At 67.9% G+C, this 57671-nt stretch carries 48 protein-coding genes (2 of these 48 cut by a window edge); 25 read left to right on the top strand and 23 right to left on the bottom strand.

Going from position 1 to position 57671, the window contains the following annotated elements; genetic code table 11:
• Positions 1–991, top strand: the 3' portion of a protein-coding gene (locus tag PI246_RS09935) for a uroporphyrinogen-III C-methyltransferase (protein WP_320551098.1). The gene continues 182 nt to the left of window position 1, outside the view; 991 of the gene's 1173 nt are visible here — the last part of the coding sequence; its start codon lies beyond the left edge, outside the window; it ends in the stop codon at positions 989–991.
• Positions 988–2241, top strand: coding sequence for a heme biosynthesis protein HemY (locus PI246_RS09930; protein ID WP_320551097.1), 1254 nt, complete (start codon positions 988–990; stop codon positions 2239–2241). Before PI246_RS09935 ends, PI246_RS09930 begins: the two co-directional genes overlap by 4 nt.
• 49 nt (positions 2242–2290) lie before the next feature.
• Here PI246_RS09930 and PI246_RS09925 read toward each other — a convergent pair whose 3' ends face one another.
• The 5 genes from PI246_RS09925 to polA all read right to left on the bottom strand — a co-directional run bounded on the left by PI246_RS09925 (position 2291) and on the right by polA (position 10721).
• Positions 2291–3373 (bottom strand): hypothetical protein, encoded by a 1083-nt coding sequence (locus tag PI246_RS09925; protein ID WP_320551096.1) that lies wholly within the window; start codon positions 3371–3373, stop codon positions 2291–2293.
• A complete protein-coding gene (locus PI246_RS09920) occupies positions 3373–5088 on the bottom strand; it encodes an Hsp70 family protein (protein ID WP_320551095.1) in 1716 nt (571 codons plus the stop codon). The genes PI246_RS09925 and PI246_RS09920 overlap by 1 nt, the downstream gene beginning before the upstream one ends.
• 105 nt (positions 5089–5193) lie before the next feature.
• Entirely contained in the window at positions 5194–7392 is a 2199-nt protein-coding gene (gene uvrD, locus PI246_RS09915; RefSeq protein ID WP_320551094.1) for a DNA helicase II, read from the bottom strand.
• Positions 7393–7478: 86 nt separating this feature from the next.
• Positions 7479–7697, bottom strand: a complete 219-nt coding sequence (locus PI246_RS09910) for a hypothetical protein (protein WP_320551093.1) — start codon at positions 7695–7697, stop codon at positions 7479–7481.
• Positions 7698–8000: 303 nt separating this feature from the next.
• Positions 8001–10721 (bottom strand): DNA polymerase I, encoded by a 2721-nt coding sequence (gene polA / locus PI246_RS09905; RefSeq protein ID WP_320551092.1) that lies wholly within the window; start codon positions 10719–10721, stop codon positions 8001–8003.
• Positions 10722–10816: 95 nt separating this feature from the next.
• On the opposite strand from polA, the gene PI246_RS09900 reads away from it, so the two are divergent.
• Complete coding sequence (locus tag PI246_RS09900; RefSeq protein WP_320551091.1) at positions 10817–11329, top strand: DUF2782 domain-containing protein; 513 nt, start codon at positions 10817–10819, stop codon at positions 11327–11329.
• Between the two features lie 222 nt (positions 11330–11551).
• On the opposite strand, the gene PI246_RS09895 is transcribed toward PI246_RS09900, so the two are convergent.
• The gene (locus PI246_RS09895) at positions 11552–12250 is read right to left on the bottom strand and encodes a glutathione S-transferase (protein WP_320551090.1); all 699 of its coding nucleotides are present in this window, start codon (positions 12248–12250) and stop codon (positions 11552–11554) included.
• Between the two features lie 45 nt (positions 12251–12295).
• Complete coding sequence (locus tag PI246_RS09890) at positions 12296–13186, bottom strand: LysR family transcriptional regulator (RefSeq protein ID WP_320551089.1); 891 nt, start codon at positions 13184–13186, stop codon at positions 12296–12298.
• A gap of 93 nt (positions 13187–13279) precedes the next feature.
• Here PI246_RS09890 and PI246_RS09885 point away from each other — a divergent pair, with 93 nt between their 5' ends.
• On the top strand, positions 13280–14296 hold the full coding sequence (locus PI246_RS09885; RefSeq protein WP_320551088.1) for a bile acid:sodium symporter family protein: 1017 nt from the start codon (positions 13280–13282) through the stop codon (positions 14294–14296).
• A gap of 40 nt (positions 14297–14336) precedes the next feature.
• Here PI246_RS09885 and purH read toward each other — a convergent pair whose 3' ends face one another.
• The 3 genes from purH to PI246_RS09870 form a co-directional block, all read right to left on the bottom strand.
• Positions 14337–15926, bottom strand: a complete 1590-nt coding sequence (gene purH, locus PI246_RS09880) for a bifunctional phosphoribosylaminoimidazolecarboxamide formyltransferase/IMP cyclohydrolase (RefSeq protein WP_320551087.1) — start codon at positions 15924–15926, stop codon at positions 14337–14339.
• A gap of 51 nt (positions 15927–15977) precedes the next feature.
• Positions 15978–16211 carry a helix-turn-helix domain-containing protein gene (locus PI246_RS09875; RefSeq protein WP_320551086.1) on the bottom strand — a complete coding sequence of 78 codons (234 nt, stop codon included), beginning with the start codon at positions 16209–16211 and terminating at the stop codon, positions 15978–15980.
• A gap of 223 nt (positions 16212–16434) precedes the next feature.
• A complete protein-coding gene (locus PI246_RS09870; protein WP_320551085.1) occupies positions 16435–17256 on the bottom strand; it encodes a zinc-ribbon and DUF3426 domain-containing protein in 822 nt (273 codons plus the stop codon).
• 65 nt (positions 17257–17321) lie between these two features.
• Here PI246_RS09870 and prmA point away from each other — a divergent pair, with 65 nt between their 5' ends.
• Positions 17322–18224: a 50S ribosomal protein L11 methyltransferase gene (gene prmA, locus PI246_RS09865; RefSeq protein WP_320551084.1), complete on the top strand. Its 903-nt coding sequence runs from the start codon at positions 17322–17324 to the stop codon at positions 18222–18224.
• Between the two features lie 45 nt (positions 18225–18269).
• Here the strand turns inward: prmA and accC are convergent, their stop codons facing one another.
• From accC to cutA, 7 genes are all read right to left on the bottom strand, one after another.
• Positions 18270–19637, bottom strand: a complete 1368-nt coding sequence (gene accC / locus PI246_RS09860) for an acetyl-CoA carboxylase biotin carboxylase subunit (protein WP_320551083.1) — start codon at positions 19635–19637, stop codon at positions 18270–18272.
• Between the two features lie 10 nt (positions 19638–19647).
• A complete protein-coding gene (accB, locus tag PI246_RS09855; protein ID WP_320551082.1) occupies positions 19648–20112 on the bottom strand; it encodes an acetyl-CoA carboxylase biotin carboxyl carrier protein in 465 nt (154 codons plus the stop codon).
• Positions 20113–20167: 55 nt separating this feature from the next.
• Positions 20168–20617 (bottom strand): type II 3-dehydroquinate dehydratase, encoded by a 450-nt coding sequence (gene aroQ / locus PI246_RS09850; RefSeq protein ID WP_320551081.1) that lies wholly within the window; start codon positions 20615–20617, stop codon positions 20168–20170.
• A 148-nt stretch (positions 20618–20765) separates the two neighbouring features.
• Positions 20766–21314: a DUF1415 domain-containing protein gene (locus PI246_RS09845; protein ID WP_320551080.1), complete on the bottom strand. Its 549-nt coding sequence runs from the start codon at positions 21312–21314 to the stop codon at positions 20766–20768.
• An 8-nt stretch (positions 21315–21322) separates the two neighbouring features.
• Entirely contained in the window at positions 21323–21823 is a 501-nt protein-coding gene (locus tag PI246_RS09840) for a TlpA family protein disulfide reductase (RefSeq protein ID WP_320551230.1), read from the bottom strand.
• A gap of 26 nt (positions 21824–21849) precedes the next feature.
• Positions 21850–24072, bottom strand: coding sequence for a protein-disulfide reductase DsbD (locus PI246_RS09835; protein ID WP_320551079.1), 2223 nt, complete (start codon positions 24070–24072; stop codon positions 21850–21852).
• 48 nt (positions 24073–24120) lie between these two features.
• Positions 24121–24477, bottom strand: coding sequence for a divalent-cation tolerance protein CutA (gene cutA / locus PI246_RS09830; RefSeq protein WP_320551078.1), 357 nt, complete (start codon positions 24475–24477; stop codon positions 24121–24123).
• 309 nt (positions 24478–24786) lie between these two features.
• On the opposite strand from cutA, the gene PI246_RS09825 reads away from it, so the two are divergent.
• Together PI246_RS09825 and groL are read left to right on the top strand one after the other, a co-directional pair.
• Positions 24787–25080 (top strand): co-chaperone GroES, encoded by a 294-nt coding sequence (locus PI246_RS09825; RefSeq protein ID WP_320551077.1) that lies wholly within the window; start codon positions 24787–24789, stop codon positions 25078–25080.
• Positions 25081–25175: 95 nt separating this feature from the next.
• Positions 25176–26819: a chaperonin GroEL gene (groL, locus tag PI246_RS09820; RefSeq protein WP_320551076.1), complete on the top strand. Its 1644-nt coding sequence runs from the start codon at positions 25176–25178 to the stop codon at positions 26817–26819.
• 59 nt (positions 26820–26878) lie between these two features.
• On the opposite strand, the gene PI246_RS09815 is transcribed toward groL, so the two are convergent.
• Positions 26879–27880 carry a hypothetical protein gene (locus PI246_RS09815; RefSeq protein ID WP_320551075.1) on the bottom strand — a complete coding sequence of 334 codons (1002 nt, stop codon included), beginning with the start codon at positions 27878–27880 and terminating at the stop codon, positions 26879–26881.
• 170 nt (positions 27881–28050) lie between these two features.
• Positions 28051–29946 (bottom strand): LTA synthase family protein, encoded by a 1896-nt coding sequence (locus PI246_RS09810; protein WP_320551074.1) that lies wholly within the window; start codon positions 29944–29946, stop codon positions 28051–28053.
• A 262-nt stretch (positions 29947–30208) separates the two neighbouring features.
• Between PI246_RS09810 and glnE the strand changes: the two genes are divergently transcribed.
• From glnE to PI246_RS09790, 4 genes are all read left to right on the top strand, one after another.
• Complete coding sequence (gene glnE / locus PI246_RS09805; RefSeq protein WP_407069798.1) at positions 30209–33106, top strand: bifunctional [glutamate--ammonia ligase]-adenylyl-L-tyrosine phosphorylase/[glutamate--ammonia-ligase] adenylyltransferase; 2898 nt, start codon at positions 30209–30211, stop codon at positions 33104–33106.
• A gap of 48 nt (positions 33107–33154) precedes the next feature.
• On the top strand, positions 33155–34084 hold the full coding sequence (locus PI246_RS09800; protein WP_320551072.1) for a nucleoside hydrolase: 930 nt from the start codon (positions 33155–33157) through the stop codon (positions 34082–34084).
• A gap of 126 nt (positions 34085–34210) precedes the next feature.
• A complete protein-coding gene (locus PI246_RS09795; protein WP_320551071.1) occupies positions 34211–34456 on the top strand; it encodes a type B 50S ribosomal protein L31 in 246 nt (81 codons plus the stop codon).
• 266 nt (positions 34457–34722) lie between these two features.
• The gene (locus tag PI246_RS09790; protein ID WP_320551070.1) at positions 34723–36018 is read left to right on the top strand and encodes a citrate synthase; all 1296 of its coding nucleotides are present in this window, start codon (positions 34723–34725) and stop codon (positions 36016–36018) included.
• Positions 36019–36204: 186 nt separating this feature from the next.
• Here PI246_RS09790 and PI246_RS09785 read toward each other — a convergent pair whose 3' ends face one another.
• Both PI246_RS09785 and PI246_RS09780 read right to left on the bottom strand, forming a co-directional pair.
• On the bottom strand, positions 36205–36858 hold the full coding sequence (locus PI246_RS09785; RefSeq protein WP_320551069.1) for a hypothetical protein: 654 nt from the start codon (positions 36856–36858) through the stop codon (positions 36205–36207).
• Positions 36859–36918: 60 nt separating this feature from the next.
• On the bottom strand, positions 36919–39495 hold the full coding sequence (locus tag PI246_RS09780; protein WP_320551068.1) for a penicillin-binding protein 1A: 2577 nt from the start codon (positions 39493–39495) through the stop codon (positions 36919–36921).
• Between the two features lie 240 nt (positions 39496–39735).
• On the opposite strand from PI246_RS09780, the gene PI246_RS09775 reads away from it, so the two are divergent.
• From PI246_RS09775 to PI246_RS09725, 11 genes are all read left to right on the top strand, one after another.
• On the top strand, positions 39736–40794 hold the full coding sequence (locus PI246_RS09775) for a pilus assembly protein PilM (RefSeq protein ID WP_320551067.1): 1059 nt from the start codon (positions 39736–39738) through the stop codon (positions 40792–40794).
• Positions 40794–41486, top strand: coding sequence for a PilN domain-containing protein (locus PI246_RS09770; protein WP_320551066.1), 693 nt, complete (start codon positions 40794–40796; stop codon positions 41484–41486). The genes PI246_RS09775 and PI246_RS09770 overlap by 1 nt, the downstream gene beginning before the upstream one ends.
• Positions 41483–42136, top strand: coding sequence for a type IV pilus inner membrane component PilO (locus tag PI246_RS09765; RefSeq protein WP_320551065.1), 654 nt, complete (start codon positions 41483–41485; stop codon positions 42134–42136). Before PI246_RS09770 ends, PI246_RS09765 begins: the two co-directional genes overlap by 4 nt.
• Complete coding sequence (locus tag PI246_RS09760) at positions 42136–42663, top strand: pilus assembly protein PilP (protein WP_320551064.1); 528 nt, start codon at positions 42136–42138, stop codon at positions 42661–42663. The genes PI246_RS09765 and PI246_RS09760 overlap by 1 nt, the downstream gene beginning before the upstream one ends.
• 20 nt (positions 42664–42683) lie before the next feature.
• A complete protein-coding gene (gene pilQ / locus PI246_RS09755) occupies positions 42684–44903 on the top strand; it encodes a type IV pilus secretin PilQ (RefSeq protein WP_320551063.1) in 2220 nt (739 codons plus the stop codon).
• Positions 44904–45042: 139 nt separating this feature from the next.
• Positions 45043–46035 (top strand): AAA family ATPase, encoded by a 993-nt coding sequence (locus tag PI246_RS09750; RefSeq protein WP_320551062.1) that lies wholly within the window; start codon positions 45043–45045, stop codon positions 46033–46035.
• Complete coding sequence (locus tag PI246_RS09745; protein WP_320551061.1) at positions 46032–46946, top strand: DUF58 domain-containing protein; 915 nt, start codon at positions 46032–46034, stop codon at positions 46944–46946. The genes PI246_RS09750 and PI246_RS09745 overlap by 4 nt, the downstream gene beginning before the upstream one ends.
• Complete coding sequence (locus tag PI246_RS09740) at positions 46946–47425, top strand: DUF4381 domain-containing protein (RefSeq protein ID WP_320551060.1); 480 nt, start codon at positions 46946–46948, stop codon at positions 47423–47425. The genes PI246_RS09745 and PI246_RS09740 overlap by 1 nt, the downstream gene beginning before the upstream one ends.
• On the top strand, positions 47418–48398 hold the full coding sequence (locus PI246_RS09735; protein WP_320551229.1) for a VWA domain-containing protein: 981 nt from the start codon (positions 47418–47420) through the stop codon (positions 48396–48398). Before PI246_RS09740 ends, PI246_RS09735 begins: the two co-directional genes overlap by 8 nt.
• Positions 48395–50320, top strand: coding sequence for a tetratricopeptide repeat protein (locus PI246_RS09730; RefSeq protein WP_320551059.1), 1926 nt, complete (start codon positions 48395–48397; stop codon positions 50318–50320). Before PI246_RS09735 ends, PI246_RS09730 begins: the two co-directional genes overlap by 4 nt.
• A complete protein-coding gene (locus PI246_RS09725) occupies positions 50317–51999 on the top strand; it encodes a BatD family protein (protein ID WP_320551058.1) in 1683 nt (560 codons plus the stop codon). The genes PI246_RS09730 and PI246_RS09725 overlap by 4 nt, the downstream gene beginning before the upstream one ends.
• Here the strand turns inward: PI246_RS09725 and PI246_RS09720 are convergent.
• The gene (locus PI246_RS09720; RefSeq protein ID WP_320551057.1) at positions 51987–52514 is read right to left on the bottom strand and encodes an O-acetyl-ADP-ribose deacetylase; all 528 of its coding nucleotides are present in this window, start codon (positions 52512–52514) and stop codon (positions 51987–51989) included. The two genes, PI246_RS09725 and PI246_RS09720, sit on opposite strands and share 13 nt — an antisense overlap.
• 68 nt (positions 52515–52582) lie before the next feature.
• Between PI246_RS09720 and PI246_RS09715 the strand changes: the two genes are divergently transcribed.
• The 3 genes from PI246_RS09715 (at position 52583) to PI246_RS09705 (ending at position 57396) form a co-directional block, all read left to right on the top strand.
• Positions 52583–53044 carry a MarR family winged helix-turn-helix transcriptional regulator gene (locus tag PI246_RS09715; protein WP_320551056.1) on the top strand — a complete coding sequence of 154 codons (462 nt, stop codon included), beginning with the start codon at positions 52583–52585 and terminating at the stop codon, positions 53042–53044.
• 119 nt (positions 53045–53163) lie between these two features.
• The gene (locus tag PI246_RS09710) at positions 53164–54297 is read left to right on the top strand and encodes an efflux RND transporter periplasmic adaptor subunit (RefSeq protein WP_320551055.1); all 1134 of its coding nucleotides are present in this window, start codon (positions 53164–53166) and stop codon (positions 54295–54297) included.
• A gap of 9 nt (positions 54298–54306) precedes the next feature.
• Positions 54307–57396, top strand: coding sequence for an efflux RND transporter permease subunit (locus tag PI246_RS09705; protein WP_320551054.1), 3090 nt, complete (start codon positions 54307–54309; stop codon positions 57394–57396).
• 22 nt (positions 57397–57418) lie between these two features.
• Here the strand turns inward: PI246_RS09705 and PI246_RS09700 are convergent, their stop codons facing one another.
• Positions 57419–57671, bottom strand: partial view of a M20/M25/M40 family metallo-hydrolase gene (locus PI246_RS09700; RefSeq protein WP_320551053.1) — the 3' end only. It continues 1190 nt past the right edge of the window; only the last 253 of its 1443 coding nucleotides appear in the window; its start codon lies beyond the right edge, outside the window; the stop codon is at positions 57419–57421.

Raw genomic sequence — 57671 nt, 5'->3', positions numbered from 1 at the left:
CGTCTGGCAGATGCGCGGCGACCTGGGCGCGGCCAACGGGCTGCGCAAGCAGGTCGGCCAGCTGAGCGCCCAGGTGAACGGGCTGAGCGAAGAAAGCGCCACGTTGCGACGGCGCGTGGCCGATGCGGACGGCGTGAACCGGTCGGCGCAGGAGGCGATGTTGGGCGTGTCCGAGCGCACGAAGCATCTCGAAGATGCCGTGGCCAATCTTTCCGAGCGCAGCCTGAGTGGGCACGACGCGATGCTGCTCGACGAAGCCGAGTCGCTGTTGCGCATGGCGAAAGAACGTTTCGCGCTGTTCGGCGACGCGACGGGGGCGCTGGCCGCCTACGATCTGGCCGACACCACGCTGGCCGCGGTCAACGACGGCGAGTTCGCGCCGGTGCGTCGTAGCCTCGCCGCCGAACGCGAGGCCCTGGCCGCCGTCGAGCCCGCATCCCGTGCCAACGACCTCGCCACGCTGGCCGACCTTCGCGCACGCCTTCCCACCCTGCCGCTGCGTAACGCGGACGATCGGCCCGACACCGGCGATCGCACGTTCTGGCAGCGCGCGGGCGACGCCCTGGGCAGCATCGTGACGGTGAGCCACGACGACGGCACGCCACTGGGACTGGCCGACGACCGCATCGCCCGCGAACTCGCCGCGCTCGACGTCGCGCATGCCGAGGCCGCCGTGCTCGCCTACGACGACGCGGGGCGCAAGGCGGCGCTGGAACGCGTGGACCGGAGCATCGACGCGCGTTTCGATCCGTCATCGCCCGCGGTGCGCGATGCGCGGGCGCGTATCGCGGCCTTGCTCGCCAGCAAGGCGTCCGCACCGAAACCGTCGTTGGGCGCGGCGCTCACCGAGCTGCGCAACCTGCGTTCGGTGCACGCGTTGAACGACAAGGCGCCCGCTTCACCCGCGCCCGCGCCCGCGGCGGCCAGCGTGTCGGCGGAGGCCCCGGCGCCGGCGCCGGCGTCCAGCACCGCGCAGGAGACCACGCCATGACGCCGTGGCGCTGGATCGTCGGCCTCATGCTCGTCGCCGTGCTGGCCGCGTTCGGCTGGCACTGGGTCGCGCAGGATCCTGGCTACGTGCTCGTCCACTGGCGTGGCACCAACGTGCAGATGACCCTGGTCACCCTGGTCGTGATGCTGGTCGTCGCGTGGGCGCTCGTCACGGCGCTCGTCGCGCTGATCCGGTGGCCGTTCGGTGCGTTCACCCGCCGTCAGCGTCGGCAAAGCCGCCGTCGTTTCGCCGAGGGCCTGGTCTCCCTGGTGGAGGGCCGGCACGCCGAGGCGGAGCGCGATCTGAACCGTGCGGCGCGTTATCCATCGCTGCGCGGCCCGGCGCTGCTGGCCGCCGCCGAAGCGGCCGAGCGGCACGGTGAGCGTACGCGCGCGCTGGAGACGCTGGACGCCGCCGCCCAGGAAACCCCGCGCGCCGCACGCGTGCTGCGCGCGCGCCTGTTGCGTCGGGGTGATAAGCCTGCCGACGCCGTCACGCTGCTCGCTCCCGAGGCGGGCAGCGCGGCGCTCACCCCGGCGGGATGGGTCGAATTCGCCGAGGCGTCGCTGGACGTGGGTGACGCGCGCGGCGCGATGCGCGCGCTCGAGCCCTTGCAGAAAAGCGGCGAACTTGGCGCGCGTGCCTATGCGGAACTCGAATCCCGCGTGATCGCCGCCTACATCGCCTCGGCGCCGGACGGTGCCTCGCTGGCCAGCCTGTGGTCGCAACTACCGAAGGGCCAGCGGCGTCTGCCGGCCGCCGTGGACGCCTACGCGCGCCACGCGGCGCGGCACGGCCAGACCATGGCCGCGATGGACGAAATCGAAACGGCATTGCGCCGCGAGTGGTCGCCCACCCTGGTGACCGCCTACGGCGCGATGGGTGCCGAGGACATCGAGCAGCGTCTTCGGCGTGCGGAGGCATGGGTCGATACGCACCCCAACGATGCGGCCCTGCTCACCGCGCTCGGTCGCATGTGCGTGCGAGTGAGGTTGTGGGGCAAGGCGCGACCGTATCTCGAACGTGCGCTCGCCATCGCGCCGAGTGCGGACGCCTGGGAAGCGCTCGGCGACGTGTATCTGGGCGAGCAACAACCGGAGCTCGCGCAGCGGTGTTACCGCAACGCGCTGGCGCTCTCGCGCGGCGGCGTGGCAGAGGCGTTGCCGGAGCATCGCGGCCGCCGGATCGATACCCGCGTGACCGCGGTCGAGGAACGCGACCAGCACGGCGTGCCACGGCTTTCGCCCTGACGCGGCGGGCCTTGCACGCGACGGGCGTCGTCGCGCGCAAGGCGCGCGCCTACGGGGTGGGCGCAGGCCAGTAGCGGTTGCGGACACACCACCCGCCGCGCTGCTTTAGCGCGCGTATCTCGTCGCCCGTCAGGCCGTCGTAGGCCTGGGGGCGAGAGAGCTGGTGGTAGAGGTCCATGCACGTGCGCGGCGTGTCGTCGACGGCGTTGCCGTCGACGTACTGAACCACGAGCCTTACGATCTGAAACGCCAGCCAGGCGATAAACCAGAAGCCGTAGCCACGCAGCCGGAACCACTGCCGTGTTTTCTTGACGCGCGGCCGATAGGCGTCGGCGGACGGGGCGCTTTGACGTATCGACCGTTTGCTGGCGTCGGGCAGCGCCTCGAAGGCCTTGCGCCATGACCTGGCCACGTCGTCGTCCAGGTAGAGCCTGATCCATTGCCGGTAGGATGCAAGCAGCGCTTCGATCTCCGGCCAGTGACGCACGACACGGGGCGTGAGCGATGGGGCCTCCGCGATCAGCGCGAGCCAGCGCTTGCGCCGCGAGGTGGCCAGTTGTTGCCAGACCTCCCGCTGTTTGAAGACCTGTTCGATCCACGGGCCGCCGGCCAGCGGCGTGGTCTGGCCGATGTGCTCCCAGTGGAACCGTTCCGCCGCGGCCTCGAACAATGCCGCCCGGTGCGGCAGCGCTTGCGTCGCCAGCAGGTCGATCAGCCGCTCTTCGAATTCCCCGGGCGCGTCGACATAGCGCGTGCGCAGGCAGACCAGCGTGCGATCGAGCGATGCCACGGCGTCGGCCTGGCTTGCGCGACGGACCTCCGTCACGAAGCGGTCCCCCAGTTGCACAGCATCGCGCCGCGCGTCGGCTTCCTGGGCCATCAGCGATGTCGCGGGTGGCGCGTCGTCGGGGCCGGAATCGTCAGCGGCGGCGGGCGGTTCAGGCTCGTCCTCAGCCTGCTCGCACCATGCGCGGGCCGCCTCGTACGCGGCGCGAAGCCGGGCAAACGCGTCCGGATCGGCGCCGGGATCGATGGCCCGCAACGCTTGCGCATAGGCGCGCCGCACCGCGGCCAGGTCGGCGTACGGCGGCAGCCCCAGTTCCCGCAGATGCCAGGGACCCGTGGTGGCCATCAGGTCGCCGGGTCGGGCGCGAAACGCCCGTCTGACTCGATCGCCTTCAGCGCCTCGCGGAACGCATCGGCATCGCGCGCGATGAGGCGCGGATCCTGCGAGGCCAGCACCTGCTCGAAACGCAGGATCATCGCGCCGACGTGATCGCGCATGTCGCCCAGCAACTGTTCGTAGAGGCGTTCGGCACGGGCGAGCAGCGTGCGATTGTCCAGCGTGTCGCGCGGGTGGATCTTGAGCTGCGACAGCGCGGCGAGACGGTCGGCGATCTCGGCCGGTGACAGATGCGAGTCGCCGCTTTCGATCACCAGTCGCTGCACCTGGCCGCTCGCGACCACCGTCGCTTCGACCTCGAGCAAACCGTTCACGTCATAGGTGAAGCGTAGGTCGACCCCGTCGGCGTGGCCGGCGCCTGGCTGCATGGGAACATTCAGCTCACCCAAGAGGATGTTGTCGCGCACCATGCGCGACTCGCCCTGGTAGACGCCCAGGCGCAACGTCTTTTGCTGGGGCGAGAGCGGCACGAATCGTTGCACCCGGCTCACCGGCACCACGGTGTTGCGCTGGATGATCGGTGCATAGAAGCCTTCGGCATGTCCGCCGCTTTCGAGCCGCTGCGCCACGTCGGTGCCGAGCGTGTAAGGACACACGTCGGTCATCACCCGCTCGTTCAGTGCCGCGTCCTTCATCTTCAGGCCCGCCTGCACGGCGGCGCCCAGCGCCACCACTTCGTCGGGATTCAGGCCCACGGCCGGGAAGCGGCCGAACATGCGTGTGGCGAGGGCGCGGACCATCGGCATGCGAGTCGCGCCACCGGCGAGCACGACGTTGTCCAGGTCGGCCGCCCGGATGCGGGCGTCGCGCAGGGCGCGCTCGATCGGGCGCCACAGGCGGTCGAGCAAGGGTTGCGAGAGTTTCTCGAACGCGGCCGCGTCCAGCGTGACGGCGACGGACGCGCCGTTCCAGGAGGCCTCGAGGGTCGCCTCGCCGCGGGCGCCGAGGTCACGCTTGGCGACCTCCGCGCGCGCGGACAGGCGCTGCATGAACAGGGCATCCCGGCGCGCATCCTCGGGCAACCCCTCGGCGAACAGGCGGTCGACGAGCAGGTGGGTGAAGTCCTCGCCACCCAGCATGTTGTCGCCGGCGCTGGCGCGCACTTCCATCACGCCCTCGAACATCTCCAGGATGGACACGTCGAACGTGCCGCCGCCCAGGTCGAATACCAGAAACTGCGTTTCCGCCGTCGCATCGTGCAGACCGTAGGCCAGTGCGGCGGCCGTGGGTTCGTTGAGCAAACGCTCGACCGTCAATCCGGCCAGTTCGCCCGCGATGCGCGTGGCCTTGCGCTGGGCATCCGAAAAATAGGCCGGGACGGTCACGACCGCTTCGGTGACGGCCTCGCCGAGGAAGGCCTCCGCGTCGGCCTTGAGCGAGCGCAGCACCAGCGCGGAGAGTTCTTCGGGCCGGTAGTCCCGGTCACCGAGCCTCACCGTGCGCGCACTGCCCATGTAGCGCTTGAACAACGCGGCGGTACGCTGCGGATGGGTCTGGAGGCGCTCGCGCGCGGCCTCGCCGACGAGTACGCTGCCGTCGTCGTCGATACCCACGCAGGAGGGCGTCAACGCGTGGCCCAGTGCGTTGGGCACCAGGCGCGGCGCGCCGTCTTTCCAGACGGCGACGAGGCTGTGGGTGGTTCCCAGATCGATCCCGATGATCATGTCTTACCCTGGCGGCGGTGTGCGCCGCGCGCAACGGACCATCGCTGGCGAAGGATCACGAGGCTTCCTTCGGGAAGATCGTGATCCGGCCGACGTTGGAGCCCCTTACAACGCGGTCAGGTTCGCGTAAGCGTAAACCAACCACTTGCTGCCTTCACCCTCGAAGTTCACCTGGACCCGCATGTGCGCGCCCGCCCCCTCGGCGCTGACCACGGTGCCCTCGCCGAACTTCGGATGGCTCACGCGCTGGCCCAGGCGCACCGGCAGGGGCTCTTCGATCGACGTACCGGCGAAGCGGTCGGCGTAGGCCGGGCGGGAGACCTGGACGCGCGGACGCAGCTCGTCGATGAGCTCGGGCGGGATCTCGCCGAGGAAGCGCGACGGCCGGGCCAGCATCTCCGTGCCGTGCATGCGCCGCGACTCGGCATGGGAGACGTAGAGCTTCCGGCGCGCACGGGTGATGCCCACGTAGGCCAGGCGGCGTTCCTCTTCGAGACGGTTCTCTTCTTCGGTGGAGCGCTGGCTGGGGAAAAGCCCCTCTTCCATACCCACCAGGAACACGATCGGAAATTCCAGGCCCTTGGCCGAATGCAGTGTCATGAGCTGGACGCAGTCGTCCCAGGCCTCGCCCTGGCCTTCGCCGGCCTCCAGCGCCGCATGGGAGAGGAAGGCCGACAGCTCGTTGAGCCCGGCATCGAGGTCTTCGGGCGTCATCTCGAAGCGGCTGGCGACGTTGACCAACTCGTCGAGGTTTTCCACCCGCGCTTCGCCGTTGCCGCGTTTATCGTTTTCGTAGAAATCGCGCAGGCCCGTATGCACGATGGCATGTTCGATCTGTTCGGCCAGCCCGAGCGCCGCGGGTTCGTCACCGCCGCCATCGTGGCCGCCGAACGTGCGCTGCAGCGTGTCGATGAGACCGATGAAGGCCCTGACGGCGTTCTTCGCGCGACCGGCGAGCGAGCCGGTGGACACCTCGTTGAGCGCGGCCTCCCACATCGAGCTGCTTTCGGTGCGCGCGCGGCGCCGGAGTTCGTCGAGCGTGCGGTCGCCGATGCCGCGGGGCGGCGTGTTGACCGCGCGCTCGAAGGCGGCGTCGTCGTGGCGGTTGGCCGCCAGGCGCAGGTAAGCCAGGGCATCCTTGATTTCGGCGCGCTCGAAGAAGCGCAGGCCGCCGTAGACACGATAGGGCAGGTTGCGCTGGATGAGTTGTTCTTCGAAATTGCGCGACTGCGCGTTCGAACGATAGAGGATGGCGCAGTCGCGCGCGTTGCCGTGTTCGGCGATGTGCTCGCGGATGCGCTCGATGACGAAGCGGGCTTCGTCCTGCTCGTTATAGGCCGCGTACAGCGCGATGCGATCGCCCTCGTCGCCGTCGGTCCACAGCTGCTTGCCGAGGCGACCGCCGTTGCGGGCGATCACCGCGTTGGCGGCGTTGAGGATGGTCGAGGTGGAACGATAGTTCTGCTCCAGGCGGATGGTCTTCGCGCCGGGGAAGTCGTTGAGGAACTGCTGCACGTTCTCCACGCGCGCGCCGCGCCAGCCGTAGATGGCCTGGTCGTCGTCACCCACCACGAACGCCTGGCCGGTGGTGCCGGCCAGCACGCGGATCCACGCGTATTGCAGCGTGTTGGTGTCCTGGAATTCGTCGATCAGCAGGTAGCGCCAGCGATCCTGGTAATGGCGCAGCACCTGCGGGTCCTTCAGCCACAACTCGTGGGCGCGCAGCAGCAGCTCGGCGAAGTCGACGAGCCCGGCTCGCTGGCATTGCTGCTCATAGGCCTTGTAGATCTCCACGAAGGTGCGCGTCACCGGATGGTCGCGGTGTTCGATGCCGTCCGGACGCTTGCCTTCGTCTTTCCACTGGTTGATCTGCCAGGCGGCCTGACGGGGCGGAAAGCGTGCTTCGTCCAGGCCCAGGCCGGCGACCACGCGCTTGATGAGGCGCTGCTGGTCGTCCGAGTCGAGAATCTGGAACCCTTCGACCAGCCCCGCCTCGCGCCAGTGCCGCCGCAGCAGGCGGTGGGCGATGCCGTGGAAGGTACCCACGGTGAGGCCTTGCGTGCCGCCGGGGATCAGCCCATCCAGTCGGGCGCGCATCTCGCCCGCCGCCTTGTTGGTGAAGGTGACGGCGAGGATCGCCCAGGGCGGCACCCGCTCTACCTGGGTGAGCCAGCCGATGCGGTGGGTGAGGACGCGGGTCTTGCCGGAACCGGCGCCCGCCAGGATCAGGTAGTGGCCCGGCGACGCGCTGACGGCTTCGCGCTGGGCCTCGTTGAGATCATCGAGAAGGTGGGAAACATCCATCCGCCCATTTTGCGGGAAGACCGCGATGGCCGCCATGCGGCGCGTGAAGCCGGGTCCCCGGCCTCACGCGCCGCGGGCGCGACTCCTCAGCGACGCCGGGCGATGCCCGCGACCGCGACGACGCCACCGATCACGATGCCCGCGATGCCGACCCACTGCGGCACGGCCTTGTCGTGCGTGGCCGTGATCTTGGCCGAGCCCACCTGTGCCAGGGTGTCCGTCTTGCTGTAGCTGCCGTTGCCCGCGACGACCCAGATACCCAGGCCGATGAGGATGACGCCGACGACGATGAGTCCTGCGCGCATGGGATGGTGCCTCCTGTTGAGTGAAGCGCAGGATGCCCCGGCCGATGTGAAGGCAAAAAAAAGCCCCGGAAGCCAGGGGTGCTTCCGGGGCCCGGGGAGCGTCCGGCCCAGGGGAAAGCCGGGGTGCTCCAGGGTTACTCCAGGGAGGTGGAGTACACCGATGCGGACGCCGTTGCGTACGTCCGAAGCTATAGACGCCGCCCGTGGGCCAAAGTTGCATCGATGACGACAGAAAAAGTCAGTTATCGTTCATTTTCAATGTAATCAATAACCTACGGGGCGACGCGCGGGGCGACGACCGCGTCAATGCGCTTCGTCCCAGTTGGCGCCCACCCCGATGCTCACCTGCAACGGCACGCTGAGCGCCGCCGCCCCCACCATCCGTGTCTCCACGTTCGCCCGCACCTCGTCGACGGCGTCCTCGCGGACCTCGAAGACCAGTTCGTCGTGCACCTGCATGAGCAGGCGGACGTCGTCGCGCGGCTCGATCCACGCGGCCACCGCGATCATGGCGCGCTTGATGATGTCCGCGGCGGTGCCCTGCATCGGCGCGTTGATGGCCGCGCGTTCGGCGCCGGCGCGGTGGGCCTGGTTACGCGAGTTGAGGTTTTCGAGGTAGAGCCGGCGACCGAAGAGGGTTTCGACGTAGCCGTCGCGATGGGCGCGGTCGCGGGTGTCGTCCATGAACTGGCGCACGCCCGGGTAGCGCGAGAAGTAGCGGCCCATGTAGTCGGACGCTTCGCCGCGATCGACGCCGAGCTGGCGGGCCAGGCCGAACGAACTCATGCCGTACATCAGGCCGAAGTTGATGGCCTTGGCCGCGCGGCGCTGGTTGGTGGTGACGTCTTCCGGGGCGACGTCGAACACTTCGGCCGCCGTGGCGCGATGCACGTCGCCGCCTTCGGCGAAGGCGCGCACCAGGCCCTCGTCGCGGGAGAGGTGGGCCATGATGCGCAACTCGATCTGCGAATAGTCGGCCGCCATGATCCGCCAGCCGGGGGGCGCCACGAAGGCCTGGCGGATGCGGCGGCCTTCCTCCGTACGCACCGGGATGTTCTGCAGATTCGGGTCGGACGAGCTGATGCGTCCAGTGGCGACGGCACCCTGGTGATAGCTCGTATGCACGCGGCCCGTGCGCGGGTTGACGATGCCGGCGAGTTTGTCGGTGTAGGTCGAGCGCAGCTTGGCCAGGCCGCGGTAATCCAGGATCAGGCGCGGCAGTTCGTGCGCGTCGGCGATGGCTTCGAGCGCTTCTTCGTTGGTGGACGGCTGGCCCTTGGGCGTTTTCACCTTGGCGGGCAGCCCGAGTTCGTCGAACAGCACGGCCTGCAACTGCTTGGGCGAATCGAGGTTGAAGTCGTGACCGGCCGCGGCATACGCCTGCTGCTGCAGCTCGAGCATGCGACGGCCCAGGTGCTGGCTTTGCCGGCGCAGTTCGTTGGCGTCGATGAGCACGCCGGTGCGCTCCATGTTCGCCAGCACGGGAACCAGCGGCATTTCGATGTCGTCGTACACCGAGCGCAGCGTCGGCTCGGCTTCGAGTCGCGGCCAGAGTGCCTGGTGCAGGCGCAGGGTGATGTCGGCATCCTCGGCGGCATAACGGCAGGCCGTGTCGCAGTCGACCTGCGAGAACGAAATCTGTTTCGCGCCCTTTCCGGCGACTTCCTCGTATTTGATGGTGGTGTAGCCGAGGTATTTCTGCGCCAGCGAATCCATGTCGTGGCGCGTCGCGGTAGCGTTGAGACAGTAGGACTCCAGCATGGTGTCGTGGCGCAGGCCCCGCACCGCGATGCCGTAGCGCGACAGGATGTTGATGTCGTACTTGCCGTGCTGGCCCACCTTCGGCCGCGACGGGTCTTCAAGCACCGGCGTGAGCGCGGCCAGCACATGATCGGACGACAGCTGCGCCGGCGCACCCGGGTAATCGTGCGCGAGCGGTATGTAAGCGGCCTTGCCCGGTTCCACCGCCAGCGACAGGCCGACGATCTCGGCCATCATCGGATCGAGGCCGGTGGTTTCGGTGTCGAACGCGATGAGGGGCGCGGTCTGGATTTTTTCCAGCCACGCCGCCAGGCGCTCTTCGGTGACGACCAGTTCGTAGTCCACGGGCAGGTCGGCGGCGGGGGAAGGCGACGTCTCGGTATGCGTGGCCACCGGGGCGGCGACGGGTGCGGTCGGGGCCGCGATGTCGAGATCCCTCAACGCCGCCTTGAAGTCGTAGCGCGCGTAGAGCTCGCGCAGTGCATCCACATCGGGCTCGCGCATCGTCAGGTCGGCGGGACCGCGGTCCAGCGGCACATCGGTGCGGATGGTGACCAGTTCGCGCGACAACGGCAGTCGGGGCAGGGCGGCGCGCAGGTTGTCGCCGATCTTGCCACCGATGCGATCGGCGGCAGCCATGAGCGCGTCGAGATCGGCGTATTCCGCGAGCCACTTGGCCGCGGTCTTCGGGCCACATTTTTCCACGCCGGGCACGTTGTCGATGGTGTCGCCCGTCAGCGTGAGGAAGTCGACGATCTGCTCGGGTCGCACGCCGAACTTTTCGATGACCCCCTCGATGTCGAGCGTGGTGTTGGTCATCGTGTTGATGAGTACCACGCGAGAACCCACCAGCTGGGCGAAATCCTTGTCGCCGGTGGAGATCACCGTATCGATGCCGGCGTCGCGTGCCTGGAGGGCAAGCGTGCCGATCACGTCGTCGGCTTCCACGCCGGGGACGCACAGGATGGGAAAGCCCAGGGCCGCGACGATCTTCATCATCGGCTCGACCTGCGCGCGCAGGTCGTCCGGCATCGACGGGCGGTTGGCCTTGTACGCGGGATAGAGGTCGTCGCGGAAGGTGCGGCCGGGCGCGTCGCAGACGAAGGCGACGTAGTCCGAGCCGGCCTTCATGGTGGTGCGCAGCATGTTGACGATGCCGAACAGCGCGCCGGTAGGCTCGCCGTGCGCGTTGGTCAGGGGAGGCAGCGCGTGGAAGGCGCGATACAGGTACGAGGACCCGTCGATGAGGGTGAGCGTAGGCATGCGGCGATTCTCTCATGGCGGGGTGTCGCCCGCCCGTTCACGTGGCCGCGGGGTGGCGGCTTGGTATGCTCTGGGCCCCGTACGGAGACTTCCCCATGACCCGCTCGCATGCCCTCGTCGCCGCGCTCGCCCTCGCCCTGGCGTTGCCCGCCGCGGCGCAGACGCCCAAGGAACCCCAGTTCAAGGCGTTGCCCCCGCCGGCATTGAACGACCCGGGCGTGAAACCGGGCGAGCCGGATCGTTCCGGACAGAAGCCGATCGAGCGGCCGGTGCCTTACGACCAGGCCCAGGAGAACCAGTCGTCGCCGGCCACCTCCGACGCCGAGGGACGCACCGTATCGGCGGCGAACCTGCCCTCGCTCGATGGCCGCGGCGATGCCCCGCCGGATGTCGCCGTGCATCAGGAAGGGGACAACCGCGTTGAGGAATATCGCACTGGCGGGCGCGTGTTCATGGTACGCATCGTGCCGAAGAACGGCGTGCCGCAGACCTACATGGTCGGCGACGACGGTCAGCTGCACCGCGACTCGAAGGACGGCCCGGTGAGCCCGGTGCAGTACAAGGTGTACGAGTGGGGTAACGCGCCGAAGCCGGCCGGTTCGAACTGACGCGGGCGATCCCGGGCGATGGTCGCCGCATCGCCGATGCGGTCGGTCACCGTCCCCCTGCGCTGAGCCTTTGATCCGCGGTGCGCGCGGGCCGTCGCCGCGAACTCTCAGGCGGGGGCGGCGCGATGAAGGCCGCGCGCATGCCGCGAGTAGCCCGCGTCGCCGGCACGAGGCCGGGTGGCGCCTATTGATTCCTGCGTCTGCGTGGGCGCGGCCAGGGCATCAGCCGTCCAGCTCCGCGTAGTGGCGAAAGATGCCCATCTGGTTGAACGCCACCCGGCGCTCGGACGCGAGGTACGCGGCGATGTTGGGCCGTTCCGCCACACGTTTGGCCAAGCCGTCGAGCCGCGGCCACGCGTGCATCGCCATCGCTTTGGGAAACGCGTACCGCAATCCTTCCATCACCTGGAACAGCGACAGGTCGACGTACGAGTGCCGGCCGAGCGGATGGATGCCGCCACCGCGTTCGATGGCTTTTTCGAAGTAGCCGAGAAACTTCGGGATCCGCGACTCGCGGAAATCTTTCGCACGTCGCTTCGCCTCGTCGCGTTGATCCTCGTAATACAAGCCGCTCGCCACCGGATGGTGCGTGTCGTGCGCTTCGGCGACGAGGTCGGCGATGGTCAGTTGCAACTGATGGGCGTAGAGCCGTTCCGGCTCGCCATCGGGCACGAGGCCGTGGCGAGGCCCGAGATAGTGCAGGATATTCGCCACCTGCGCGATGACGAGCTTGCCGCTCTTCAGGAACGGCGGCGCGAAGGGCAAGGCACCGTCTTCCTCACCGCGCAGGAAAGGCATCATGACGTCATCGCCCTCGCTGCGGGCTACATCGACATAGGCCGCCCCCGCGTCTTCCAGGCATAGCCGGACGAACTCGCCACGTCCTTGCAACCCGGTCCAGTAATAAAGTCGATAGGTCATCGGCGTACCTCCCGTCCGAAAGCACCGAGCATGCCCGGCCGCCGTTCAAGCGAGCGTGAGCGCGGTCTCCCGGAAGGCCTCCCACACCGTCTGAGCGGGCGGCGACAGCGAACGCGCCCGTCGCCGCAGCAGCGTGACCTCGCGACGCGTCTCCGGCTCCAGGCGCAGTACGGTGAGCCCGGGGCGCAACGCGTCGAGCGACAACGCGGGCGTCACCGTCACGCCCAGGCCCGCCTCCACCATGCGGAACGCCGTATACGCATGGCCTACCTCGAAGGCGACATGCATCGGCAGCTCGCGCCGGGCAAACGCGGCATCGATCAGGCGACGGCTGCCGGAGGTATGGTCGAGCAGCACGAGCGGCTCCTGCGCTAGTGCGTCCCAGCCCACGGCCTTTCGCCGGGCGAAGCGATGGTCGTCGCGGCAGACCAGCCGGAACGGGTCGCGCAGGATCGGCTCGGCGTCGAACGCCTCGGCGCTGGCCGGCTCCACGGTCAGGCCGAAATCGACCTCACCGCCACGCACGGCATCGAGCACCTGGGCCTGGTTCTGGTCGCGGAGCAGGATCTGGATCGACGGATGGCGGGTGGCACACAGCGCGATGCATGCCGGCACGAGGCCCGCCGATACCGTGGGGACGGCGGCGATGCGTACCCGGCCGCGCAGCGGATCGGCCTGGGCGCGGGCGTGCGCCAGTACGCCATCCAACTCGTCGAGGACACGCGACACTGCCTGCTCCAGGTACCGCCCCGCCTCGGTCGACACCACTTCGCGGGTGCTGCGATCGAAGAGGCGCACGTCGAGTTCGGCCTCCAGGTCGGCGATCAGCCGACTGATCGCGGGCTGGGTGAGGTGCAGGGCGTCGGCCGCCCGGCGGAAATGCCGGTGCTCGGCCACGGCGAGGAAAGCGCGAAGCTGGCGCAGCGAGACATTCATGTCGAAAATGTATCACTGAATCAGATAAAACGATTTGCCTTATGAGTGCCGTGGCGCTGCAATGGGGCGGCCGCTCGCCATCGACCTCACGCCATGCGCCGCTTCCTGCCCGACGGATTCACCCTCTCGCTCATCGCCACCGTGATCCTGGCGAGCCTGCTGCCGTGCCAAGGCGTGGCAGCGCGCATCTTCGACGTGCTCACCGACGTGGCCATCGCCCTGCTGTTCTTTCTGCACGGCGCGAAGCTCTCCCGTGAGGCGGTGGTCTCCGGCATGACGAACTGGCGCCTGCACCTCACCGTGCTGGCGAGCACGTTCGTGCTGTTTCCCCTGCTCGGCTTGCTGCTTCGGCCGCTGCTGGGGTCGCTGGTCTCGCCGGACCTCTACCTCGGCATCCTCTTCCTGTGCACGCTGCCATCGACAGTGCAATCGTCGATCGCCTTCACCTCCATCGCGCGAGGCAACGTCCCCGCGGCCATCGTCTCGGCATCGGCCTCTAGCCTGCTCGGCATCTTCATCACGCCGCTGCTGGTGGGCCTGATCATCGCCGGTTCGGGACGCGGTGGCCTGTCGCTGCACGCGGTCGGCGCGATCGTGGTCCAGTTGTTCATTCCGTTCGTGGCGGGGCAGGTGGCGCAGCGCTGGATCGGACATTGGGTGCGCCGCCGCGCGGCGCTGCTGAGCTTCGTGGATCGCGGTTCGATCTTGCTCGTGGTGTACACGGCGTTCAGTGCCGCGGTGCTTCAGGGGCTCTGGCACCAGTTGCCATGGCCCGTGCTGGCCGGCCTGCTGGTGGTCAATGCCGTGCTGCTGGCGCTGGCGTTGCTCGCGACCCGCTACGGCGCGCGCGCCCTGGGTTTCACGAAAGACGATGAAATCACCATCGTGTTCTGCGGCTCGAAGAAGAGCCTTGCGTCCGGCGTGCCGATGGCGAAGGTCTTGTTCGCCGGGCATCCGCTGGGCCTGATCGTGTTGCCGATCATGTTGTTTCACCAGATCCAGCTGATGACGTGCGCGGTGCTCGCGCGCCGCTACGCGCTGCGACCGACACCGCTGGGGGCGGGCCTTGCCCGCGAACCCGCGGCGCCGACCGATGGCCTGAAACCCTGAACCTTGGCGTGGGCGGCGCGCGTCGCCCACGCGTCGACCGTCAATGCCGGAAGTGGCGAACGCCGGTGAACACCATCGCCATGCCGTGCTCGTCGGCGGCCTCGATCACTTCGCCGTCGCGCATCGAACCGCCCGGTTGGATCACGGCCACGATGCCCGCCGCCGCGGCGGCATCGATGCCGTCACGGAACGGGAAGAACGCATCGGAGGCCATGACGCTGCCCGGCACGACGAGGCCGGCTTCTTCGGCCTTCAGGCCGGCGATCCGGGCACTGATCACGCGGCTCATCTGACCTGCGCCGATGCCGATCGTGCGGTGATCCTTCGCGTAGACGATGGCATTGGACTTCACCATCTTCGCCACGCGCCAGGCGAACAGCAGGTCGTCGAGTTCGGTCGACGTCGGCTGGCGTTTGCTCACGACCTTCAGTTCGTCGCGCGTGACCTGGCGATGATCGGCGGTCTGCACGAGAAGGCCGGAACCGACGCGCTTGACGTCATGCGTGTTGCGCCCGGTACCAAGTGGAATCTCCAGCACGCGCACGTTGGCCTTCTTCGCCGCCTCGGCCACCGCGTCGGCGTCGACGGCCGGGGCGATCAGGACTTCGACGAACTGACGTTTCAGGATCACCCGGGTGGTTTCTGCATCGAGCGGGCGGTTGAAGGCGATGATGCCGCCGAATGCGGACGTCGGGTCGGTGGCGTAGGCCATCTCGTAGGCCGACAAGGCATCGGCGGCCACCGCGACGCCGCACGGGTTGGCGTGCTTGACGATCACGCAGGCAGGGGCGTCGAACTGACGCACGCATTCCCACGCGGCGTCGGCATCGGCGATGTTGTTGAAGGATAGTTCCTTGCCTTGCAACTGGCGGAAGGTCGCCAGCGTACCGTCCGCCGGATAAAGGTCGCGATAGAACGCACCGGACTGGTGCGGATTCTCGCCGTAGCGCAGATCCATCACCTTGACGAAGCGACCGTTCGACTGCGCGGGGAATTCGGCATGGCCCGCCACGGCCGTTTGCGCGTCATCGAGCGTGAGCCCGGAAAGGTAGTCGCTGATCGCGGCGTCGTAGTTCGACACGCGATTGAACGCCGCCACCGACAGGCCAAATCGCGTGGCGCGCGACAGGCCGCCGTGCGTCTCGATCTCGGCCAACGCGGCATCGTATTGCGCGGGATCGGTCAGCACGCCGACGTCGTTCCAGTTCTTCGCCGCCGCGCGCAGCATCGCCGGGCCGCCGATGTCGATGTTCTCGATGGCGTTTTCCAGCGTGCATGCCGGATCGGCCACCGTTCGCTCGAACGGATAAAGGTTCAGCACGAGCAGGTCGATCGGCACGATGCCGTGTTCGGCCATCACCGTGTCGTCGGTGCCGCGACGGCCGAGCAACCCGCCGTGCACGCGCGGATGCAGCGTCTTGACGCGGCCGTCCATGATTTCGGGGAAGCCCGTGAGGTCGCCGACATCACGCACCGGGATGCCCGCGTCGCGCAATGCCTTGGCGGAACCACCGGTGGAAAGAATCTCGACGCCGGCTGCGACGAGGCGACGGGCGAGCTCCGTCAGGCCCTGCTTGTCGGAGACGCTGACGAGTGCGCGGCGGACGGGGACGAGATCGGGCGTAGGCATGGGCGCTTCCGGGGGCGAAAGCGCGTCATTATAGCCGCCCGGACGGCCGAATCAGGAGAGGCCGTGGGCAGCCAGCTTCTTGCGGAGCGTGGCGCGATTGATGCCGAGCGCGGCAGCGGCGCGACTCTGGTTGCCTTCGTGGAAGGCGAGTACTTCGCGAAGGAGGGGGCCTTCGACCTCGCGAATCACGAGCGCATGCAGGCCTTCACCGCCTTCGGTGTCACCAATGTCGGCAAGGTAGCGACGGACGGTGCGGCTGACGCATTCGCTGAGGGCGCTCTGCATGGATGTCTCGTTGGCGGCCTCGACGGCAATCAGTCTCACAGCGTTCAAGGCATTCCCCTCTCGCAGTCCGGAGCAGGGCTCCGGCCAGTTCTTGTTCTAATCGGTGGTCATACGTGCGATACGGCAACGCCGTCGAGCGGCCGCCGAAAGTCGCGAAGGGGACCGAGTGTACTCGCCTCGGATGGCGAAAGGCAGGCTTGCAAAAAGAAATTTTTTCGAACGGTCACTCGAAGCTGAAGGCGAAGGAAACCGCCTGCTGGCCCGGGTCTTGCACCTCGAACACCATCGCCGTGGTCGCCCCCGCCGCCAGGCCCCGCGCCCGCGCCGCGGCGTCACCGACGTAGTCGTCGGGCTGGAACCGGCGCATCGCCAGGCGGTGTCCCATCGCATCCGAAAGCACGATGGTGACCACCGGATACGGTTGCCCGAACGCCGCGTCGTTGCGCACGCTGGCGGTGATAAGCAGCGCGTCGCGCACGGTCGGGTGTTGCTCCACGTCGCGCGCCAGCAGACGAAGGCGCGCAGGCGCCGCCACGAGCGGAAGGCGGCAACCGATCAGGTCGCAGGCGCGGACCAGCAGCGGCCCGGCCGTGGGATGGGCAATGAGCGTGTCGCGCTCGGCCCAGGCCAGTTGGGCCAGCAGGCCGAGCAACAGCACCGTGCAGACCGACACCCATAGGACGCTGCGCCACGAGCGCCGCCGCCGGCGGGCGAAGGCGGGGGTGAACGTCAACCGGCTGAAATCCTCCCCCGCGGACGGATGCTCCGCGGGGGACGCCATGTCGGCGGTCGGCGCGGCGGCCGCGTCGCTTTCGGTGGCGGGTGGGCGCGGACGGAAGACGGCGACGCCGACGACCGGCGGCTCCTGGTCGAGTGCGTGTTCGTCGAGCCGGATGAACGGCTCGGGCGGAAGCTGGTCCGCCAGCGTGCCCAGCGCGTTGAACACCGTGTCGCAATGCGCGCAGCGCACGCAGCCGCAGGCTGGCACGAGCAGGCGCGCGTCGAGCTTGTAGACGGTGAGGCACTCGGGACACTGCGTATACATCGTTCGATCATAGCGTGCGTGGCCGGTAGAATCGTGGTCCTCTTCCCCGTTTGCGTGGCGCCACGATGCCCTGGCTCGAACTTTCCCTGACCATCCGCGCCGCCGAGCAGCCGCGCGTCGAAGCCGCGCTGGACGACCTCGGCGCCCTGTCGATCACCCTGCGCGACGCCGACGCCGAAACGCCGGACGAAGAGGCCATCTTCGAGCCGGGCGTGGGCGAGATCCCGCTGTGGAACCAGATCGTGCTCCAGGCCCTGTTCGAGGCCGATGCCGATCGGCGTGGCCTCACCGCCGCCCTCGCCGACGATCTTCCGTTCATCGAGCCGGCGCAGATCGCCTGGCGCGAGGTCGAAGACCAGGACTGGGAGCGGGCCTGGATGGACCAGTTCAAGCCGATGCCGTTTGGCCGCCGCCTGTGGGTCTATCCGTGGAACATCGATCCGCCCGACGACGGCGGCATCGTGGTGGTGCGGCTGGATCCAGGCCTTGCCTTCGGCACGGGCACGCATCCGACCACGGCGATGTGCCTGGAGTGGCTCGACGGCCAGCAGCTCGCCGGCAAGCATGTGCTCGACTACGGTTGCGGTTCGGGCATTCTCGCCATCGCCGCGCTGAAGCTCGGCGCAGCGCGCGCGGTGGGCATCGACAACGACCCCCAGGCCCTGCTCGCGTCGCGCGACAACGCCGAACGCAATGGCGTCGACAGCCATCTGGACGTCTATCTGCCGGGAGAGGCGCCCGAGACGCCTGCCGACGTGCTCGTGGCGAACATCCTCGCCGGGCCGCTCGGCGAACTGGCCCCGACCTTCGCCGCCGCCGTGAAGCCGGGTGCGCCGTTCGCGCTGTCGGGCATCCTGCACGGGCAGCACGATGAGCTGCTGGCGCGCTACGCGGCGTGGTTCGATGGCCTGGAGGTGCGCACGATGGAAGACTGGGTACGCATCAGCGGCTATCGCAAGCTGGGCTGAATCCTTTCGGTAGAAAAAAACATCCCGCCTTTCGGCGGGATGGTTTCATTCGGCGGCCTGGGCCTTCTCTTTCTGCTCGGCCATGCGTTTTTCCAGGTAGTGGATGTTTTGTCCGCCCTGCTGGAAGCCGACATCGGCCATGATCCGCTGCTGCAACGGAATGTTGCACTTGACGCCTTCGATCACGGTTTCGTTGAGCGCCATGCGCATGCGCGCGATGGCGGTCGCGCGGTCGGGGCCGTGCACGATGAGCTTGCCGATCATCGAGTCGTAGTTCGGCGGGATGCGATAGCCGTCGTAGAGGTGGGTGTCCACGCGCACGCCCGGGCCGCCCGGTGCCTCGAATCGCTTCACCGTGCCGGGGCTCGGCATGAAGGTGTCCGGATCTTCGGCGTTGATGCGGCACTCGATGGCATGGCCGTTCAGCACGATGTCTTCCTGGCGGATCGACAGCGGGTGGCCGCTGGCGATCATCAGCTGCTCGCGCACCAGGTCGATGCCGGTCACCAGCTCGGTCACCGGATGCTCCACCTGGATACGGGTGTTCATCTCGATGAAGTAGAAGCGGCCGTTCTCGAACAGGAATTCGAACGTGCCCGCGCCGCGATAGCCGATGCGGATGCAGGCGTCGACGCACACCTTGCCGATCTGCGCGCGCAGCTCCGGCGTGATGCCCGGCGCCGGGGCTTCTTCCACCACTTTCTGGTGGCGTCGCTGCATCGAGCAGTCGCGCTCGCCGAGGTGGATGGCGTTGCCCTGGCCGTCGGCCAGCACCTGGATCTCCACATGGCGCGGATTTTCCAGGAACTTCTCCATATAGACCTGATCGTTGCTGAAAGCGGCCTTGGCTTCCTGCTTGGTCATCACGATGGAGTTGGCCAGATGGGCTTCGGTGCGGACCACGCGCATGCCGCGGCCACCGCCGCCGCCCGCGGCCTTGATGATCACCGGGTAGCCGATCTCACGGGCGATGCGCAGGTTTTCGTCCACGTCGTCGCCGAGCGGGCCGCCCGAGCCGGGTACGCACGGTACGCCCGCGGCTTTCATGGCGCGAATGGCCTCGACCTTGTCGCCCATCAGGCGAATCACGTCAGCCGTGGGGCCGATAAAGACGAAGCCCGATTTCTCCACCTGTTCGGCGAAGTTCGCGTTCTCGGAGAGAAAACCGTAGCCCGGATGGATGGCGCCCGCGTCGGTGATTTCCGCCGCGGCGATGATCGCGGGAATGTTGAGGTAGCTCTCGGCCGACGGCGGCGGACCGATGCAGACCGATTCGTCGGCGAGGCCGACGTGCTTGAGGTTGCGATCGACGGTGGAATGCACCGCGACCGTCTTGATGCCCAGCGCGTGGCACGCGCGGAGCACTCGCAGCGCGATTTCGCCGCGATTGGCGATGACGACCTTCTCGAGCATGGCGAGGGCCTCAGGCGATGACGAACATCGGTTCGTCGAATTCCACCGGCTGGCCGTTCTCGACCAGGATGGCGACAACCGTACCGGAGACGTCGGCCTCGATCTGGTTGAACATCTTCATCGCTTCGATGATGCCCAGCGTCTCACCGGCCTTGACCTGCTTGCCCACCGTGGCGAACGCCGGCGCACCGGGCGTGGAGGCGGCGTAGAAGGTGCCCACCATGGGGGCCTTCACCACGTGACCCGGCGGCAGCCCGGCGTCGGCCGCGGGTGCGGCGGCCGGCGCGGCAGCCGCCGGGGCAGCCACGGGGGCGGGCGCCATCGGGGCGGCCATCATCTGGGGAGCGGCCACGGCCACGCCGCCCTTGGGCACGCGCGACAGGCGGACCACCTCTTCGCCTTCCTTGATTTCCAGCTCCGCGAGGTTCGATTCCTCGAGCAGGTCGATGAGCTTCTTGATCTTGCGCAGGTCCATGGGACAAACCTTTACTGGTGGTGGGACGGGCGCGCGGGGCGCCTCCAAAGGAAACTCAGTTGGCGGGCACAGCCAGGCGCAGCAGGGCGGCTTCCAGCGCCAGCCGGTAGCTGTCGCCGCCGAAGCCACAGATCACGCCGCTGGCGAGGTCCGCCATGTAGGAGTGATGGCGGAACGGCTCGCGGGCGTGCGGGTTGGAGAGGTGGATCTCGATGAACGGAATCGCCACGCCCGCCAGGGCATCGCGGATCGCCACCGACGTATGCGTGAACGCGGCGGGATTGATCAGGATCCAGGCCGTGCCTTCGTCGCGGGCCTGATGGATGCGCCCGATCAGCTCATGCTCGGCGTTGGACTGGAACCAGCCCAGGTCGTGCCCGGCCGACTGCGCACGCGCCGCCAGGGATGCGTTGATGTCGGCCAGGGTCTCATGCCCATAGACCGACGGCTCACGCACGCCGAGGAGGTTGAGGTTGGGTCCGTGCAGGACGAGGATCCTGGCCACTGTTCACCTGTGCCGTGGGTCCGGGGCTCCGGAACGCCGCGAAGTGTGCGCCTGTGGCGACGCGTTGTCCAGTTCGGTGACGTTCGGCGCAGTTCGCTGGAGATCGCGGCTTTCCACACGCGGGCGTATGGAAAGCGTGGCATGCCGCTCAGGGGAACAGTTTGCGCCAGCCGTCGAGGCCGAGCCTGTCGAGCGTCGCGATGTTCGCCTCGAAGATCGTCGAGGCTTCGGGGAACGCCGTCACGGCCTTGTCGATGCTGGCCTCGCGCAGCAGGTGCAGGGTAGGGAAGGGCGCGCGGTTGGTGTAATTGGTGATGTCATCCGGGGCGGTTCCCTCGAACTGGAAGCGCGGGTGGAAGCTCGCCACCTGGATCTCGCCGTCGAGTTCGAGGTCGGCCACCGTGTCGTCGGCCACTTCGAGGAATTCGTTGAAATCCTCGAAATCGTCCAGCACCCGTGGGTGGATCAGCAGCGTGGTGTCGACGGTCTCCGGATCGATGTCGCGCAGGTATTCGAGTTCGCGCACCAGGTCGGCATGCAGTTGCAGGGGCTGCTCGGCGTCGCTGACGACGTAGCGTACCTGCCCCTTGCGCTGCACGGCCTTGGCGAAAGGGCACAGGTTGAGGCCGATCACGGCGCGTTCGAGCCAGAGGCGGGTCGCGTCGATCGCCTCGTCGTGGGTGGGCAGGGTGTCCATCGTTCGTCTCAGGGCGCGAGCCAGTCGTCCAGCTCGGCGGCGGTGAAGGTGCCGCTCTTGCGGCGCAGGATGCGTCCATCTTCGCCGATCAGCACGCTGTAGGGCAGCACCCGCAACGTATTTCCCAGCGACAGCGATCCGCCGGGGGCGTCGGCGTCCACCAGGAGCACCGGGTAGCCGACGGGGGCCTCCCGCAGATAGGCGCGGACAGCGTCGCGGGTGTCTTCGGCCACGCCGATCACCACCGCCCCACCCGCGCGATGGCGTCCGTCGGCCTGGTTGAGCAGGGGCATCTCGCGACGGCAGGGTGCGCACCAGCTCGCCCAGAAGTTCAGCAGTACGCGCCGGCCGTGCCAGTCCGACAGGCGGTGGGTCTTGCCGTCGATATCGATGAACGTCGCGTCGGGCGACCGGTCGCCTACCTCGGCGATGTCCTCCTGGCTGCCGCCGCGAAGCTGCCGGTGTTCGAGCCACAGGCCGGTGGCGGCCGCGGCGACCGCCAGGAGCACGATCAAGAACGTGGGGCCGCGGGTGGTCAACGCGCGGCGTCGCCGAGCGCCTGGGCGACGCGATCGTAGGTGAGCACGGTGGAGAGCTTGCGACCGTCGCCACCGCCTTTGGGATACACCACGTAGAGCGGCACGCCCACCGAGTGGTATTGCTCGAGAAACGCGCCGATGGTGGCGTTGACGTCGGTCCAGTCGCCCTTCATGTAGACGGTGCCGGTGCGCTTGAGCAGGTCACGGAATGCCTGCGTGTCGAGCACGGCGCGCTCGTTGGCCTTGCAGGTGATGCACCAGTCGGCGGTCATGTCGACGAGTACCGGCGTACCGGCCGCGCGCAGTTCGGCCAGCTTCGCCGGCGAGTACGGCACCGAACCATCGGCGGCCGTGGCGTTGGACGAACCCGACGACGCCGGTAGCCCATGCACCATGTACAGCGCGAACGCCGCGCCCAGCCCGAGGATCGCGCTGAAGATCCACGACAGGCCGCCCCGGCGGCGGCCGTACCACCACAAGGCCATCGCAAGCAGCACGCCGCCCGCCAGCACGAGGGCGGAAGCGTCGGCGCCGCGCTGCTTGGTCAGCACCCACAGCAGCCAGACGGCGGTGAGGTACATCGGGAAGGCGAGCGCCTGCTTGAGGGTTTCCATCCAGCGACCGGGGCGGGGCAACAGCCGGGCGACCGTCGGCACGAAGCCGATCAGCAGGAAAGGCAGGGCCAGGCCGAGGCCCAGCGCGAGGAAAACGAGGAAGGCCACCCCGAGCGGTGCCGCGAAGGCGAAGGCGATGGCCGACCCCATGAACGGCGCGGTGCACGGGCTGGCCACGACCACGGCGAGCACGCCGGTGAAGAAGTCGCCCGAGGGTCCCGAGCGCGACGCCAGGCCGCTGCCGACATTGCCCAGCGAGCCGCCGATCTCGAACACGCCCGACATCGACAGGCCGACCGCCAGCATCACGTAGACGAGCAGTCCCACCGCCAGCGGCTGCTGGAACTGCGCGCCCCACTGCACGCCATGACCCGCGGCACGGATGCCGACCACCACCAGGCCGAGCGCAGCGAAGGCTACCATCACGCCAGCCGTGTACCACAGCGCGTGGCGCCGGGCGGCATGGGGGCTCTCGCCGCTTTCCAGCACCGTGATCGCCTTGAGCGAGAGCACCGGCAGCACGCAGGGCATCAGGTTGAGCACGAGGCCGCCGAGCAGAGCCAGGCCCAGTGCCGCGAACAGGCCGACGTGGGCCTCGTCCACCGCACCGGCATGCGCCGGGGGCGGTGTCGGCGCCACGTCCGCCGGTTCGTTCGTGGCCGGGGCGGGCGCCGGCGTGCCGACCTGCACGGCACCGCTGGCGAGGTCGGCGCTCAGGTGGCGCGTCATCACCGGATAGCAGATGCCGTTTTCCTGGCAGCCCTGGTAGGCGACGTCGAGTTCGACCTTCGCCGACGGATCGGTCACGCCTTTCAGGGGTACCGGCACCTCGACCTGGTCGAAATAGACGATGGTGTCGCCGACGTGTTCGTCGTGGTGGGCCACGCCGCTCGGCCAATCGGGCTCGCCCGCGGTGACGCCGGTCGGCGAGGTCACGGTGACCTGCGTCTTGTCGCGGTAGAGGTAGTAGTCCTTCGGCATCGTCCAGCGCAGCACGAGGGTCTTGCCGTCCTTCGCCAGGGCCTCGAAGCGAAACGCCTGGTCGGCCGGCAGCGCGGCCGCGTCGGTGCCGGGGGCGCTGGCCGGTGCGCCGAGCAGCGCGGCACCGTTCGCGGCGGGGGCCGCCGCGGTCGGGATCGTGGAGGCGCCGCCGACGGTGAGCGTCAGGTGCTCGGTATGGGGTGGGTAGCAGATCTTCGGCTCGACCTCGTGGCAGCCCTGGTACTGCACGTCGAGCGCCAGCGTCGTGTTCGCGGCGTTGGCCAGCGTGTAGGGGACGGTGGCCTCCACGTCGCCGTGGTAGATCTCGACATCGCCCAGATAGTCGTCGTGTTTCTTGATGCCGTCGGGCAGCGCGGGCTGGCCGAGGGTGACGGCCGAGGGATCGGCGGCCTTGATCTTGATCCGGCCGCGATAGAGGTAGTAGTCCGGCGCGATGCGCCAATGCAGCTTCGCCGTGCCCGGCTGGCTCGGGTCGGCCGTGAGATGGAAGGCCTCGGTGACCGGCAGCAGGCCGTCGTCGTCCTGCGCGAACGCAGGCAGGGCGAGGAGGAACAGGGTGGCCGCGGCGGCCAGGTTCCGCGCGAGGCGGGCGAACGACGGCATGGTGGCTCCATGGATCGGGGCGGCGCGGGGCCGCGAGGGCATCGGTGATTATGACCGGCTCAGGGGCGCCTGGCTTACGTCGACGTTGGCAGCGACCCACGCGAGGTACGGGCCATGCCCGGCCACGACGGGTACGGCGACGATCTCAGGCACCTCGTACGGATGCCGCTCCCTCACGAAGGCCTCGAGCGCGGGGTAGGCCTCGGCGGTGGTCTTCACCATGAGCAACGACTCATCGTCCGTGACGATCTCGCCCTGCCAGCGGTAGGTCGACCGTATTCCCGGCAACCGGTTGACGCACGCGGCGAGGCGGGATGCCACGATCGCCCGGGCGAGCGCGTCGGCAGGCTCGCCGGCGGGGCAGGCGACAAGAACGATAAGGGGAGTGGGGATGGCGTCGGGCATGGATGGGCGATGGCTGACGGGAGTGGGTGGCGCAAACCCTTCACCACTGAAGGAGAAAGACGCTACGGGTGCGCCCACGCCAGCTTACCGCCACCGGTTCCCTCAAGCGCAAGCCGCGCCTCCACGTCCCGTCCCCCGCTTTTTTCACCCCGCCCCCTTGAACCCGATCCATCCATCGCCATCTCTGCGCCAGCGCCAGACCCCTTCCGATCCCGGTCGGGGTTTGGCAAAATTCTGGCACTCACCCTGGCCGAGTGCTAACAGGGTGAACCTTTTTCCTTAACCAACAACCACCTGCTTGGAGTAGTCATGAGCAAGCTGAAGCCGTTGCACGATCGCGTCATCGTCAAGCGCCTCGAGGAAGAGCGTGTCTCCGCTGGCGGCATCGTCATTCCCGACAGCGCCACCGAAAAGCCCACCCGCGGCAAGGTCATCGCCGCCGGTACCGGCCTGACCCTGGCCAGCGGCACCGTCCGCGCCATGGGCGTGAAGGAAGGCGACGTGGTCCTGTTCGGCAAGTACGCCGGCCAGGAAATCAAGGTCGATGGCGAAGAGCTGGTCTTCCTGAAGGAAGACGACATCGTGGCGGTGCTCGAAGGCTGAGGGCGTGACGCGTCGCCGTTGACCGGCTGACGCGCCGCCCCCGCGCTTCCGCTCCTACTTACGTTTCACTCTTTACTTTTACGAAGGATCTAGAAATGGCAGCCAAAGAAGTCCGCTTCGGCGAAGACGTCCGCGCCCGCATGCTCAAGGGTGTGAACACCCTCGCCAACGCCGTCAAGGTCACGCTCGGTCCGAAGGGCCGCAACGTCGTGCTCGAGAAGAGCTTCGGCACCCCGACCGTCACCAAGGACGGCGTCTCGGTCGCGAAGGAAATCGAACTCGCCGACAAGTACGAGAACATCGGCGCCCAGATCGTGAAGGAAGCCGCCTCCAAGACCTCCGACGTGGCCGGTGACGGCACCACGACGGCCACGGTTCTTGCCCAGGCGTTCATCCAGGAAGGCCTCAAGGCCGTCGCCGCCGGCATCAACCCGATGGACCTCAAGCGCGGCATCGACCAGGCCGTCACGGCCGCCGTCGGCGAGCTGAAGAGCCTGTCCAAGCCCACCGCCGACGACAAGGCGATTGCCCAGGTCGGCACCATCTCGGCCAACTCCGACGCCAACATCGGCGATATCATCGCCAACGCGATGAAGAAGGTCGGCAAGGAAGGCGTGATCACGGTCGAGGAAGGCTCGGGCCTGGAGAACGAGCTCGACGTCGTCGAGGGCATGCAGTTCGATCGCGGCTACCTGTCGCCGTACTTCATCAACAACCAGCAGTCGCAGCAGGTTGAACTGGACGACCCGTTCATCCTCATCCACGACAAGAAAATCTCCAACGTGCGCGAGCTGCTTCCGGCGCTCGAAGCCGTCGCCAAGGCCGGCAAGCCGCTGCTGATCGTCGCCGAGGAAGTCGAGGGCGAAGCCCTGGCCACCCTCGTGGTCAACACCATCCGTGGCATCGTGAAGGTCGCCGCCGTCAAGGCGCCGGGCTTCGGTGACCGCCGCAAGGCCATCCTCGAAGACATCGCCATCCTCACCAACGGCGTGGTCATCTCCGAGGAAGTGGGCCTGCAGCTCGACAAGGCCACCATCAACGACCTCGGCCGCGCCAAGCGCGTCGTGATCACCAAGGAAAACACCACGATCATCGACGGTGCCGGCGAAGCGGAGAAGATCCAGTCGCGCATCGGCCAGATCAAGGCGCAGATCGAAGAGACCTCGTCGGACTACGACCGCGAGAAGCTCCAGGAGCGCGTGGCGAAGCTGGCCGGCGGCGTGGCCGTCATCAAGGTCGGCGCCGCGACCGAAGTCGAGATGAAGGAAAAGAAGGCCCGCGTCGAAGACGCCCTGCACGCCACCCGTGCGGCCGTCGAAGAGGGCGTGGTCCCGGGCGGCGGCGTCGCCCTGATCCGTGCGCTCAAGGCGCTCGAAGGCGTCAAGGGTGCCAACCCCGACCAGGACCTCGGCATCGCGATCACCCGTCGCACGCTGGAAGCCCCGCTGCGCGCCATCGTCACCAACGCCGGCGAAGAAGCCTCGGTCATCGTCAACAAGGTCAAGGAAGGCACCGGTAACTTCGGTTACAACGCCGCCAACGGCGAGTTCGGCGACATGATCCAGTTCGGCATCCTCGACCCGACCAAGGTGACGCGTTCGGCCCTGCAGTTCGCCGCCTCGGTGGCCGGCTCGATCATCACGACCGAAGCCGCCGTCACCGAAGTGCCGAAGAAGGACGAAGGCCACGCCCATGGCGCCCCGGGCGGCATGGGTGGCATGGGCGGCATGGACTTCTAAGTCCCTCCGCATCCGTGCACACGAAGAGCCCCGCGAAAGCGGGGCTCTTTTTTTGGGGTTCAGTACGAAAGGGTTGCCGACGTGGCCGTGGTGCTCAGCCCGTAGCCGCATTGCGGATCGATGCCCGAGGTGTTGCTGCCCTGCCACGGCGGATTCGACACGCGGGTGTTGTTGCGGTCGTACACCTGGATGTTGCTGAAGGTGATAGGGCCGCCGGGATACTGGCCGCAGGTCGCGACGTTGTAGACCTCCAGCACCCCGCCGAAGACCCACGTCAGGTCGGCGTAGGGGTTGGTGGTGAGCGACGAGGTGCGGCCCGTGGTCGTGTTGCGCGAATCGATCTTCCACGTCGAGCACGCTTGCCCTGCCGCGCAAGTGGAGTAGGTGTCGCCTACCACCACGTCGCCCGTGCGTGCGGGGATCGGATCGCTATGGAACGTGGTGCCGTCGACGCAGCAGTTCCAGCTCGCCAGGGTCCAGGCCTGGTCGTTGTACCCATTCCAACCGAGCACGGGCTGCAGGATCGACTGCACGGTCGGCAGCTGTTCGAGTCCGGGGAAGAAGTAGATCACCTGGTTACTCTTGGTAGACGGTGCGCTGGGCACGGTCCAGGTCGCGACGATGCGGCCGATCGGCTTGCTGCTTGTGTAATTGGCGGCCTGCACCCATCCGCTCTGCGCCGGCGGTGGCGTGTGGGTGAAGGTGTGCGTTCCGTTCGCTTCGATGCGTTCGCCCGACAGGGTGAAGTTCGGCTTGGTGCAGGTGGCCGCCCGCTCCATGACGCCGGAGGCGCGGTGAATCACGCCGTTCGCCTGCAATCGATCACCCGGGTGCACCGTGGCGACGCAATCCGGCGAGAAATACCCGTTCGGGGTTATCACATAATCGTCGGGGATACCCGTGGGCTTGGCAGAGGCCGGCATGCTGCCGACGCGCGTGAGTTGAAGCGATGGCGCAATATCTTGCGAATCGGTGGCGTGCGCCGCCAGGGTAAAAGCGAAGATGGCGGCGACGATGCCCGCGCGCGCCACGGTCCTGCGAAGTGAAGCGAACCTCTTCATGCATGTGACTCCTGCCTCGAGTGGGAGAGAGTCCGTGATGTGCCGACCGACCCCGGCCGACACGCGCCCCGTGTTCCGCCACCGCGAACGATGGACGACCGACGCTAGCGGCGGTGCGTGCGATGAAGTGTGACGCGCGTTACGTTCGCGGCGTTCTTGCCGCGAGCGTGCTATTGCCCGGCGCCGACGGCGGGTTCGTCGGCGAAGATGCCTGCGGGGCGCGCCGTCGCGGGCGCGGCAGGCGGCGCGAGGTACTGCGCCACCAACGGATCGAGCTTTCGCTTCATTCGCAGTAGCGCGATGTTGCCCATCGGCCCATCGGTGTGCCGCGCGATGTCGTCTTCCGGGGGCGAGGGCGCATCGGGCGCGTGCGTGAGCGCCGCCAGGTGGGGCCCCACGACCTGGGTCAACGCGAAGTACGGATCGTCATGGATACCGGCGCGCTCGAGCAAGCGGCCGGGCAGCATCCAGGCGGCCACGTCGTCACGCTGGGGCGCCGGGCCATCGCCGTGCGCGTCGATCAGGATGTAAGGCACCGTCTGCGTCAGCATGTTGCCTCCATCGGTGAAACCGAGCTTGTCGTAGGCTTCGACGAGGGCCGGCAGATGATCGCCGTAGAAAAGCAGCAGGGTGGGGCGCTCGCGCTGTTTGAGCTGTTCGGCCAGGCGGCCCAGTTCGGCGTCGGCGCGACGCATGTGATAGATGTAGTTGCGCAACTGCATCTTCGCCGCATCGCTCAGGCCGTCAGGCACGGCGATCGCGTCGCGTTCGGCGGTGTCGATGTTGGCTGATTTATCGTAAGGGCCGTGGGCTTCCATGCTGATCGCGAAAACGAAGCGCGGCGGGCCGTCATTCTTCAACTGACGCATGATTTCGTCGGTCATGGCGCTATCGGCCATGTATTCGCCGCTGCGCGGCGCGTCCCGCGGGAAGTCCGCCTGGGACACGAAACGGTCGAAGCCGAGCGAGCGGAACGCGCTGGTGCGATTCCAGAAGCCGGGATCGTTGCCGTGTACCGCGATGGTTTCGTAGCCGTGCGACCGTAGCGTGCGCACCATGCCGGGCATCACACCCGACGACATCTGCAGGTAAGGGAACTGCATCGACGGGAAGTAACGCAACGACAGCCCCGTCAACACTTCGAACTCGGTGCGGATGGTGCCGCCGCCGAAGGTCGGCACGTGCAGTCGCCCGACGCTGGCGTGTTCGGCGAGGCGATGGAGGTTCGGCGCCAGGTCATCGTGTTCCATGCCGCGGATCACGGAGGGGTCGAAGAACGACTCGCTCTGCACCACGACGATATCGGGCGTTTGCCTCGGGTTGGCGGCCGCCGCGGCCATATGTTCGCGTAATGCGCCATCGGTGCTCGCGAGAAACTGCGCCGCGCTCGTCGGATCGGGCCTGGCCTTCTTGCCGGCGTTCTGCAGCCGGAACTGCATGATCGTGGTCACGACGCCGTTGTCGCCAGCGTTCGCAGCCGCCGACCATGGCTGCATACCGAGCCGGTTCTTGTCGTACATCGTCGACCACGCCGGTACGCCGGCGAACAAGGTGGCGATGAGGGCGAAAAGCGCTATACCGCTGACGAGGCGTCGACCGTGCGTGCGGCGCGCAAAAAGCGGTGGCTCGACGCGGGCGGCCATCACCACGAGTGCGATGGCGGCGATGATGGCCAGATAGGGCAGGGGATTGGCCGGCAGATAGCCGCCCAGCAGGTGCAAGCCGCCGTTTTTCAATTGGCCGACCATGCGGAAGTCGGCCGGCAGCAGGGGCGAGCCGAGGTTCTTCATCTTGATCGCGCTCACTGCGAGCACGACGCCTTGCGCCAGGAACGCGAGCCCGAAGGATAGCCAGGCGCGTCGCGTCAGTACGAGTAGCAGGCCCGCGGTCAGCAGCCCGGGAAACGCGTTGACGACCAGATGCCCGGGACGGTCCCACCAATGGTCGGCCGCGACACCCGGGTTGCCGTCGACAAAACCCGTGTACAGCACGAATGCCACGGCCAACAGCAGCGGCAGCACGACGCGCGACATCCGGTCGCGCAAGGGTGAGACGTTTCTGAACATTGCGGTCTCTGTGACAGCCTGTCATCGAGGGAACCACGACTGTAACCGAATGGACATGAATCTCTGGACGAATCGCTTGTTCACTTCGCGTGAAGGGCGTTGTACTCGCACCGAAAAAAGCGGCGAGCGCATTGATAATGGACGCCGCCGTCGCCGCGTCCCTGTGTCCCGGCGGTGGGCGAGATCGTTCGCCTGGCACCCTCGCTCGCACCGGCCGGCCCGTTCTGCGGGTGGACTGCGGGACTGACCGCCGTGAGGCACAATGACGCCGATGACCACTCCTCAGCCGGCACGACGCGAAAGTGCGGAACTTCGCGCCCTCATCGACCAGCGTTACGCCGACGTGATGGCGGCGTGCCGCGCGGCAAAAATTCCGCTCTACGACGATGCGGGCGTGGCCGAGCGCATCCGGCGCACGCTCATGGCGTCGGACTTCGCCTTCGACATCTTCCGTCGCCAGCCCGACCTGCTGGCGCCCGCGGGCCTTGAACGGCTGCGCGCCAGCGCCGATGCCGCTGCCCGCGGCGCGATGCTCGACCTGCCAGCCGACGAAACGCTTTGCATGCAGACACTGCGCCGCTTCCGTCACGCGGAAGCCGTGCGCCTGGTGTTCCGTGACGTCAACGGCCTGGACGACCTCGACGAGACTCTGTCGTCCACAAGCGTGCTGTACGAGGCCTTGCTCGGCGCGTCGCTGCGCTGGTCGGAGGCCGCCCTCCGCGCCCGTCATGGCCGGCCCCGGGACGCGGCGGGCCACGAGCAGCGCATGGTGGTGGTGGGCTTCGGCAAGCTCGGGGGCAACGAGCTCAATTTCTCCTCCGACATCGACCTCGTGCTCGCCTACGCGTCCGGCGGGGAAACGGACGGCGCCCGTCCGCTCGACAACGGCGAATACTTCGTGCGCGAGGCGCGCCAGCTCGTCAGGTTGCTGGCGGAGCCGACCGTCGATGGCATCTGCGCGCGGGTCGACCTGCGCCTTCGTCCGTTCGGCAACGCGGGACGGCTCGCCCTGCCGTTCGCGGCCATGGAGCAGTATTACCAGCGCGAGGGTCGCGACTGGGAGCGCTACGCGTGGATCAAGGCGCGCCCGGTGGCCGGGGATCGCACGGCCGGGCGCGAACTGCAGGACATGCTGCGGCCGTTCGTCTACCGGCGCTACCTCGATTACACCGCCTTCGCCGGGCTGCGCGAAATGAAAGCGCTGATCGACGCGGAGGTGGCGCGCAAGGACCTCGCGGGCAACCTCAAGCTGGGCCCGGGAGGCATTCGTGAGATCGAGTTCGTGGTCCAGCTCACCCAGATGATCCGGGGCGGGCGCGATCCGGCGCTGCGCGTGCGCGGTCTGCTGCCCGCGTTACGGGCCTGCGAGGCACGAGGCTACATTCCCGCCGCGCGGGCGCGGTTGCTGCGCACGGCGTACGTCTTCCTGCGTCGCCTGGAGAATCGCGTGCAGATGCTGCGCGATGCGCAGACGCACGACATCCCCGACGACGCCCTCACCCGCGAGCGCCTGGCGCTTGGGCTGGACTACGACTCGTGGGAGGCCCTGGAAAGCGACCTCGCCGCGCATCGCACCGCCGTGTCGGCCGAGTTCGCCGCCGTGCTCGTGCCGCACGCGGGCCAGACGGCCACGCCGCCGGCGGCCGATGTCGAGCTGTGGAACCAGGCACGCGAGGGCGTGCTCGACGCGTCGACGGTCGAGGCCTCGGGTTTCGTCCCGGGGACGGACGTCGCCGACGCCTTGGGCAAGCTGCCGCAGGCGGCCTCCGTGCGGGCCATGTCGGCGCGCTCGGGCGAGCGCCTGGAGCGCCTCATGCCCCAGCTGATCGGCGCGGCGCGCGGCAGCGTCGCGCCCGCGCAAAGCCTGTTGCGCCTGGTGCGGCTGGTCCAGGCCGTCGCCCGCCGCTCGTCGTACCTTGCGTTGCTCGACGAGCAGCCCAACGCACGCCGTCGCGTCGCCGGCGTTTTCGCGGACAGCGCGTTCCTTGCCGAGCGCGTGATCGCGCAGCCGCTGCTGCTCGACGACGTGCTCGATCCGCGCATCGACCAGTTGCCGCTCAAGCGCGCCGACATCGCCGCGGACATCGTCCGCACGCTGGGCGCGCTTGACGAGCGCGACGCGGAACGCGAACTGGAGCGGATCAACGAATTCCGCTCGAGCATCGCGTTCCGGCTGGGCCTGGCGTTCAGCGACGCACGCGCCGACGCGACGGCGACCGCGCGTCGCCTGGCCGGGCTGGCCGAGGCGGTGATCGGCGCCGTGCTCGCGCTCGCGATGCGCGAGCTGACCGCCCAGCACGGGCGGCTGCCCGGCGACGGCAGCGGCTTCGCGGTGCTCGGCTATGGGAGCCTCGGCGGCGAAGAACTCGGCTTCGCATCCGACCTCGACCTGGTCTTCGTGTACGACGGCAGGCGCGCCAACCTGATGAGCGACGGCGCCCGACCGGTCGACGGCACCCGCTGGTACCAGCGCCTCGCCCAGCGGGTGATGCACTGGCTGGGCGTGCAGACCCACGCAGGCAAGCTCTACGAGGTGGATACCCGCCTGCGTCCCGACGGCTCCAAGGGGTTGCTCGTGGCGAGCGCCGACGCCTTCGAGGCCTATCAGCGCGATCGTGCCTGGACCTGGGAACACCAGGCGTTGCAACGGGCGCGACCGGTGGCCGGTGACGAGCGCCTGGGCCATGCGCTGGCGGGCATCCGTCGCGACATCCTCGCCGTGGCGCGCGACCGTGCCCGGGTGCTGGCCGAGGTCAGCGCGATGCGCGGCCGCTGGCGCGCCGAGCGCGATCGCTCAAACGCCGCGCAGGTCGACCTCAAGCAGGGACGCGGCGCGCTCATCGACATCGAGTTCGTGCTGCAGGGCATGGTGCTCGCGCACGCCGCGGCGCATCCCACCCTCCTGGACACCACCGCGAGCAGCGCGCTCATCGACGCATTGCGCACGGTGGACCTGCTCACCCAGGACCAGGCCGACACCCTCCACCTCGCGCACGCCGACCTGCTCCAGGCCGGGCTGACGTGCACGCTCGACTTGCGCTCCCGGGTGGCGGCGCGCACCCCCGAACTGGACGCGTTGTGCGACGGCGTGGCCCGGGTCGCGGCTGAGCTGGGTTTCGCTTTCGACGCGCCGGTCCCCGAGGGGCGGCAGGCTGTCTGAAGCGTACCGGCGGCGCTATGCTGTGCGGCCGATTCAAGGCTACCGACGATGACCCGACTGCCGCTGCTGATCGATACCGACCCTGGCGTGGATGACGCCCTCGCCATCCTCATGGCCCATGCGCACACCGACGTCGCGGCACTCACCGTCGCCGCCGGCAACGTCGGTCTCGGCCACACCGTCCGCAACGCCCGCACCCTGGTCGACCTGATCGGCGCGACGACGCCCGTGTTCGCGGGCTGTCCTTCGCCGCTGGTACGCGCTCCCGAAGAAGACGCCGCCTTCGTGCATGGCGCCGATGGCTTCGGTGACGTGGGTTTCCCCGAGCCCCGGCACCGTGCCGAGGCCGAACACGCCGCGCTGGCGCTGATCCGCCTGACGCGCGAGCATCCCGGCGAGCTTACCCTCGTGGCCCTGGGGCCGCTGACCAACCTGGCCCTGGCGGTGCGGCTGGATCCCTCGCTGCCGGAGCGGGTCAAGCGCCTGGTGATCATGGGCGGTGCCGTCACCGGCCGGGGCAACACCGGCAAGGTCCCCGCCGAATTCAACATCGGCTTCGATCCGGAGGCCGCGCACGTGGTGTTCGAGGCGTTCCCCCTGTTCGACCTGGTCGACTGGGAGGCTACGGTGCGGCATGCGTTCCCCGATGCGCTCTACGACGGCTGGGTGGCTGCCGACGACGCCCGCGCCCGGTTCTTCGGGCAGATCTTCGCCACGGCACGTCGCTTCAATGCCAAGCACGAGCGCGAAGGCTTCATCGCCGCCGATGCGCTGGCCATGGCCGTCGCCCTCGATCCCGGCATCGTCACCCGGGCGGAAACCCGTCACGTGGCCATCGAACTGGACGGTCGCCTGACCCGCGGCGCCACGGTGGTGGACTGGCAGGACCGGCTCGGTGGCCGGCCCAACGCCCGCATCGTGCTCGAGGTCGACCAGGCCCGCTTCGGTGAGATGATCCGCCAGGCGTTGGGTGCCTGACCGGCGTCGGCCGGGACGATGCCATGACGGCCCGGCCGGGTCTGTCGCGGGGTGGCTGGTTGCGGAGTGACCAGCGCCACGTTAGAATGCCGCTCTTTTCACCCCGCTATTAGTCGAGTTACGACCATGAAAGAGAACATCCATCCGAACTACCAGCCGGTGGTCTTCCAGGACCTCTCCTCCGACTTCGCGTTCCTGACGCGCTCGACCATGAGCAGCAAGGAAACCGTCAAGTGGGAAGACGGCAACGAATACCCGGTGATCAAGCTCGATATCTCGAGCCACTCGCACCCGTTCTACACCGGCAAGCAGAAGACGCTCGACGTCGGCGGCCGCGTCGACAAGTTCCGCCAGCGTTACGGCAAGAAGTAATCCCTCGACATCCGCGCGCCGCCTGCGGGGTGGCGTTTCGCGAGGATCGACGGACACGGGGCAGGCCAGCGCCTGCCCCGTGTCTTTTTGTGCCTGCGATTAAAGTTTGTCTAACGGACGTTCGAATCGGCTCTATGCGATAATGGGGAACTTCGGCCGCGATCGTGGCCGGTACGGCATCTTCCCCCGGTGTCGTTTTTCCCCATCGCGCCTTGCCGCTCCATCCTCCGGGGCGGCGGGGCATCTCAAGAGAACAGGAGACCGCCGTGTCCGACGCCAAAACCGTCAAATTGGTCGATGAGTCCAACAAGCCCGTGAGCGAACTGCCGGTCATCGGCGGCACGCTCGGCGCCGAGTGCGTCGACATCGGCACGCTCTACAAGGACACCGGCTACTTCACCTACGACCCGGGCTACGGCAGCACCGCGAGCACGAAGAGCGCCATCACCTACATCGACGGCGACAAGGGCGTGCTGCTTTATCGCGGCTACCCGATCGAGCAACTGGCCGAGAAGTCGACCTTCCTCGAAACCTCCTACCTGCTGCTCAACGGTGAGCTGCCGACCAAGGCGGAGTTCTCCAAGTTCGAGAGCGACATCACGCATCACTCGATGATGCACGAGAACCTTAAGGACTTCCTCAAGGGCTTCCACCACAACGCGCATCCGATGGCCATGCTGGCCGCGTCGATCGCGTCGCTCTCCGCCTTCTACCACGACGACCTCGACGTCGATAACCCCGACGACCGCAAGCTCGCGGCCATCCGCCTCATCGCGAAGATGCCGACGATCTCCGCGGCCATCTACCGTCATTCGATCGGTTGGCCGACGCGCTACCCGCGTAACAACCTCGAATACGTCACCCGCTTCCTGCACACCATGTTCGAAGTGCCGAGCGAGCCGCTCGAACTGAACCCGGTCGTGGCCAAGGCGCTCGACCTGCTGTTCATCCTGCACGCCGACCACGAGCAGAACGCCTCTACCTCCACGGTGCGTCTCGTCGGTTCCACCGGTGCCAACCCCTACGCCTCGATCGCCGCCGGCATCACGGCGCTGTGGGGCCCGGCGCACGGTGGCGCGAACGAAGCCGTGCTGCTGCAACTGCAGGAAATCGGTTCGGCCGACAAGGTGGAGACGGCGGTCAAGCGCGCGAAGGACAAGAACGATCCGTTCCGCCTGATGGGCTTCGGTCATCGTGTCTACAAGAACTTCGACCCGCGCGCCAAGATCATCCGCGAGATGTGCCACAAGGTGCTCAACGAGCTGGGCGTCAACGATCCCCTGCTCGACGTGGCGATGAAGCTCGAGGAAGCCGCGCTGAAGGACGACTACTTCGTCGAGCGCAAGCTCTACCCGAACGTCGACTTCTACTCGGGCATCATCTACAAGGCCCTGGGTATCCCGACCGAGATGTTCACCGTGATGTTCGCCATCGCGCGCACCTCCGGCTGGATCTCCCACTGGATCGAGCAGCACGAAACCCCGGGATCGCGCATCGGCCGTCCGCGCCAGATCTACACCGGCGCCGACGTTCGCGATTACGTGTCCAACGACAAGCGCTAAAAACGGAAAACCCCGCGAGACAACGCGGGGTTTTTTTTCGGCAGCGGTAGGGCCTCGCCCTACGCCAGACACCCGCTCCATGAGGCCCGCGCCGTTATCCGCGTGGTTGCACCCTGAGGGTTCGCGGACACGGTCCGCATCTGCTGCGCGACCGCGCGCACCATCCGTCCCTCACACGACGCGGCGCTAGGGCGAGTTGTAAGCCGCCATGTCCTCTTCGGCGAGCAACTGCTGCACCATCGCAACGCTGGCCCGGCGCATCGGTCGTTCGTCGACCCGGTCCAGGGGCGCCTGCCTGATCGCGTCGACCGGCAGTACGGTGATGTCGAACGGGATGCCGTCCGCACCGAACAGCAGCACCGTGTGCTCACTCTGTTCGCGATCGGACCAGCGCAGGCGACGGGTCTGGGTCTCCAGCGGAATGCCTTGCTCCCTCAGGAAAAGACCCGGCGCCTCGGGGTCGTCGCTGAAGACGTGGAGGCACACGGCGGAGTGTTCGTCAGCGGTGCCTTCGAGCACGGCGCCCACGAGGCGCGCGTCGAACCCGCGCAGGAACCGCATCGCCTCCATGGCGGCCTCGCGACGCGTACGAAGCGCCTGGGGCTGGGTGTCCGCATGGAAGATGCGCTGGTGTTCGCGCAGGGCGTCCTCGATCTCGTTGTTGCGGGGCAGGGCCTGGGTATCGATGATGCCGAGTCGCTCGGCCGCTTTCAGTTTCGCGTGGTGGAAGTCACGAATGCCATGCTCGCTCATCAAGCGGGCCGCTTCCTGTGCGACGAGGACGCGATTGCGCTGCGTCCGGTCCTGGGCATGGATCCTGTGGTGTTCGCCTCGTGCCATGACTCACCCCCATGTGTGGTGTATGCGTCTGCCCGGCGGGCGCCGAACACCGGCGCCCGCTCAGAAAATGTCGTAGGCGTGGTCCTGCTGCTCCTCTTGCTGTTTCTGTTGCGCCTGCTCGCGGAGATGGTCGACATCTTCGACCTTCATGATTTCGTTCATGCCGCCGGGCGAAGGCAGGCCCGAGGCCGGGTCGATCTGCACCGTGGCGATGCCGGGCGGCATGGCGAGCGTGTGCGAGGGTTTGTCCTTCAGCACGGCGCCCATGTAGTCCATCCAGATCGGCAGCGCGGCCTTGGCGCCGAATTCGCCGCGACCCAGCGAACTGAAGTCATCGAAGCCCACCCATACCGCGGTGGCGTAATCCCCGTTGAAGCCCACGAACCAGGCATCCCGGTGATCGTTGGTGGAACCGGTCTTGCCGGCGAGGTCGTCGCGTCCCAGCGCGCGCGCCGCGGAGCCGGTGCCGCGCTTGATGACGTCCATCATCATCGAGGTGACCAGGTAGTCGTTGCGCACGTCGATGACGTGGGGCGCCAGCTTGGGCGGCTGGCTCGCGTTGTCGTGGGCATCGGCCGGCAGTACCGCGTCGCCCGTCCCGTTGCCGCCGGCGCTGCCCGCGCTGGCCGGCTTGGCCGGGATGAGTGCGGTGGACGGCTGCGTCGGCGGACCGGGCGGCGTCGGATTGAGCAGGCGCTCCTGGCAGTCGGCGCAGGCACGCTCGGGGTTGGCCACGTAGACCGGATGTCCATCGCGGTCATCGATGCGCGAGATGAAATACGGCGTAATCAGGTACCCGCCGTTGGCGAACACGGCATAGGCGCGCGCCATCGCCATCGGCGAGACCGACGCCGTGCCCAGGGCAAGCGAGAGATTCTGCGGAAGCGCGTCCGGCGTGAAGCCGAAGCGGGTCGCATAGTCGCGAACGTAGCGCACGCCCACGGCATCGAGCAGCCGCACCGACACGAGGTTCTTCGACTGCACCAGCGCCTCGCGCAGGCGCATGGGGCCGTTGAACTTGTTGTCGTCGTTGGCGGGCGTCCACATGCCGTCGGGACGCGAAGGATCGGGGAAGGCCACCGGGGCGTCGTTGACGATCGAGGCCGGCGTGAAGCCACGCTCGAAGGCTGCCGAGTAAAGGAACGGCTTGAAGCTCGACCCCGGCTGGCGCGCCGCCATCACCGCGCGGTTGAACTTGGAGCGCACGAAACTGAAGCCGCCGACGAGCGCGCGCACCGCGCCGTCTTCCGGGTTGAGCGAGACCAGGGCCGCCTGCACCGCCGGGATCTGGGTCAGGCGCCAGGGGCCTTTCTGCGGTGCGGCCTTGCCGGTTTCCGTGCCGGCGGCGGTGTCCGATGCCTTGGCGTCCTCGGCGATGTCGTCCTTTTCGCTGCGGATGAGGCGCACGATGTCGCCTCGTTTAAGCACGGCGTCGACCCGGGTCGGCGTGGCGCCGGCCCGGCCTTCGTTGACGTAGGGACGCGCCCAGGCGATGGATTCCAGGCTCAGCGTGGCCGTCTCCTTCGCGGACAGGTACACCTTGGCCTCCTTCGGACCGGTTTCCGTCACGATGCCGGGCATCATGCCGGCCACGCTCGTGTAGCCGGCGAGAATGCGGTCGTAATCGTCCGGGCCGGCCTGGGCCGGGAGTTCTTCGTGACCCTCGGGGCCGCGGTAGCCGTGGCGGCGATCGTAGGCCGAGAGCTTGCCGCGCAAGGCTTCGTTGGCGGCGTTCTGGTCTTCGCTGGACACCGTGGTGTGCACCACGTAGCCCTCGGTGAGCGCGTCGTTGCCAAGCTTCTCGAGGGTCTGCTGGCGCACCATTTCGGCAAGGTAGGGCGCGTCGACCTCGATCTGCTGTTCGTGCGGGAACGCGTCGTTGGGTTCCTTGATGGCCTCGTCGTGCTCCGCCTGGGTGATGAAGTGGTTGGAGAGCATCTGGCCCAGCACCCAGTTGCGCCGGGCGATCATCCGCCGCGGGTTGTTCAGGGGGTTGACCACCGAGGGCAACTGGAAGGTCGAGGCGATGGTGGCGCACTCGGCCACGGTGAGCTGGTCGAGCGTCTTGCCGTAATAGTAGGAAGCGGCAGCCGCCACGCCGTAGGAGCGGTGGCCCAGGAACATCTTGTTGAGGTAGAGCTCGAGGATCTGGTCCTTGGTGAGTTCGTTTTCCATCCGCAGCGCGATGAACATCTCGGTAAGCTTGCGCGAATAGAGCTTCTCGGGGCTCAGGAAGAAATTGCGGGCCACCTGCTGGGTGATGGTCGATCCGCCGGGGCCCTTGTCACCGCCGGAGACGATCACGTGAAGACCTGCGCGGGCGATGCCGTGCCAATCGATGCCGGGGTGGCTATAGAAATCGCCATCCTCGGCCGATAAGACAGCATTCTTGAGGCGTACGGGCACGTCGGCGATATGCACGGGGATGCGCCGGGTCTCGCCGAACGACGCGATGAGCTTGCCGTCGGAGCTCAGCACCCGGAGGGGCACCTGCATGTGGTAGTCGCGCAGGACCGCGACCGAGGGGAGGCGGGGCGCCAGGAGCCAGTAGGCGACGCCCACCGCCCCGGCGACGAAAAGGATGCCGGCCAGGGCGAGGTACAACGCATACCGCAACAAACGCTTGAGGATTCGCATGGATGGAGACTTCGTCACCGGCTTCTGGGTCGAGCCGGAGTATAGAGCCAAGCCGTTCGCAAGGACCGGATGGGTACGCTCGACGGGTTGTCAGGGGTAGGCGCTAACCCGGTGATCGGATTTGTGAAATAGTGCCGTTGCGCGGTCTGGGGCGGCCGTTGCCAATCCGTTAAGTTTTCGATCTAATGCCATCGCGCCAAAGACCATTCCAAGAAGGCGCGTGGCGCATAGGGGGACATCGTGGGGCTCTTTACACCCAAATCGGCGCCGCTGATCGGCGTCGACATCAGTTCGACCGCGGTCAAACTGTTGCAGCTGAGCCAGGCAGGCGGCCGATTCCGGGTCGAGCATTATGCCGTCGAGCCGTTGCCCCCCAACGCCGTGGTCGAGAAGAACATCGTCGAGGTCGAGGCGGTGGGCGAGGCCATCCGCCGCGCCCTGGCCCGGTCCGGTTCCAAGGCGCGGCATGCCGCCGCCGCGGTGGCCGGTTCCGCGGTGATCACCCGCGTCATCCCCATGTCGGCCGACCTCTCCGAGGATGACCTCGAAGGCCAGATCCTGGTCGAGGCCAACCAGTACATCCCTTACCCCATCGAAGAAGTGAGCCTCGACTTCGAGGTGCTGGGGCCGGTGCGCGACAACCCCGAGATGAACAACGTGCTGCTCGCGGCCTCGCGCACCGAGAACGTGGACATGCGCATCGCCGCGCTCGACCTGGGCGGACTGACCGCCAAGGTGGTCGACGTGGAGGCGTTCGCCATGGAAAACGCCTTCGGGATGGTCGCCGACCAGCTCCAGGTGTCGCGCGACGCCCTCGTCGCGATGGTGGACATCGGCGCCACCATGACGACCCTGGCGGTGCTGAAGAACCAGCGCACCATCTACTCCCGCGAGCAGGTCTTCGGCGGCAAGCAGCTGACCGACGAGATCATGCGCCGCTACGGCCTCTCCTACGAGGAGGCGGGCCGCGCCAAGCGCAAGGGCGGCCTTCCCGAGTCCTATGAGATGGAAGCCCTGGAGCCGTTCAAGGAATCCGTCGTCCAGCAGGTCAGCCGACTGCTCCAGTTCTTCTTCGCCGGCAGCGAATACAGCCGCGTCGACCAGGTGGTGCTGGCCGGGGGCTGCGCCTCCATCGACGGCATCACCGAGCTGCTCGAGCAGCAGATCGGCGTGCCCTGCATCGTCGCCAACCCGCTCGCGCGCATGGCGCTGTCCAACCGGGTGCAGGCCCAGACCCTCGCCCAGGACGCCCCGGCCCTGATGATCGCCGTCGGGCTGGCCATGAGGAGCTTCGACTGATGGCACGCATCAACCTCCTTCCCTGGCGCGCCGAGCGGCGGAAGCTGCGCGAACGGGAGTTCTACCTCCAACTGGGCATGGCCTTCGGCGCGGCGCTGGTGGTGCTGATCGCGTGGTCGTTCTGGATGGACGCCCGCATCGACAACCAGAACGACCGCAACACCTACCTCCAGGGCGAGATCACGCAGCTCGACGGCCGCATCGAGAAGATCAAGGAACTGGAGAAGGTCCGTTCCGACCTGCTCCAGCGCAAGCAGATCATCGAGCAGCTCCAGGCCAACCGGTCGCAGATGGTCCACCTGTTCGACGAACTGGTGAAGACGATCCCGGCCAGCGCCCGTCTGACCGGCATGAAGCAGACCGGCGACTCGATGTCCCTGGACGGCGTGGCCCAGTCCAACTCCAGCGTGGCCGACTACATGCGCAACCTCGAAGGCTCGCCCTGGATGGGCCATGCCGACCTGCGCAAGACCGAGAACACCCACGACACCTCGCGCATGCCGTACCGCTTCGGACTCGACGTGAAACTCAACACCCCGGCGGACACCGGTGCCGCGGGCGCCCCCGCCGCCGCCTCGACCGCGGCGGCCCCGGCCGCCAGCGTCCCGGCGCCGCTGGCACGCGCCGCCACCGCGATCGCGGCCCCGGCCCAGCCGGCGCCCGCCGCCAGCACGGGAGGGGCCAAGCCGTGAAGTTCCTCGACGACCTGCGCAACCTCGATCGCAACAACATTGGCGGCTGGCCGCGTTCGGTAAAGATGTTCTTTACCGGCCTGGTCTTTGCGATCGTCACTTTCTTCGGCTGGTACCTCTACATCAGCGACCAGCAGGACGACCTCGCGAATGCCGAGCAAAAGGAGGAGTCGCTCAAACAGGACTTCTCGCAGAAGCAGTCCAAGGCGGCCAACCTCGAGGCGCTCGAGCAGCAGCTGGATGAAATGAAGGACATGCTGCGCACCTTGCTGCGCCAGCTGCCCAGCAAGACCGAGATGCCCGAACTGCTCGTCGATATCTCGCAGACTGCGTTGGCCGCCGGCATCGAGACGGAGCTGTTCCAGCCCGGTCCGGAAACGCCGAAAGACTTCTACGCCGAGAAGCCGATCACGCTGCGCATGGTCGGCACGTACCACCAGTTCGGCAGCTTCATCAGCGGCGTGGCCTCGCTGCCCCGCGTGGTGATCCTGACGCTGCACGACGTATCGCTCAGCCCGAAGGACGGCGACAAGAAGGGCGGCTCGTCCGGTCAGCTGATCCTCCAGGGCACGGTCAAGACCTACCGCTACCTCGACGATGACGAGACGGCGGCCCAGGCCAAGAAGACCGACAAGGCGGGGGGCAAGTGATGAGCCAGGTTTTCGCACGCGCACGCGTCGCGCTGCTGGCGACGGCCGCCGCCGTCGCCCTGGGCGGTTGCACCCGCGGCACCTCCGACCTGCACGAGTGGGTGGATGCCGAAAAACACAAGAAGGGCGAGCCGATTCCGGCGCTGCCGGTGATTCGCACCTTCGAGACCTTCGCCTACCAGGACCAGAGCGCGCGCGACCCGTTCAGTCCGAGCGCGGCCGAGGCCGAAACCACAGCCACGTCCGGACCGCGACCCGACGAAAACCGCCCCAAGGAGCCGTTGGAGATGTTCTCCCTCGACAGCCTGAAGATGGTGGGCACGTTCGGCAGCGGCCCTGCCATGCAGGCGCTGGTGCAGGATCCGGACGGCGTGATCCACAAGGTCCATCGCAATGAATACATGGGGCAGGCGTACGGTCGCATCACCGCGGTGAGCGAGGATCGTATCGACCTGGTCGAACTGGTGCCCAACGGAGCCGGCGGCTGGATGGAGCGCCAGGCAAGCATCTCGGTCGGCGACAAATGAGTATCTCGGGGATGACGCACATGACCACCACTTTCCACCGCCTGCCGGGGCTCGCCCGTCGATGGATCCTCGGCGTGGCGATGGCCGCGCTCGGTTTCGCCGGCCAGGCCGCGGCGTCCAACACGCTGCGCGACGTCAGCTATGTCGCCGAGCCCGGCGGACGCGTGCAGTTCACGCTGACGTTCGCCCAGAACGCGCCGACGCCGAAGGTGTTCACCACCACGAACCCGCCGCGCATCGCGATCGACCTGGCCGACACCAAGAACGGCTACTCCACGCGACGGGTCAACGTCGGCAAGGGCGCCACCTCGGCCCTTTCGATCGTCGAGGCGGGCGGGCGCACGCGGGTGACCATCGAGTTGTTCCGCGAATCGGCCTACCGCACCAAGGTCAACGGCAACGAGCTCACCATCGAGGTGAACAACGGCCCGACCGGTGCGACCACCACGACGGCCGTGGTGTCCGATCCCACCAAGGCGCTGCCGTCGGGCGCGGGCCTGCCGGTGTCCAACATCGACTTCCGCCGCGGCCAGAACGGCGAGGGCCGGGTCATGGTGACCCTGGGCGGTCCGTCCGCCGGCACGCCGGAGATGCACCGCGACGGTGACCACGTCATCCTCAGCCTGCCCGGTTCGTCGCTGCCGCCGAAGTTCGCCCAGCGCCTGGACGTCGTCGACTTCGCCACGCCGGTGCTGTCGATCACGTCCAAGACCGCCCCGGGCGGTGCCCGGATGGACATCCAGACCAAGGGCGAGGTGGAAGTCTCCTCCTACCAGAACGGCAACGACTACGTGGTCGAGGTCGCGCCCAAGAAGGCGGCCGCGCCCACGGGCAAGCTCGCCAAGGGGCAGGACCCGGTCTATTCCGGTTCGCGCTTCACCCTCAACTTCCAGAACATCCCCGTGCGCTCGGCCCTGCAGCTGATCGCGGACGAGGCCAAGCTCAATCTGGTCGCCTCCGACAGCGTCGGCGGCAGCGTGACGCTTCGCCTGGTCAACACGCCCTGGGACCAGGCCCTCGACGTGATCCTGCGTGCCAAGGGCCTGGACAAGCGCCGCAGCGGCAATGTCATCTGGATCGCGCCGCAGGCCGAGCTGGCCAACTACGAGCAGAGCATCGCCGACGCCCGCCAGAAGGCCGAGGATTCGGCGCAACTGGTCTCCGACTACGTGCCCATCAGCTACGGCAAGGCCGAGGACATCGCCAAGCTGCTGACCCAGGGCAGCCTGCAGGGTGGCGGCGGCACGACCGGCAACAACACGCCCCACGGTTTCCTGTCCGCGCGCGGCAGCGTCTCGTTCGACGAGCGCACCAACACGCTGCTCCTCAACGACACGCCGGACAAGATCCGCGACCTGCGCGAACTCATCGCGACGCTCGACCGTCCGGTGCAACAGGTGCTGATCGAGTCGCGCATCGTCGCCGCGTCCGACACCTTCACCCGCCAGCTCGGCGTGCGCTGGGGTGCCCAGGCCTTCCGTACCAACTCCAGCGGCCAGGTCATCAGCACCACCCCCGACCTGAGCAGCGGTGGCTCGGATACCGCCGCCGGTGGCGCGGCCAACCTCGCCACGCAGGTGCACAACTTCAACAACGGCACGAATACGTCGAATACGCTGACCTTCCCCGGCGGCTACAACGTCAACCTGCCGGCGACCAATCCGGCGGGCAGCCTGGGCCTGGCGATCCTTGGCTCGAACTATCTCGTCGACCTTGAACTCTCTGCCGCGCAGACCGAGGGTCGCAGCGAGGTCATCTCCAGCCCCCGCGTGATCACGGCCAACCAGCAGGAAGCGGTGATCAAGCAGGGTACGGAGATCGGCTACGTGACCTACCAGGCCTCGAACTCCGGCGGCGGTGCGCAGAACGCCACCGTTCAGTTCAAGGATGCCGTGCTCGAACTGCGCGTCACGCCGACGATCACGTCCGACAGCCGCGTCTACCTGAAGATCAACGTGAAGAAGGATGCGTTGAACCAGTTTATCGCCTCCCCCGGCGGCGGGTCCGTGCCCCAGATCGACACGCGGGAGATCAACACGTCCGTGCTCGTCGACAACGGCCAGACCGTCGTCCTCGGCGGCATCTACGAAATCACCAAGTCCAACACCACGAAGAAAGTACCTGGCCTCGGCGATATTCCGGTCCTCGGCGTCCTGTTCCGCAACACGTCGCGACAGAATGACAAGGCCGAGCTGCTGATCTTCGTGACGCCGCGCATCCTGAGCGAATCATTGCAGTAAGTACCGCTCGACGTTCCGCTTCCGGTAGGCCCGCTTCGGCGGGCCTGCCTTTTTGTATCCGGGGTGCCGGAAGGGGCGATTAAACTTATTGCCCCGGTCGTGGTCTCATGGGCCAAGAAACCCACACCCGAGATCCACCATGTCCGACACGCCCATCGCCTCGACGCCTCTCCAGGAGGCTTTCGTTCGCCTGCGCGACGAGCTGGCCCGAGGCATCATCGGCCAGCCCCACCTGGTCGAATGCCTGCTGATCGCGCTGCTCGCCGATGGTCACCTCCTGGTCGAAGGCGCGCCCGGACTCGCCAAGACCACCGCCATCAAGGCGCTGGCCACCCGCATCGAAGCCGATTTCCACCGCATCCAGTTCACGCCGGACCTGCTGCCGGCCGACCTCACCGGCACGGACATCTTCCGCCCGCAGACGGGCACCTTCGAGTTCGAGCGCGGGCCGCTGTTCCACAACATCGTGCTCGCCGACGAGATCAACCGCGCGCCGGCCAAGGTGCAATCCGCGCTGCTGGAAGCGATGGCCGAGCGGCAGATCACCATCGGCCGGCGCACCTGGCCGTTGCCCGATCTCTTCATGGTCATGGCCACGCAGAACCCGATCGAGCAGGAAGGCACGTTCGCGCTTCCCGAGGCGCAGCTGGATCGCTTCCTCATGCACGTGACCATCGGGTATCCCGACGCGACGGCCGAACTGGCGATCCTGCGCCTGGCCCGCGAGCAGGCGAAGCAGGTGATGCATCCCGCCGCACCGGTGGCCCATCTGCTGCGTCCCCACGACGTCTTCGCCGCACGCGACGCCGTGCTTGCCGTGCACATGGCGCCGCCCCTGGAGCTGTACGTGACGCAGATCGTCGTCGCGTCGCGCGAGGCCGCCAAATACGGTCCGGAGCTGGCCCGCTGGATCGCCTGGGGCGCCAGTCCGCGCGCCACCATCGCGCTGGATCGTTGCGCGCGTGCGCACGCGTGGCTCGCCGGCCGCGATTACGTGTTGCCCGAAGACATCCACGCGGTGGCGCACGACGTGCTCCGTCACCGCGTGCTGCCCAGCTACGAGGCCGAAGCCGAGGGCGTGCGCGTGGATACCATCGTCGACCGCCTCCTGGACCTCGTGCCGCTGCCGTGAACGCCGTCGTTGCCCCCGATGGGCGCGTTCGCGTCTCGCTGCCCGAACTGATCGCCCTGCGTTCACGCGCCATGCGCGCGCCCGCGCCCCCCGTCGTCTCACGCGCGCCACGCAGCGGCCAACGTCCCGGGCGCCTGCACGGACGTGGCATGGATTACGCCGAGTCGCGCGTCTACCAGGCGGGGGACGATGTGCGCCGCATGGACTGGCGACTCACCGCGCGCAGTGGCGTGGCTCACACCAAGCTCTTCCAGGAAGAACGCGAAGGCCGGCTGCTGGTGTTGCTCGATACGAACGCCAGCATGCGTTTCGGGACCCGTGTGCGCTTCAAGTCGGTGCAGGCGGCCCGGGTGGCCGCGCTCGCGGCGTGGTACGCGATACGTGGCGGCGATCGGGTGGGCGTCCTGTCGTTCGGCGCCCAGCGCCAGTTGGTGAAGCCGCAGGGCGGCGCGCGTGGCGCGCTCGCCGTCGCGGGTGCCATCGCCGCGTGGGACGCTGCCCCGGTCGGCGACGATGAAAGCCTGTCCGCCGCGCTGCAGCGGGCGGGTCGGTTGATGCACGGCGCATCGCGCGTGCTGCTGGTGAGCGACGGTTTCTGCGTCGACGACGCCGCGCGCGGCCGGATGCTCGGTCTTGTCGGCAAGGCCGAGGTGTCGGTCCTCAACGTGGCCGATCCGCTGGAGATGGCCGAGCCGCCACCTGGGCGCTATCCGCTGGCGCATCGAGGCCAGCACTACGACGTCACCCTGTACGGCGAGCGCGAGAGGGCCGAGTTCGCGCGCTCGCTCGGTGACGGTCGTCGCCGCCTGCTCGCGTTGGCGAGCGGACTGAATCTGCGCCATCGCACGATCGATACCACCGCCGATCCGCTCGACGCCCTGGTCGCCTTGCTTGGCGTGAGGAAAGCCTGATGCCGCAGAATGTGCCCGTCCTGCGCGACATCCACGTGCCTGAGGTCTCAATGTGGTGGCCGCTGGCGCCGGGTTGGTGGGTGTTGATCGCGCTCGCGCTGATCGCTGTCGCCATCGCGATCCATGCCTGGCGCCGCCGCGTCGCCCGCCGCCGCCGGGCTGACGCCGTGCTCGCCGAATTGCATGCGGCGCGCGAGCGCCACGCCGTCGATGGCGACGCCGCAGCGTTCGCCGCGAGCGTCAACCAGTTGCTGCGTCGCGTGGCGCGCCTGCGCGATCCGCGCAGTGTCACGCTCAGCGGCGACGCGTGGGCGCGTGCGCTGGCCGCCCAGGCGCCACGCGCCGACGTCGCGCTGCTCGTCGCGCTCGATGCAGCGATGTATCGGCCGCGCGCCGACATCGACGTCGCCGGCACCTGCCGCGACGCCGATGCCTGGATACGCGCCGCCTTGCGGAGATCGTCCCGTGTCACTGCCTGAATTCGCCTGGCCCTGGCTCTTCGTCGTCTTGCCGCTGCCCTGGCTGATGCGCCGCGTGCTGCGGCCCATCCGACCGTCACAGGCGCTCAATCTGCCGCATCCCGGCCTCACGCTCGCCCAGGGCCCGATGGCCCGCGCGCCGTTCGGCGCCACGCTCCTGCTCGTACTGGCCTGGCTCTGCCTGGTCACGGCGGCGGCGCGACCGCAATGGCTGGGGCCGCCGGAGCCGCAGCGCCGTAGCGGCCGCGCGACGATGCTCGCGGTCGATCTTTCCGGAAGCATGTCGCTCGACGACATGGTGCTGGCCGGACGGCAGGTGTCGCGTTTCGCCGCGGTGGAAGCCATCGCCGGCGACTTTATCGATCGTCGTGTCGGCGACGAACTGGGCCTGATCCTTTTCGGTTCGCAGGCCTACCTTGTCACGCCGTTGACCTACGATCTCGACGCGGTGCGCGCGCAATTGCACGGTGCCGTCGTGGGCCTGCCCGGACGCGAGACCGCCATCGGCGACGCGCTTGCCGTCGCGGTGAAGCGCCTGGCCGACATGCCCGAGCAGGCGCGTGTCGTGGTGCTGCTGACCGATGGCGTGAACAACTCCGGCGCCATCTCGCCGCGGGAGGCCGCCCGTGCCGCGAAGGCGGCCGGCGTGCGGATCTACACGATCGGCATCGGCGCCACCGCGATGCGCGTGGATGACCTCTTCGGAGCGCATACGGTGAATCCTTCCGCCGACCTCGACGTCGGCATGCTCACCGATATCGCGAAGGAAACCGGGGGCAAGTTCTTCCGCGCCACCGATACGCAGCAGATCGCCGATGCCTATCGCGCCATCGATCAGCTCGAACCCGTGCCGCAACAAGGCGCCGCCTTGCGGCCGCGTTATGAGCTGTTCCGGTGGCCGCTCCTGGCATCGCTCGTTTTGCTGGCGCTGGCGACGCTGCCGGGCCTCATCGCACGGAGGGCGCGCGCATGAGCACGCTGGCGTCGTTCCATTTCATCCAGCCCCACTGGCTGTGGCTTCTTCTGCTGGTGCCGCCGCTGGCCTGGCTGGTCGCACGGCGTCAGCCCGGCACCCGCGTGCTGGCGCGACTCGCCGATCCCGCGCTGCTGCCTCACCTGCTCGACGGTGCCCCCATGACGACACGCGCGCCGGCCGTCGCGTTCGCCTCGGCGGCGATACTCGCGGTGTTCGCGCTCGCCGGCCCCACCTGGAGTCGGCAGACCCAGCAGCTCTACGCGGGGCAGAGCGCCCAGGTGGTGGTGCTGTCGATGTCGCCGCACATGCTGTCGCACGATGTCGTGCCCGATCGCCTGAGTCGCGCCCGTTACAAGGTGCGAGAGCTCTATCGCGCCAATGCGAGCGGTCTGAATGCACTTATCGCCTACACCGGCGAACCGTTCACCGTCGCGCCGCTGACCACCGACGCGCACAGTGTCGATGACCTGCTCAATGCGCTATCGCCGGACACGATGCCCGTCGACGGCGACGATCCCGGCAAGGCGATCGACATGGCGGTCGAACTCATCCGTCATGCCGGCTTGCACGGCGGTTCGATCGTGCTGGTGACCGACCATGCGGACGCCGCGGCGGATGCGGCCGCGCGTCGGGCCCGCGCCGCCGGCGATCGCGTATCCGTTCTGGGCATCGGCACGACGCGCGGTGGGCCGATCACGAGTCCCGACGGCGGTTTCGTCAAGGATGCCCAGGGCACCATCGTGATGGGTGCGCGCGACGACGCCTCGCTGTCCGCCTTGGCCGCGGCCGGCGGCGGCCGTTTCGTCCCGGTGGCGAACGATGGGTCGGACGTGGCGACGCTGTCGTCCCTGCTCAAGGACGACGGCGAGGGCACGTCGGTCGCCGGGGCGACGTCCGGCCAGTGGCAGGATCGCGGCCCGTGGCTGTTGTTGCCGCTGTTGCCGTTGGTGGCGCTGGTATTCCGTCGCGGCTGGTTGATCGTGCTGGCGCTGGCCGTGCTGCCGCTGTCGCCGGCACGCGCCGCCGATGGCCTGGGCGACGTCTTCCGCACCCGCGACCAGCAGGCGGCGCGCGCGCTCGCCGCCGGTGAGGCGGCCAAGGCACAGTCGCTGGCCACGACGTCGTCGTTGCGTGGCGCGGCCGCCTATCGTGCGGGCGACTACGCCGCCGCCGTCGCCGCGTTGAAGAACGGCAAGGACAGCGATTCGCAGTACAACCTCGGCAACGCGCTGGCGAAGCAACAGCGCTACGAAGACGCCCTCGCCGCCTACGACCGCGCGTTGAAAGCCAACCCCGGCAACGCCGATGCCGCCGCCAACCGCAAGGCGGTGGACGACTTCCTCAAGCAGCAGCAACAACAGCAGAAGCCGCAGGACAAAAACGACGACAGGAAGGGTCAGGGTGGCAAGCAGGGCGACAAGAGCGCCGGCAAGCAGGGCCAGAACGACCCGAAAAACCCGCAGGGTTCGCAGGGTGGCCAGGACAACCCGGCTCAGGGCGGCCAGGACAACACGTCGTCCGGTGACAAGGGAGACGACAAGGGTTCGCCCCCGTCGGGCGATCCGTCCAAGGCGGGTGAGGGCGACGGCAAGGATCGCAGCGCGTCGCAAGACGCCGCCGGGGAGCCGCAGGGCGACGCCAAGGCGTCCTCCGAGGCCCAGCGCGCCGAAGCGCAGAAAGCGCAGTCCGCGCTCAAGCAGCAGCTCGACGCGGCCCTGGGCAAAGACGGCCAGGCCAGGAAAAGCGACGACAAGGGCGCGCACGATCTGGGCGTGCTGTCGGCCGACGATGCGTCCTCGAAGCTGCCGGCCGACGTGCGCCGGTCGCTGATGCGCGTGCCGGACGATCCGGGTGGTCTGTTGCGTAGAAAGTTCATGCTCGAGTACCAGCAAAGGCATGGTGCGGAGCCGGAGGAATGACGATGCGTGGTGTGCGTTACCTGGTGGCGGTGGCCGTGCTCTGGCCCATGCTGGCGTGGGCCCAGGCGGCGCCCACGGCGTCGCTCGATCGTCCCCGCGTCGGCCTGGGCGAGACGGTGACGCTCAACATCCAGATAGGGGACGGCGATGCCGATGCGCCCGACCTCTCGCCGTTGTCCGCCGACTTCGTCGTGCTCGGCACCTCGACCAACCATACGCTGAGCATCGTCAACGGCCATCGCGAAGCGCATACGATCCTGGGCGTGGCCCTGCGCCCGCGTCGCGAAGGCCACTTGACCGTGCCGGCGCTCGCGATCGGCGCGCAGAAGACGCCTCCGCTGGATCTCGACGTCGAGGCGCCGGGCAAGACCGCCGGCACCGCGAATCCCGACGCGCCGGTGCACCTGGAGGACATGGTCAATCCGACCCATGCGTACGTCGGCCAGCAGATCGACTACACGTTGCGCCTCTATTTCACCAACCTGGCCGACGGCAATCTCGGCGACCCCGCCGCCGACGGCGCCGAAGTCCGGCGCGTCGGCCAGGATGCGAACTACCAGACCACTCGCGGCAACCGGCGTTTCAACGTGGTCGAACGCCATTACGCCATCTTCCCGCAGCGCCCGGGCACGTTGGACATCCAGCCGCCTACGTTCCAGGGCACCGTCGTCGATCCCAACGACATGGATGCCTTCTTTGGATCGGGATCGCCGGTCAGCACCGTCGGCCAGCCGTTGCGCGTGGAGGTGCGCGGACGCCCGTCCGGGGCCGCGGATGGCGCCTGGATACCCGCCCGTTCGCTGTCGCTCTCGCTCGACGGCCTGCCTGCCGACGGCAAGGCCACCGTCGGCCAGCCGGTGACGCTGACCATGCGGCTGGAGGCCGTGGGCATGCCGTTCGAGGCGTTGCCCGCGCTCTCGCTGCCCACGCTCGACGGCGCGGATGTCTATCCCGACAAGGCCGCCACCGGCGGCAGCACGAGCGGACCGTGGATCACCGGACGGCGCCAGCAGGCATTCGCCGTGGTGCCGACGCGTCCGGGCACGTTGCATATCCCGGAGACGACGCTGCATTGGTGGAACGTGGTCACCGACAAGCCGGAGGAGGCGACGATCCCGGCACACGATATCCAGGTGGCGCCCGGTAGTGGCGCACCCGCGAAGGCCATGCCGCCCCGTGCCCCGGTCACCGGCGCGTCGCCGTCGGCATCGCCTGCGGCCGCCCCGGTCGCCGGTGCCCGAAGCCCGTGGCTCTGGGGCTTCGCGGCGCTGGCCGTGCTGTGGATCGCGACCCTGCTCGGGTGGTGGCTGACATGGCGTCGGCGCGGTGCCCGGGAACCGGTGGCGCCCGCACCCTCGGGCAGTGCGATACCGGTTCGTGAGGGCGCGACGCGCGACGCGTTTCTTCGGGCGACGGGACACGCCGACGCGCAGGCCGTGGAACGCGCCTTGCTCGCCTGGGCGCGCACCTACCACCCGGCGATCCGCTCGCTCGGCGCGCTGTCCCCGCTGCTGCGCGAGGGACCGCAGCGCGACGCCATCGCCACGCTGCAGCGTGCCCGCTTTGCCGGCGGCACGTGGCAGGGCGGCATGCTCAAGGATGCCTTCGCGCGCGGTTTCGACTGGAAACCCGCCGATGGCGCCGATCACGGCCCGCTGCCCCCGCTTTATCCCCGCTGACCTAACGCGTCGAGGGCGGCGCGATAGGCGCGCGTCGCCGCCGCGCTGAAGGTACAGAAGATGACCGCCTCAGGCCGCCATGGCGCGGTCAGCACCGTGTCCACGGCGATGCGGGCCGCGTCGTCCATCGGGTAGCCGTAAACGCCGGCGCTGATGGCGGGAAACGCGATCGAAGCCACAGCATGCTCCCGCGCCAGGCGCAGGCAATGCGCATAGCAGGCTGCCAGCAAGCGAGCCTCCCCGTGCCCACCCCCGCGCCACACCGGTCCGACCGTATGCACGACATACCGTGCCGGCAGGTCGAAGCCCGGGGTGAGCCGGGCCTCGCCCGTGGGGCAACGCACCCCCTGGCGCGTTTCCGGCAGATCGCGGCAGGCCGCGAGCAGGCGCGGGCCGGCCGCGCGATGGATCGCCCCGTCCACGCCGCCCCCGCCCAGCAGCGACGCGTTAGCCGCGTTGACGATGGCGTCCACGGCCAGGCGGACGATATCAGTCTGTGCGATGTCGACGATCATGCAAAGCTCCTGTGACGGTGGCTCACAAACGGCTAGGATGGGCCTCCAGCAGCGTTATCCAACGGGCCATGGCCGATCAGTTCAACGTGGAAGACATCTCCTTCGCCTACCTCATCAACGACGTCACCTTGCTCTTCCGCAAGCATTTTGACCGTCGTGCGGTGAAGTTCGGGCTCACGCGTGCCCAATGGCGCGCCCTGAAGACGCTTCATCGCCGGCCGGGCATGCGCCAGAACGAACTGGCCGAGCAACTGGACATGGAGCCGATCGCCGTCGGCCGGGTGATCGACCGTCTCCAGGCCGCGGGCTTCGTGGAGCGCCGCGCCGATCCGAAAGACCGCCGTGCCTGGCGTCTGCACGACACCGAGCAGGCGCGCGGCGTCATCGACGACATGGAAGACATCGCCAAGGGTCTGCGCGTCGACGCCGTGCGGGGCATCGATGCGGCCGACCTCCAGAAGACGCTCGACGTGCTCAATCGCATGAAGGAAAACCTCCAGGCCCTCGACGGGCCAGGGGACGACGCCTGACGGCGGTGCCGTCAACGGTTTTGCTACGAATGCGTTAGGCCTTACGATATTCGGCCCCAAACCTTCACCCGCGTATCCCCACGCGGCGACCGATGCAGGTGGCATCGGCCGGAGACACCATGCAGCGATCCCCAGGGAAGAACGTGCTCATCGTGATCGGCCTCCTGGCCGCCGCCGCCCTGGCGGCGTTCGTATGGCGGCACGTCGGACACACCGATCAGGCGGCGAGGGCCCCCGCCAAGGCGCAGGCCGGTGTGCCCGTGACGACCGCGATGGCCACCCGGGGCGAGATCGACCTCGCGCTGAAAATCATTGGCCGGGCCGAAGCCTATTCCACGGTCAACGTGCGTTCGCGGGTGAACGGCCAGGTCGAACGCCTGGCCTTCACGCCAGGCCACCACGTCCGGAAGGGCGACCTGCTCGCCCAGGTCGATCCTCGCCCCCTGCAGGCCGCGCTCGATGCCGCGAAGGGCAACGTCGCGCGCGACGAGGCGTCCCTGGCAAAGGCCGAGGCCGACCTCCAGCGTTTCCAGAGCATGCTCGGCAAGGGCTTCGTCAGCCGTGCCGACTTCGACCTCTACAAGGCCAACCTCGGCGTGGCGCGCGCCAACCTGCAGAGCGACCGCGCCTCGGTGCGTGCCGCGCAGGTGCAACTGGACTACGCCACCATCACCGCGCCGTTCGACGGCGTCACCGGCGCGCCGCTGGCGTATCCCGGCGCCACGCTGACCGCCGACACCACGGACATCGTGGTGCTCAACCAGGTGGATCCCATCCGCGTCGCGTTTTCGGTGCCCGAAGACAGCCTCGCCGCCGTGCGCGTCGAAGCGCGACGCCGAACGGTACCTGTCGAAGCCCGCATCCCGGGCGATACCGAAGGGCCGCTCCAGGGCGAACTGGAATTCATCGACAATGCCGTCGATGCCACCACGGGCACGATCACGCTCAAGGGCCGCTTCGACAACAAGGACGGTCGCCTCACCCCGGGCCAGTTCGCCGAAGTGACCCTGCCGACGACGCGGCTCGCCGACGTGGTCAGCGTGCCGGTCGTGGCCTTGCAGAGTTCCACCGCCGGCGCGTTCGTCTTCGTGGTCAAGCCCGACCACACGGTCGAGCAGCGTCCCGTCACGCCCGGGGCGACGTCGGGCCAGCGCGTGGTGATCGACAAGGGCCTGCAGGGCGGCGAGGCGGTGGTGACCGAAGGCCAGATGCTGCTCACCGACGGCGCCCGCGTGCGCGTCGACGGGGCCTGAGGCCTCGCCGTGAACCTGCCCGAACTCTGCATCCGCCGGCCCGTGATGACCACGCTGCTGATGGCGGCGCTGGTGATTTTCGGCCTGGCCGCGTATCCGAAGCTGCCGGTCAACGAGCTACCGAACGTCGACTTTCCCACCATCAATATCAGCGCGAGCCTGCCCGGTGCGTCGCCGGAGACCATGGCGTCGTCGGTGGCCACGCCCCTGGAGGCGCAGCTGTCGACGATCGCGGGCATCGACTCGATGAGTTCGACCAGTTCGCTCGGGTCGACCACCATCACCGTCACCTTCTCGCTCGAACGCAACATCGACGGCGCGGCGCAGGACGTGCAGTCGGCGATCTCGGCGGCCCAGCGCCAGTTGCCGCAGGACATGCCCACGCCGCCCACCTACCGCAAGGTGAATCCCGCCGACGCGCCGATCCTCTATCTCACCATGCAATCGGCGACGTTGCCGCTGTCGACGGTGGACGACTATGCGGAAACCGAGCTGGCGCAGCGCCTGTCGATGGTCGACGGCGTGGCGCAGGTGAATGTCTACGGCTCGCAGAAGTACGCCGTGCGCGTCGCGGTCGATCCGGACCGTCTGGCGGCCACGGGCATCGGTATCGACCAGATGCGCGAGGCGATCGCCGCCGCTAACGTCAACAAGGCCACCGGCTCGCTCAACGGCAGCCGTCAGTTGCTGTCCATCCGTTCCGATGGACAGCTGATGCGGGCCGCCGACTACAACCAGGTGGTGGTCGCCTATCGCAACGGATCGCCCGTGCGCCTGTCCGACATTGCCACCCCGCGCGACAGCGTGCAGGACGACCAGAAAGCCAGCTGGTTCGACGGTCATCGCGCGATCACGCTCGCCATCCAGCGCCAGCCCGGCGCCAACACGGTGGACACCGTCGACCGCATCCTCGCCCTGTTGCCGGGTTTCTCCGAGACGCTGCCCCCGTCGGTGAAGCTCGACGTCATGTACGATCGCTCGGTTTCCATCCGCGAGTCCGTGCACGACGTGCAGTTCACCCTGGTGCTCGCGGGCATCCTCGTGGTGGCGGTGATCTACCTCTTCCTCGGCAACGCGTCGGCGACGCTGATTCCCGCCGTGGCGCTGCCGATTTCCGTGCTCGGCACCTTCGGCGCCATGTTCGCGCTGGGCTACAGCCTCGACAACCTTTCGTTGCTGGCGCTCACGCTCGCGGTGGGCTTCGTGGTGGACGACGCGATCGTCATGCTGGAAAACATCATGCGCCACATCGAATTGGGCCAGACGCCATTCGACGCGGCGGTGAAGGGCTCGAACGAGATCGGCTTCACCATCTTCTCGATGACCCTTTCGCTGGTGGCGGTGTTCATCCCCGTGATGTTCATGGGCGGGATCGTCGGCCGATTGTTCCACGAGTTCGCCGTGGTCATCAGCGTGTCGATCCTGATTTCCGGATTCGTCTCGATCACCCTCACGCCCATGCTGTGCAGCCGGTTCGTCAAGGCGCACGCCCACGAACGGCGCAGTCGCGTGGTGATAGGGTTCGACCGAGGGTTCGCTTCGCTCACGAACGGCTACACGCGCAGCCTCGGCTGGTGCATGCGTCATCCGCGCGTCGTGCTCGCGACGTTCGCCCTGAGCCTCGCCGCGACGGGCGTGCTCTTCGCTATCACGCCGAAAGATTTCATCCCGTCGGGCGACAGCGGCCAGTTGCGCGTCACCACCGAAGGCCCGACCGATATCTCCTTCGCCGCGATGTCGGCCCGCCAGCAGGCTCTGGCCCGGATCGCCGGCGACGATCCGAACGTCGAAGGCTATATGTCGAGCGTCGGCGCGGGCGGCGCGCGCGCCACGGTCAACGCGGGGTCGATCCTGCTGCGCCTGAAACCGCGCGACGAACGCGGCGGCACCACGCCCGATGACATCATCCAGTCCTTGCGCGAGAAGTTCGCCCAGGTACCCGGCATCCGCACCTACATCCAGAATCCGCCGGCGATCCAGGTCGGAGGGCGGCAGTCGAAGGCGCAATACCAGTACACGGTGCAGTCGACCGACCTCCACGCGCTTTACGACTGGTCGGGCAGGCTCGTGGCCGCGTTCCAGACGCTGCCGGGATTCCAGGACGTTACCACCGACCTCGACCTGAACAGCCCGTCGATGATCGTCAACGTCAACCGCGACAAGCTCGCGCCGCTCGGCCTGACCATGGAACAGGTGCAGACGGCGCTGGGCACGGCCTTCGGCGAAAACCAGATCTCCACGATCTACGGCGCGGCCACGCAATACTGGGTGATCCTGCAGGTCGAGCGGCGCATGCAGGACGATCCGGCGGTGTTGTCGAAACTCTACGTCACCTCGGACACCGGCAAGCTCGTGCCGCTGGATACCGTGGCGCATTTCGAGCGCAAGCCGCAGGTGCTCACGGTGAACCACCAGGGCCAGCTGCCAGCCGTGACCGTCTCGTTCAATCTCGCGCCGGGCGTGTCGCTGAGCGACGCGGTAGCAAGTATCGATCGCGCCACCACCGAGATGAAACTGCCGCCGACATTGAGCGGCAGCGTGCAAGGCACGGCGCAGGCCTTTCAGGATTCGATCAAGGGCATGGGCTTCCTGCTGCTCCTGGCGGTGTTCGTGATCTACCTCGTGCTGGGCATCCTCTACGAGAGCTTCATCCATCCGCTCACCATCCTTTCCGGCCTGCCGGCCGCGGCGGTGGGCGCGTTGCTCACGCTGGTAATCTTCGATGCGTCCCTGGATCTTTTCGCGTTCGTAGGCATCGTGATGCTGGTGGGTATCGTGAAGAAGAACGCGATCATGATGATCGACTTCGCGCTCGAGCGTCAGCGCGACGAGGGCGTGGCCCCGTTCGAGGCGATCTACGACGCGTGCCGCGTCCGTTTCCGTCCGATCATGATGACCACCGCGGCGGCATTCGCGGGCACGCTGCCGATCGCGTTGGGCATCGGTGCGGGGGCGGACACCCGGCGTTCGCTCGGCCTGGCGGTGGTGGGCGGCCTGTTGGTGTCGCAGGTGCTCACGCTCTACCTCACGCCGGTGATCTATCTCTACATGAGCCGTCTACAGGCGCGTATCGCGCCCAAAACCATCGCCGGCGGCTGATGCGCCGACGATGCGGCATGCCTCAGTCGTGCGCCCCGTCGTTCGCGAACGCGCCCGGTGCCGAGCCGAAGTTGCCGTCGGCCTGTGCGGCCATGTACGCGAATGCCGCGTACACCGCCACGTTCTGCGCCAGGTCCTTCGGGTCGATCTTGTCGAGCGTGTCGTTCGCGTTGTGGTGGTAGTCGAAATAGTTCGTGCCGTCCTGCGTGAGCGACAGCGCGGCCATGCCCTTGGCATGCATCTGCGACAGGTCCGAGCCACCGCCGCCGGGACGG

The organism is Luteibacter sahnii, from assembly GCF_034063545.1.
Taxonomy (GTDB): Bacteria; Pseudomonadota; Gammaproteobacteria; order Xanthomonadales; family Rhodanobacteraceae; genus Luteibacter; species Luteibacter sahnii.
This window is presented reverse-complemented; position numbering and strand designations above follow the sequence as displayed.

What these genes read in the sequence shown, in the direction of transcription:
- PI246_RS09710 (WP_320551055.1), top strand. Translation starts at nt 53,164, where the DNA reads ATGCAGCGATCCCCAGGGAAGAACGTGCTCATCGTGATCGGCCTCCTG.
- PI246_RS09730 (WP_320551059.1), top strand. Translation starts at nt 48,395, where the DNA reads ATGAGCACGCTGGCGTCGTTCCATTTCATCCAGCCCCACTGGCTGTGG.
- PI246_RS09810 (WP_320551074.1), bottom strand. Translation starts at nt 29,946, where the DNA reads ATGTTCAGAAACGTCTCACCCTTGCGCGACCGGATGTCGCGCGTCGTG.
- pilQ (WP_320551063.1), top strand. Translation starts at nt 42,684, where the DNA reads ATGACCACCACTTTCCACCGCCTGCCGGGGCTCGCCCGTCGATGGATC.
- glnE (WP_407069798.1), top strand. Translation starts at nt 30,209, where the DNA reads ATGACGCCGATGACCACTCCTCAGCCGGCACGACGCGAAAGTGCGGAA.
- PI246_RS09930 (WP_320551097.1), top strand. Translation starts at nt 988, where the DNA reads ATGACGCCGTGGCGCTGGATCGTCGGCCTCATGCTCGTCGCCGTGCTG.
- PI246_RS09750 (WP_320551062.1), top strand. Translation starts at nt 45,043, where the DNA reads ATGTCCGACACGCCCATCGCCTCGACGCCTCTCCAGGAGGCTTTCGTT.
- prmA (WP_320551084.1), top strand. Translation starts at nt 17,322, where the DNA reads ATGCCCTGGCTCGAACTTTCCCTGACCATCCGCGCCGCCGAGCAGCCG.
- accC (WP_320551083.1), bottom strand. Translation starts at nt 19,637, where the DNA reads ATGCTCGAGAAGGTCGTCATCGCCAATCGCGGCGAAATCGCGCTGCGA.
- purH (WP_320551087.1), bottom strand. Translation starts at nt 15,926, where the DNA reads ATGCCTACGCCCGATCTCGTCCCCGTCCGCCGCGCACTCGTCAGCGTC.
- PI246_RS09910 (WP_320551093.1), bottom strand. Translation starts at nt 7,697, where the DNA reads ATGCGCGCAGGACTCATCGTCGTCGGCGTCATCCTCATCGGCCTGGGT.
- uvrD (WP_320551094.1), bottom strand. Translation starts at nt 7,392, where the DNA reads ATGGATGTTTCCCACCTTCTCGATGATCTCAACGAGGCCCAGCGCGAA.
- PI246_RS09925 (WP_320551096.1), bottom strand. Translation starts at nt 3,373, where the DNA reads ATGGCCACCACGGGTCCCTGGCATCTGCGGGAACTGGGGCTGCCGCCG.
- PI246_RS09800 (WP_320551072.1), top strand. Translation starts at nt 33,155, where the DNA reads ATGACCCGACTGCCGCTGCTGATCGATACCGACCCTGGCGTGGATGAC.
- PI246_RS09720 (WP_320551057.1), bottom strand. Translation starts at nt 52,514, where the DNA reads ATGATCGTCGACATCGCACAGACTGATATCGTCCGCCTGGCCGTGGAC.
- PI246_RS09785 (WP_320551069.1), bottom strand. Translation starts at nt 36,858, where the DNA reads ATGGCACGAGGCGAACACCACAGGATCCATGCCCAGGACCGGACGCAG.
- PI246_RS09900 (WP_320551091.1), top strand. Translation starts at nt 10,817, where the DNA reads ATGACCCGCTCGCATGCCCTCGTCGCCGCGCTCGCCCTCGCCCTGGCG.
- PI246_RS09725 (WP_320551058.1), top strand. Translation starts at nt 50,317, where the DNA reads ATGACGATGCGTGGTGTGCGTTACCTGGTGGCGGTGGCCGTGCTCTGG.
- PI246_RS09740 (WP_320551060.1), top strand. Translation starts at nt 46,946, where the DNA reads ATGCCGCAGAATGTGCCCGTCCTGCGCGACATCCACGTGCCTGAGGTC.
- PI246_RS09770 (WP_320551066.1), top strand. Translation starts at nt 40,794, where the DNA reads ATGGCACGCATCAACCTCCTTCCCTGGCGCGCCGAGCGGCGGAAGCTG.
- PI246_RS09795 (WP_320551071.1), top strand. Translation starts at nt 34,211, where the DNA reads ATGAAAGAGAACATCCATCCGAACTACCAGCCGGTGGTCTTCCAGGAC.
- PI246_RS09780 (WP_320551068.1), bottom strand. Translation starts at nt 39,495, where the DNA reads ATGCGAATCCTCAAGCGTTTGTTGCGGTATGCGTTGTACCTCGCCCTG.
- PI246_RS09825 (WP_320551077.1), top strand. Translation starts at nt 24,787, where the DNA reads ATGAGCAAGCTGAAGCCGTTGCACGATCGCGTCATCGTCAAGCGCCTC.
- PI246_RS09715 (WP_320551056.1), top strand. Translation starts at nt 52,583, where the DNA reads ATGGCCGATCAGTTCAACGTGGAAGACATCTCCTTCGCCTACCTCATC.
- polA (WP_320551092.1), bottom strand. Translation starts at nt 10,721, where the DNA reads ATGCCTACGCTCACCCTCATCGACGGGTCCTCGTACCTGTATCGCGCC.
- cutA (WP_320551078.1), bottom strand. Translation starts at nt 24,477, where the DNA reads ATGCCCGACGCCATCCCCACTCCCCTTATCGTTCTTGTCGCCTGCCCC.
- PI246_RS09890 (WP_320551089.1), bottom strand. Translation starts at nt 13,186, where the DNA reads ATGAATGTCTCGCTGCGCCAGCTTCGCGCTTTCCTCGCCGTGGCCGAG.
- PI246_RS09875 (WP_320551086.1), bottom strand. Translation starts at nt 16,211, where the DNA reads ATGCAGAGCGCCCTCAGCGAATGCGTCAGCCGCACCGTCCGTCGCTAC.
- accB (WP_320551082.1), bottom strand. Translation starts at nt 20,112, where the DNA reads ATGGACCTGCGCAAGATCAAGAAGCTCATCGACCTGCTCGAGGAATCG.
- groL (WP_320551076.1), top strand. Translation starts at nt 25,176, where the DNA reads ATGGCAGCCAAAGAAGTCCGCTTCGGCGAAGACGTCCGCGCCCGCATG.
- PI246_RS09815 (WP_320551075.1), bottom strand. Translation starts at nt 27,880, where the DNA reads ATGAAGAGGTTCGCTTCACTTCGCAGGACCGTGGCGCGCGCGGGCATC.
- PI246_RS09895 (WP_320551090.1), bottom strand. Translation starts at nt 12,250, where the DNA reads ATGACCTATCGACTTTATTACTGGACCGGGTTGCAAGGACGTGGCGAG.
- PI246_RS09870 (WP_320551085.1), bottom strand. Translation starts at nt 17,256, where the DNA reads ATGTATACGCAGTGTCCCGAGTGCCTCACCGTCTACAAGCTCGACGCG.
- PI246_RS09920 (WP_320551095.1), bottom strand. Translation starts at nt 5,088, where the DNA reads ATGATCATCGGGATCGATCTGGGAACCACCCACAGCCTCGTCGCCGTC.
- PI246_RS09845 (WP_320551080.1), bottom strand. Translation starts at nt 21,314, where the DNA reads ATGGACACCCTGCCCACCCACGACGAGGCGATCGACGCGACCCGCCTC.
- PI246_RS09835 (WP_320551079.1), bottom strand. Translation starts at nt 24,072, where the DNA reads ATGCCGTCGTTCGCCCGCCTCGCGCGGAACCTGGCCGCCGCGGCCACC.
- PI246_RS09760 (WP_320551064.1), top strand. Translation starts at nt 42,136, where the DNA reads ATGAGCCAGGTTTTCGCACGCGCACGCGTCGCGCTGCTGGCGACGGCC.
- PI246_RS09885 (WP_320551088.1), top strand. Translation starts at nt 13,280, where the DNA reads ATGCGCCGCTTCCTGCCCGACGGATTCACCCTCTCGCTCATCGCCACC.